This window comes from Streptomyces coffeae (assembly GCF_016741875.1).
Classification (GTDB): domain Bacteria; phylum Actinomycetota; class Actinomycetes; order Streptomycetales; family Streptomycetaceae; genus Streptomyces; species Streptomyces coffeae.
In genome coordinates, this window is record NZ_JAERRF010000026.1 from 56627 (window position 1) to 114297 (window position 57671).

Here is a 57671-nt window from a genome sequence, read left to right on the forward strand (position 1 = left end):
AAGGCTCTGCAACTGGGCACCAGCCATGAGCTCGGCCAGAACTTCTCCCGCGCCTTCAACACCAGCTATCTGTCCCGGGACGGCGAGCAGGAGCTGGTGTGGCAGACATCCTGGGGCAGCACCACCCGCATGATCGGCGCGCTGGTGATGATGCACGGTGACGACCAGGGCCTGCGGATCCCGCCCCGATTGGCCCCGGTGCAGGCCGTCGTCATGGCCGTCAAGGGCGATGACGCGGTGCTCGCCCGGGTCCGGGAGATCGGCGACCGGCTGACGGCGGCCGGGGTGCGGGTGCGGGTCGACGACCGCGCGGACACCCCGTTCGGCCGCCGCGCGGTGGACTGGGAGCTCAAGGGGGTGCCGGTCCGGGTCGAGATCGGCCCGCGCGACCTGGAGAGCGGTACCGCGATGCTCGCGCGCCGGATCCCGGGCGGCAAGGAGCCGGTGCCCGTCGAGCGGCTGGCCGAACTGGTGCCGGGGACGCTCGAGGAGGACCAGGCGCTGCTGCTGCGCCAGGCGCGGGACCGCCGCGAGGCGCGGACCACGGACGCGGCGACGATCGAGGAGGCCGCGGAGGCCGCGACCGCGGGCGGCTGGGCCCGGATCCGGTGGGCGGACCTGGGGCCGGAGGGCGAGGCGGCGCTCGCCGCGCAGGCGGTGTCCGTACGGTGTCTGGTCGCCGAGGACGGGTCGGTGCCGGACGCGGACGACGCTCCGGGTAACGTCGCCTACGTCGCGCGCGCCTACTGAGCGGGACCGCTGAGCCGGTACGTACCGGGTTGATGCGCGGTGGGCGGCTCCTCCGCACATCGGCGCACCCGCCCTCGTCGCGGCACATCACGTGAACTGACTGGTACGTGCAAATTATTTGGGATGCCCCGGAATCGGAACACCGGGCCGCTCCTGCTCGTTAGCACGACGTGAGCACGACACCACCTGTTCTCGCCGCAGAGCTGGCGCAGGCGTGGGCCGATATTCAACGGCACCACCCCGAGCTGCCGGATCTCGCCGCGCCCGAATCGCTGATCGGAGAGTCGTCGTCCGCATGTGGCGCCGAGCTCTCCTTCGAACGGCTGCTGCACGAGGCAGTCCATGGCATCGCCGCTGCCCGCGGTGTCCGTGACACCTCGCGCGCCGGCCGCTACCACAACCGCCGGTTCCTGGCGATCGCCGAGGAGCTCGGGCTGGACCATCCCGAGGAGCCACATCCCAGCAGTGGCTTCTCGCTGGTCACCCTCAGCCCCGAGGCGAGAAAGCGCTACCGGACCACCATCGAGAGACTTCAGCGCGCCCTCAAGGCGCACACCGTCGCGACCACCGCCGACACCTCGCGCACCTTCCGCGGGCCCGCCGCGCGGCACGGCTCGTCCGGCGGCGGCGTCCGGGTCAAGGCCGTGTGCGACTGCGGGCGCAATGTCCGCGTCGTGCCGTCGGTGCTGGCGCAGGCGCCGATCATGTGCGGTGGATGCGGCAAGCCGTTCCGCATCCCGGAGGCGGTGGCTGCGGTCGGCTGACCGGCGGCGGTGTGGCACAATGGTCCGCTGTACTCGACAGTCGACCAGGACCCCTCTCTCCTCCGGCTGGCGCGTCCATCGGGCACTCGGGTACCACAACCCCACGTGGCACTTCGCGTGCTCAACCACGTCAAGACCAGGAGACACCACTCCCGTGGCAGTCAAGATCAAGCTGAAGCGTCTGGGCAAGATCCGTTCGCCTCACTACCGCATCGTCATCGCCGACTCCCGTACCCGCCGTGACGGCCGGGCCATCGAGGAGATCGGTCTGTACCACCCGGTGCAGAACCCGTCGCGCATCGAGGTCAACTCGGAGCGCGCGCAGTACTGGCTGAAGGTCGGCGCGCAGCCGACCGAGCCGGTGCTGGCCCTGCTGAAGGTCACCGGCGACTGGCAGAAGTTCAAGGGCCTGCCGGCGCCGCCTCCGATGAAGGTCGCCGAGCCGAAGGCCGACAAGCGCGCCCTGTTCGAGGCCGCCGCCAAGGACGCCGGTGACGAGCCGAAGGGTGAGGCCATCACCCAGAAGGCGAAGAAGTCCGAGAAGAAGTCGGACGAGGCGGCCGAGGCCGCTGAGTCCACCGCGTCGACCGAGGCCTGACGATGCTCGAGGAAGCCCTCGAGCACCTGGTGAAGGGCATCGTCGACAACCCCGACGACGTGCAGGTCGCCTCGCGCAACCTGCGTCGCGGGCAAGTGCTGGAGGTCCGGGTGCACCCCGATGACCTCGGCAAGGTGATCGGCCGCAACGGCCGGACCGCGCGTGCCCTGCGGACCGTCGTGGGCGCCATCGGCGGCCGTGGGATCCGCGTCGACCTCGTCGACGTGGACCAGATCCGCTGAGGCGATCAAAGAGAGCACCGGCATGGGCCGGGGAGGGCCATGGGCCGTCCCCGGCCCGTGTGTGTGAAGGGACATCGGACACGTGCAGTTGGTTGTGGCGAGGATCGGCCGTGCCCATGGGATCAAGGGTGAGGTCACCGTCGAGGTCCGTACGGACGAGCCGGAGCTGAGGCTCGCCCCGGGCGCCGTGCTGGCCACCGAACCCGTCTCGGCCGGGCCGCTGACCATCGAGACCGGCCGGGTCCACAGCGGCCGGCTGCTGCTGCGCTTCGAGGGCGTCCGGGACCGCAACGGCGCGGAGGCGCTGCGCAACACCCTGCTGATCGCGGAGGTCGACCCGGAGGAAGTCCCCGAGGACCCCGAGGAGTTCTACGACCACCAGCTGATCGACCTCGATGTGGTCACCGTGGACGGGACCGAGGTCGGCAGGATCTCCGAGATCTCCCATCTGCCGTACCAGGACCTGCTGATCGTCCGGCGTCCGGACGGCGGTGAGGTGATGATCCCGTTCGTCTCCGCGGTGGTGCCGGAGATCGACCTCGAGGCGCAGCGGGCGGTGATCGACCCGCCGCCGGGGCTGCTGAACGACGCCGAGGCCGAGATCGCCGGCAGCCGCGGGGACTCCTCGTCGGACGAGGGCGCGTCGTCATGAGGCTCGATGTCGTCACGATCTTCCCGGAGTACCTGGAGCCGCTGAACGTCTCGCTGGTCGGCAAGGCGCGCGCCCGGGGACAGCTGGACGTCCGCGTCCACGATCTGCGCTCCTTCACGCACGACCGGCACCACACGGTGGACGACACCCCCTATGGCGGTGGTCCGGGCATGGTGATGAAGCCCGAGCCATGGGGTGAGGCGCTGGACTCCATCCTCGCCTCGGGGGAGGCCGAGCGGCCGGCCAGGCCGGTGCTGGTGGTGCCGACGCCGAGTGGGCGTCCGTTCACCCAGGCGCTGGCCGTGGAGCTGGCCGAGCGCCCCTGGCTGATCTTCGCGCCCGCCCGTTACGAAGGCATCGACCGGCGGGTGATCGAGGAGTACGGCGAGCACCTCGAGGTCCACGAGGTCTCCATCGGCGACTACGTCCTGGCCGGTGGCGAGGCCGCGGTCCTGGTCATCACCGAGGCGGTCGCCCGGCTGCTGCCCGGGGTGCTGGGCAACGCCGAGTCGCACCGCGACGACTCCTTCGCGCCCGGTGCCATGGCCGATCTGCTGGAGGGGCCGGTCTACACCAAGCCTCCCGAGTGGCGTGGCCGCGGTATCCCGGAGGTGCTGGTCAGCGGGCACCACGGCAAGGTCGCGCGATGGCGGCGGGACGAGGCGTTCCGGCGTACCAGCGTCAACCGCCCCGATCTGATCGAGCGCTGCGACCCCGCGGCGCTGGACAAGCACGACCGGAAGACCCTGGTCGAGCTGGGCTGGCAGGAGCTCCCCGAGGGCGGATTTGGGCGCTCGGACCGCGCCGTGGAAGAATAGGTCGCTGCCGTACGTCCGGGCGCGGCGCCCCTGCCACAGGGGGATCGACGCCCACCCGATGAGGGCGGCACTCCGAATCAACATCCGATATGCCGCTGATGACCTGTGGCATCAGCGAGGAAAGCAGACGATCATGTCTCACCTGCTCGACACCGTCGACTCCGCGTCGCTGCGCAGCGACATCCCCACCTTCCGTCCCGGTGACACGGTCAACGTGCACGTGCGCGTCATCGAGGGCAACCGCTCCCGTGTGCAGCAGTTCAAGGGTGTGGTCATCCGCCGCCAGGGTTCCGGTGTGCGTGAGACCTTCACCGTCCGCAAGGTGAGCTTCAGCGTCGGCGTCGAGCGCACCTTCCCGGTGCACACCCCGATCGTGGAGAAGATCGAGGTCGTCACCCGCGGTGATGTGCGCCGTGCGAAGCTGTACTACCTGCGCGACCTTCGCGGCAAGGCCGCCAAGATCAAGGAGAAGCGCGAGAGCTGAGTTTTGCGCGACTACTGAGCTACCGCCGGATCATCCGGCCGGGGCGGATAGGCTCTGGCCCGATGGACACCGAAGGACAGCTCACGGAGCGCGACCGCGCCTCCCGCTCCTCGACGGAGCACGAGGAGCGGTCGCGCTCTTCGCATGCGCCGGGCGATGCCGCGGAAGAGACCGCCGCCGCGCCCCGGCCTGCCCGGCGTGCGCTCGGGTGGCTGACCGGAGGTGGGCCCTGGCGGCGGGCGGGAGTGGTCACGGCACTCAGTGCCGTGCTGGTCCTGCTGGTGAGCGGCTGGGTGGTCCAGCCGTTCCTGATCCCCAGCCGCTCGATGGAGAACACCCTGCGGCCCGGGGACCGGGTCCTGGTGAACAAGCTCGCCTACCGGTTCGGGGACGATCCGCGCCGCGGTGACGTTGTGGTGTTCGACGGAACGGGTTCCTTTCTCGGCGAGAAGCCGTCGGGGAACCCTGTGACCGGAGTGCTCCGCAAGGCGGCCGCGGCGGTCGGACTGGCCGCCCCGGCCGAGTCCGACTACATCAAGCGTGTGGTGGGCGTCGGCGGTGACCGGGTCACCTGCTGCGACAAGCGGGGGAGGATCGAGGTGAACGGTCAACCGGTGAACGAGCACTATCTGCGCCCGGGGGACAGCCCCTCGCGTGTGCCGTTCGACATCGTGGTGCCGGAAGGGCGGCTGTGGGTGATGGGCGACCACCGCTCCGCCTCCCGTGACTCACGTGACCATCTCGGTGCGCCCGGCGGGGGCACCGTCCCCGTCGGCCAGGTGATCGGCCGTGCCGACTGGATCGCCTGGCCGGTCGGCCGCTGGTCCCGGCTGGAGCGGCCGGAGACCTTCGCCAGAGTGCCCCAGCCCGGTGTCATGCACGGCGCGGAACCCGGCGGCGCGCATGGGTAGCCGTGGACGACCCCGATACGGAAAGCGCCGCGCGGGCACGCCGCCGGAACCGGAGGCGCCGCGTCCCGGGGAGCGCCCGCTGGGCGGGCGTGCCGAGCGGCGCAAGATCCAGCGCCGTATCAAGCGCAGGCGCCAACGCTCCAAGGTCAAGGAGATACCGATCCTGGTGGGCGTGGCACTGGTGATCGCACTGGTGCTGAAGACCTTCCTGGTGCAGGCGTTTGTGATTCCGTCCGGATCGATGGAGCAGACGATCCGCATCGGCGACCGGGTGCTGGTGGACAAATTCACACCGTGGTTCGGCTCGAAGCCGGAGCGCGGCGATGTGGTGGTGTTCAAGGATCCCGGCGGCTGGCTCGAGGACGAGCGCAAGCCGCCCAAGGACGATCCGCCGGTCATCAAGCAGGGCAAGCAGTTCCTGACCTTCATCGGTCTGCTGCCGTCGGACAACGAGCAGGACCTGATCAAGCGGGTGGTCGGGGTCGGCGGTGACACGGTGGCGTGCTGTGACTCCGACGGCAAGGTCACCGTCAACGGAACGCCGCTGAACGAACCGTATCTGCACCCGGGGAACGAGCCCTCGCAGCGCCAGTTCAAGGTGACCGTCCCCAAGGGGCGGATCTTTGTGATGGGCGATCACCGCTCCAACTCGGCGGACTCCCGGGTCCATCTGGACGAGCCGGGCCAGGGCACCGTCTCGGACGACATGGTGGTCGGCCGCGCCGTGGTGATCGCCTGGCCGTTCGGCCATATGCGGAAGCTGGAGGAGCCCGGAACGTACGCCTCGGTGAAGGACGCGCCGAGTGGGGAGACACAGGCGCAGGGCGCGCCGCATAGGCTGTCCCCCATGGATCAGCAAGGAATGGTCCAGCTCCCGACCCCTGCGGAACTCCCGCTCGTTATGGGAGTGGTGGTCCTGCGCCGTTCGTGGAGCAGGCGGCAGTCAGGCGTGAGGAGTGGATGTGGGGGATTTGGCGGTCGGCGCACGATCCGGTCACGAAGAGCCCGAGCGGCGACCCGGGACAAGGGGAGAGACCTCTGTGAACGGGGACGGCACGGACACGGCGTCAGAGACCGGTGCGCCCACGGACGGGGCCTCCGGCGCCCCGGCCGGGCCCGGCGGCGCGGACCGTGCGACCGCGGCGGATCCCTCGGATCGCTCGGGGTCCACCGATCCCCAGGACTCCGCGGAGGGCGTGGCGCCGGAGGATTCCTCCGGGGCGCCCGGCCGTTCCGGCGGCGAGGCCGCGCCGGGGGCGAGGAGCGCTAGCGGCAAGGGCCCGAAGAAGGTGCGCTCCTTCTGGAAGGAGCTGCCGATCCTGGTCGGTATCGCGCTGCTGCTGGCGCTGCTGATCAAGACCTTCCTGGTGCAGGCGTTCTCCATCCCGTCCGACTCGATGCAGAACACCTTGCAGCGGGGCGACCGGGTGCTGGTGGACAAGCTCACCCCGTGGTTCGGCTCCGAGCCCCAGCGCGGTGAGGTGGTGGTCTTCCATGACCCGGGCGGCTGGCTCGGCGAGACCGAGAAGCAGGACTCCGGACCGGTCGCCGAGGGCATCCAGAAGGCGCTGAGCTTTATCGGGCTGATGCCGTCGGCCGAGGAGAAGGACCTGATCAAGCGGGTCATCGCGGTCGGCGGGGACACCGTCTCGTGCAAGCGCGGCGGCAAGGTCATGGTGAACGGCAAGGCGCTGGACGAGCCGTACATCTTCCCCGGGAACACCCCTTGTGACGAGAAGCCGTTCGGGCCGGTCAAGGTGCCCGAGGGCCGGATCTGGGTGATGGGCGACCACCGTCAGGACTCGCTGGACTCGCGCTACCACCAGAACCTGCACAACGGCACAGTCTCGGTCGACGATGTCGTCGGGCGCGCGATCGTCGTCGCCTGGCCGGTCGACCGCTGGAGCTCCCTGTCCGTGCCCGGCACCTTCGACCAGCCGGGGCTGAGCGCGGCGGCCTCGCTGGCGCCGACGGCCGGCGGGCTCGCGGGCGCGCTGCCGATCGTGCTGTGGCGGCGGCGCAGGCTGATCGCCAGGGCGGGGCGGGACGGCTGACCTGCTGGTCTGCCGCTGTTGCAGGGCTTCCCCGCCGCATCCCACTGCTGACGCCGGGCGCCTACCGCGGGTAAGGTGCGGTCCCGTGTCCTCGGGCACGCGGAACCTGATCTTCTGACGTCGGTGCGCAAGGCGGGAGCACGGGAATGAGCAGACCGGTGGGGGAGGGCAGGTTCGGAAGCCTGCTGTCCGGAGTGGCGGTGGCCCTCGGCTGTGTGCTGTTCCTGGGCGGATTCGCCTGGGCCGCGGTGATCTACAAGCCGTACACCGTCCCGACCGACTCCATGGCGCCCACCATCGGCAAGGACGACCGCGTGTTGGCGCAGCGGATCGACGGCGACGAGGTGCGCCGCGGTGACGTGGTGGTCTTCCAGGACGCCGTCTGGGGCGCGATGCCCATGGTCAAGCGGGTGGTCGGCGTCGGCGGTGACAAGGTCGTGTGCTGCGACAAGCAGGGGCGGCTGAGCGTGGACGGCAAGGCGCTCGACGAGCCGTATCTGGAGAAGAAGGACCAGGCGTCGCTGACCGGCTTCACCACCACGGTGCCCAAGGGGCGGCTGTTCCTGATGGGCGACCACCGCAGCGATTCGCTCGACTCACGGGTGCACCTCACCGACAGCGGTCACGGGGCCGTGCCGCGGAGCGCGGTCAGCGCCCGGGTCGACGCCACTGCCTGGCCTCTGGGCAGCTTCGGCATGCTCGAGCGGCCGCGGACGTTCGAGGCGCTGCCGGGCGGGGTCTCGCAGCAGGGACCGCTGCGGCTGATGGTGATCGCGGTCGTCAGCGGCGCCGTGCTCATCCTGGCGGGGGCGGCGTACGGGCCGATCGCCCGCCGCAGGCGCGCCGGTGCCGCGCGGCGCGAGGAACCACGGGGGACGGTGACGGCGCGTGGCTGACGGGGCGGCCGGACGGATTCCGCGGGCCGGCGCGGACGAGCGCCCGCTGCGGCAGGTGGCCCGGGTGGTGCTGCTGGACCCGCAGGACCGGATTCTGCTGCTGCACGGCTATGAACCGGACGATCCGTCGAGGACCTGGTGGTTCACGCCCGGCGGCGGCCTGGAAGGCGAGGAGAGCCGCGAGGAGGCGGCCCGGCGGGAACTGGCGGAGGAGACCGGGATCACCGATGTACGGCTCGGCCCGCTGCTGTGGCGGCGGATCTGCTCGTTCCCCTTCGCGGGACAGCGCTGGGATCAGGACGAATGGTACTTCCTGGGGCGTACCGAGCAGACCGCGACGGTCGAGGGTGAGGGGCTGACGGAGCTGGAGCGGCGCAGTGTGGCCGGGCTGCGGTGGTGGACCGCGGAGGAGCTGGCCACGGTGGGCGAACCGGTATATCCGACCCGCCTGCCGGAGCTGTTGCGTACGCTGCTCGTCGAGGGACCCCCGAGTGCACCGGTGATCCTGGAGACTGAGCGCGTCTGACGCACAATGGGGGGACGCACGGCTGAAGGGGAACATGCCATGAGCGCCGAGGACCTCGAGAAGTACGAGACCGAGATGGAGCTGAAGCTCTACCGGGAGTACCGCGATGTCGTCGGTCTGTTCAAATACGTGATCGAGACCGAGCGCCGCTTCTATCTGACCAACCAGTACGAGATGCAGGTGCACTCGGTCCAGGGTGAGGTCTTCTTCGAGGTGTCGATGGCCGACGCCTGGGTCTGGGACATGTACCGCCCGGCCCGCTTCGTGAAGCAGGTACGTGTTCTGACGTTCAAGGACGTGAATATCGAGGAGCTGAACAAGAGCGACCTCGACCTTCCGAGTGGCTGAGTTATCCACAAGTGATCGCCGGTCCACAGAAATCCTCCAAGATCCCATAGTGCGTGACCGAGGCGTCACAGTCGGTACCGGAGGTGGTGCCGATGAACGCCCGAGGGGCACTGGGCCGTTACGGCGAGGATGTGGCGGTCCGACGGCTGGCCGAGGCGGGGATGACCGTCCTGGAGCGCAATTGGCGGTGCCGGGACGGCGAGATCGACATCGTCGCGCTCGACGCCGGCGCGCTGGTGGTGTGCGAGGTCAAGACGCGCCGCGGGGGGTCCTATGAGCACCCGATGGCCGCCGTCGGACCGGTCAAGACCGAGCGGCTGAGACTGCTGGCGGAGCGCTGGCTGGAGCGGCACGGCGGCCCACCGCCCGGCGGGGTGCGGATCGATCTGGTCGGTGTGGTGCTGCCGGACCGGGGCGCGCCCGTCGTCGAGCATGTGCGGGGGGTGGCCTGATGGGATTCGCCCGCACCTGTTCGGTGGCCCTGGTCGGGGTCGAGGGGGTCGTGGTCGAGGTCCAGGCCGATCTGGAGCCCGGGGTCGCCGCCTTCACCCTGGTCGGGCTGCCGGACAAGAGCCTGGTGGAGAGCCGGGACCGGGTCCGCGCGGCCGTGGTGAACTCAGGGTCCGCATGGCCGCAGAAGAAGCTCACGGTGGGGCTGAGCCCGGCGTCCGTCCCCAAGGGCGGCAGCGGCTTCGATCTGGCCGTGGCCTGCGCGGTGCTGGCCGCGGCCGAGCGGATCGACCCACGGCAGATCGCCGATCTGATGATGATCGGGGAGTTGGGTCTTGACGGCCGGGTCCGCCCGGTGCGTGGAGTGCTGCCCGCGGTGCTCGCGGCCTCCGAAGCGGGCTATCAGCAGGTCGTCGTCCCGGAGCAGACGGCGGCCGAGGCAGCGCTCGTCCCCGGGGTCTCCGTGCTCGGGGTGCGGAGTCTGCGCCAGCTGATCGCGGTGCTGACGGACGAGCCGGTGCCCGAGGAGGATCAGGAGCCACCGGAGCCGGGGCGGCCCGATCCGCTGCTGGCCGGGCTCACCGTGCCGGGCGCGGGCATGGGCACCGGGGTGGCCGCGGGGCCGGGGAGCGGTGCGGGCGGTCCTGATCTGGCCGATGTCGCCGGGCAGCGGGCCGCGCGGGGCGCCTTGGAGGTCGCGGCCGCGGGAGGGCACCATCTGTTCCTCGTCGGTCCGCCGGGGGCGGGCAAGACGATGCTCGCCGAGCGGCTTCCCGGTCTGCTGCCACCGCTCACTCGGCAGGAGGCCCTGGAGGTCACCGCGGTCCACTCGGTGGCCGGGGTGCTGCCGCCCGGTCAGCCCCTGGTGGACACCCCGCCGTACTGCGCCCCCCACCATTCGGCGACCATGGCCGCCCTCGTCGGCGGGGGCAACGGCCTGCCCCGGCCCGGCGCGGTCTCGCTGGCCCACCGGGGGGTGCTGTTCCTCGACGAGGCCCCGGAATTCAGCGGCCGGGTCCTGGACGCGCTGCGGCAGCCGCTGGAATCGGGCCATGTGGTGGTGGCCCGCTCCGGAGGCATGATGCGGATGCCCGCGCGCTTCCTGCTGATGCTGGCCGCCAATCCCTGCCCCTGCGGGCGCCATGCCATGGTGGGCGAGGGCTGCGAATGCACACCGGTGATGGTGCGCCGCTATCAGGCGCGGCTGTCGGGGCCGCTGCTGGACCGCGTGGACCTGCGGGTCCATGTCGAGGCGGTCACCCGGGCCGAGTTGACCGGGGCGCGCGGCCTGGCGGAGAGCACCGCGTCGGTCGCCGCCCGGGTGTACGAGGCCCGGAAGCGCGCCGCGGCCCGGCTCGCGGACACCCCTTGGCGGCTCAACAGCGAGGTTCCGGGGCATGAGCTGCGCACCCGGTGGCAGCCCTGCTCCGGGGCGCTCCGCGAGGCCGAGCGGGACATGGAGCGCGGACTGCTCACCGCCCGCGGCCTGGACCGCGTGCTGCGGGTCGCCTGGACCGTCGCCGATCTGGCCGGCCATGACCGGCCCCTGGCGCCGGATGTCGCCAGGGCCCTTCAGCTGCGCACCGCGGTCAGCCGTGGTGTGCCGGTCGGGGCGGGGGAGCACTGATGGCCGTGCCCCCGAGCCACGGCGGCCCGCCCCGCCCGGGGCCGAGAGTCGATCCCGATCCGGGAGCGGGGGACGATCCGGGCCCGGGGGAGGGCCTTGGCGCGTGGGACGGGCCGGAGCCGGACGGTCGCCGGGGGGCCGGTGAGGAGGAAGAGCGGCTGGCGCGCGCGGCGCTCACCCGGCTGGTGGAGCCCGGCGACGAGACAGTGGGGCGCTGGCTGCGGCGGATGGGTCCGGTGGCGCTGCGCCGGGCGCTCAGCGGGCAGGGCGCACCGCCGCCCGGGGCGAGCCGGGAGCGGCTGGCCGGATGCGCGCTGCGGGCCGCCGGTCTGGACCCGGCGGCGGACCTTGTTGGGGCCGCCGGGCGGGGCGTGCGGTTCCTGTGCCCGGGGGACCTGGAGTGGCCTGGTCAGCTCGACGACCTCGGGGACGCTCGCCCGGTCGGGTTATGGGTGCGCGGCCGGGCGTCACTGCGGATGTGGGCGCTGGCCTCGGTCGCCGTGGTGGGCGCCCGTGCCTGTAGCGAGTACGGCGCCCATGTCGCCGCGACGCTCGCCGCCGGGCTCGTCGAGCGTGGCTGGGTGGTGGTCTCCGGGGCGGCCCACGGGGTGGACGGCGCGGCGCACCGCGGGGCGCTCGCGGCGGGCGGCGCCACCATCGCCGTGCTGGCTTCCGGGGTGGATGTCCCCTATCCGCGGGGTCATACCGAGTTGATCGAGCGCATCGCGGAACAGGGTCTGGTGGTGGCCGAGTTGTCGCCCGGGGCGCATCCGACCCGCAGCCGTTTTGTGCTCCGCAACCGGGTCATCGCCGCGCTGACCCGGGGCACGGTGGTCGTCGAGGCCCAGTACCGCAGCGGGTCGCTGGTCACCGCGCGCCGGGCCCAGGAGCTCGGCCGCTTCACCATGGGTGTGCCCGGCCCGGTCACCAGTGGGCTCTCCGCCGGGGTGCATGAACTGCTGCGCGGCGAGGCCGTGGTGGTCACCGACGCCGATGAGGTGGCCGAACTGGTCGGCGGCATCGGAGAGCTCGCCCCGGAGCGGCGGGGGCCGCTCGTCGAGCGGGACCTGCTCGATCCCGTGACGGCACGGGTCCTGGAAGCGTTGTCGGCACAGGGTGGCAATGACCTGCGGGAGGTGGCCCGGGAAGCCGGGTCCGGCTGCGACGAGACCCTGAGCCGGCTCTATGAGCTGCTCGCCCTGGGATTCGTCGAACGCCGTGGCGATCGCTGGGAGTTGGTCCCTCCGGCGCGCCGGAACGGCGGTGCACGGCGAGGCGGTCCCCCGAATCGGGGCAATCGGGTGAAAGGGTTGAGGCGATGACCGTATCCGCACACCGCCGAGCCGACGTCCTTCGCATACCGCGATGGCCCGATCACGCTACGCTCACAGGGTTTCCGGCGGAAGCGCACGTCCCCACCCATGTCATGGCAGAACGGCTCAAGGCGACGAATGCCCCAGCACATCTCCGGGTCTGACCGCGCGGCGCCGACCGCTGCCCACGGCGCGGTGCGGCCGGCCGCACCGTCATCGCTCGATGAGCTGTGGCGGTCGTACAAGACCACGGGCGACGGCCGGCTGCGGGAGCAGCTGATCCTCCACTACTCGCCCCTGGTGAAATATGTGGCCGGGCGGGTCAGCGTCGGACTGCCCTCCAACGTCGAGCAGGCGGACTTCGTCTCGTCCGGCGTGTTCGGACTCATCGACGCCATCGAGAAGTTCGACCCCGAGCGCTCCATCAAGTTCGAGACCTATGCGATCACCCGGATCCGGGGCGCGATGATCGACGAGCTGAGAGCGCTGGACTGGATCCCGCGCTCGGTCCGCCAGAAGGCCAGGGCCGTCGAGCGGGCGTACGCCACGCTGGAGGCGGCGCTGCGGCGCACCCCCACGGAGGCCGAGGTGGCCGCCGAGATGAGCATCGGCCTGGATGAACTGCACGGGGTCTTCAGCCAGTTGTCCCTGGCCAATGTGGTCGCCCTCGAAGAGCTGTTGCATGTCGGCGGCGAAGGCGGCGACCGGCTCAGCCTCATGGACACCCTCGAGGACACCGCTGCGGACAATCCGGTCGAGGTGGCCGAGGACCGGGAGCTGCGCAGACTGCTCGCCCGAGCCATCAACACCCTCCCCGAGCGTGAGAAGACCGTGGTCACCCTCTACTACTACGAAGGGCTCACCCTCGCCGAGATCGGCCAGGTCCTCGGGGTCACCGAGAGCCGGGTCAGCCAGATCCACACCAAGTCGGTGCTCCAGCTGCGGGCGAAACTCGCCGATGTCGGACGCTGAATCGTCCCTCCGCCATCGCCCCCGCGGTGGCCTTTTTCGTACAGTGGTCGGGTGCCCAGGATTCGAGCGGCCTCAGTGGCCGAGCACCGGACGATGCAGCGCGGCGCCCTGCTGGAGGCCGCCCGCTCCCTGCTGTCCGAGGGCGGTACGGAGGCGCTGACCTTCCCCGCCCTCGCCGAGCGCACGGGCCTCGCGCGGTCCTCCGTCTACGAGTACTTCCGCTCCCGGGCGGCCGTGGTCGAGGAACTGTGCGCCGTCGACTTCCCGGTCTGGGCCGCCGAGGTCGAGGCCGCCATGGAGCGGGCCGACACACCCGAGGCGAAGATCGAGGCATATGTGCGCCGACAGCTGGCTCTCGTCGGCGACCGCCGCCACCGGGCCGTGGTGGCGATCTCGGCCGGTGAGCTGGACGCGGGAGCACGGGAGAAGATCCGGGCCGCGCACGGCGGGCTGATCGCCATGGTGGTCGAGGCCCTCAGCGCCCTGGGTCATCAGCAGCCGCGGCTGACGGCCGTGCTCCTCCAGGGCGTGGTGGACGCGGCGGTCCGCCGTATCGAGCTCGGAGCGGCCGAGGATCCCGAGGGGATCACGGAGGCCGCGGTTGCCATGGCCCTCACCGGCGTTACCCGCCGCTGACTCCCGCGGGCCCCGGCGGCCCGCCCCCCCACCGCGCCCCATCATGTGGGGCGCGCTCCTTCCTTCGGTCCTGTCGCTGTTGGCGCACGCCGGGGCGCGCCACCTGGGTCGCGCCCCGGCTCTGCGCACCATGCCGACCGTTCGCCGGCCGTTGGCGCTGCGCCTGTTGATGGACGCCGCCGACGGTTGCGCCCCGGCTCCGCGCGCCGTGTCGGTCGCCCCTCGGCCGTGGGCATGGCCGCCGGTCATCCATACCGTGCCGGTTGCGCACCACTGTGACCCCGGGCCGGGCCGGGCGTACCGGTCTCCGTCGTCCGGGTGCGGCCGCCCGCGCCTTCCACGCCGGGCCGGGCCGTACCGGCGCGCGTGTCCCGCCCCGCCGACAGCGCCGGATCGCAGACGGGCGTGCGCCCAGGCCGAGGCGGCGGCCAGGACGATGGCCGGGGCGAGGTCGGCCCATCCGGCGGGGGAGAGCGCCGCGGCGGGTGCCGGGGTATCGGGAACACCGAACACCGGGAGGAGCCGGGAGGGGCCGCCACGGAGCATCCGGAGCGGCAGCAGCGACAGCGGGTCGAGATAGCGGTCCCCACGGCGCAGCCCCCAGTGCAGACAGCCCGCCGGACAGTGGAAGGGCCCCGGCCGCATCACCCCGACCACCTGCCCGGCCGAGACCCGGTCGCCCTTGTCCACCAGGGCGCGCACCGGCTCGTAGGTCGTGCGCAGAGGAGGGGTGCCGGTCCCGGACAGCTCGATGGTGAGCACCTCGCGCCCCGCGACCGGACCGGCGAAGGTCACCCGCCCCGCGGCCGCTGCCCGCACCCGCTGCCCGGCGCGCGCCGCGAGATCGACCCCTCGGTGGCCGGCGGCCCATGGCACCGTAGGCGGCCGCCAGCCCCTCAGCACGGTGGGCCGCGCCGCCCCCGGCCCACCGTCCACCGGCCACGACCGCCCGCCCGGGGTGCCACGCCCTGGGCCGTGGTCCGCCGGAACCGCACGACCGCGGTCGGCTCGGCTCGCGCCGGACACCCCGGCGAGCACGGCCGCTCCCGACCCGTGCCCCGGTTCCGTCACTGGCCCCGGCCCCGGCTCCGCCCCCTGCGCCACCCCCGGGCAGGTCGCCGTCGGGAGCCATAACGTCAGGACGCACAGGGCAAGCACCCACCACATCAGAAGCCTTCGCATGGATCCCACCGTGGCCCGAGACGCCGGATCGGGTGGATCATGGAAGGATTCTGGGTACTACTCACCGGTTGTGGATATCGCCGTCACCCGGCACCGCACCGGTCCCGTACACTTCTTATGGCGATCCGGGTCACCGGATCGACTTCGCACGCCCCGCCACCGGTGCCCCGATCTCGCATCGGACAGCACGGCGGCCGCGCCCCTCGGTCCTCGGACGAGCCCTTCAAGGCCCCGTCCCTGGCAGGCGCGCCGGGGCGTCAGGCGCGGCGGCCGCCCGGTCACCGCGGAACCGAGTACCTCAAGGAGTACGGCCATGGCCGTCGTCACGATGCGGGAGCTGCTGGAGAGCGGCGTCCACTTCGGGCACCAGACCCGCCGCTGGAACCCGAAGATGAAGCGCTTCATCTTCACCGAGCGCAACGGCATCTACATCATCGACCTGCTCCAGTCGCTGTCGTACATCGACCGCGCCTACGAGTTCGTCAAGGAGACCGTCGCCCACGGCGGCTCCATCATGTTCGTCGGCACGAAGAAGCAGGCGCAGGAGGCCATCGCCGAGCAGGCGACCCGCGTCGGCATGCCGTACGTCAACCAGCGCTGGCTGGGCGGCATGCTCACCAACTTCTCGACCGTCTACAAGCGTCTGCAGCGCCTGAAGGAGCTCGAGCAGATCGACTTCGAGGATGTGGCCGCCTCCGGCCTCACCAAGAAGGAGCTCCTGGTCCTCTCCCGTGAGAAGGCCAAGCTGGAGAAGACCCTCGGCGGTATCCGTGAGATGCAGAAGGTGCCGAGCGCCGTCTGGATCGTGGACACCAAGAAGGAGCACATCGCCGTCGGTGAGGCGCGCAAGCTCCGGATCCCGGTCGTCGCGATCCTCGACACCAACTGCGACCCCGACGAGGTCGACTACAAGATCCCGGGCAACGACGACGCGATCCGCTCCGTCACCCTGCTCACCCGCGTGATCGCCGACGCCGTCGCCGAGGGCCTGATCGCCCGCTCCGGCGTCGCCACCGGTGACGAGAAGGCCGACAAGGCCGCGGGCGAGCCGCTGGCCGAGTGGGAGCGCGACCTGCTCGAGGGTGAGAAGAAGGCCGACGAGCCCGAGGCCGCCAAGCCGGCCGAGACCGCTGCTGAGAAGCCGGCCGAGGACGCCGCTGAGAAGCCGGCCGAGGACGCCGGTGAGAAGCCGGCCGAGGAGCCCGCCGAGGCCCCGGCCGCGGGCGCCGAGCAGGGCTGACCACGCAGAACGGTGTATGACGGCGGGGGACGGTGCGCAGGCGCCGCCCCCGCCGTTCCCCCGTAGAGCTTTCGACTTTCGCGATTCGACTTTTCGAGAAGAGATTCACAGATCATGGCGAACTTCACCGCCGCTGACGTCAAGAAGCTCCGTGAGCTGACCGGCGCCGGCATGATGGACTGCAAGAAGGCGCTGGACGAGGCCGAGGGCAACGTCGACAAGGCCGTCGAGATTCTGCGCGTCAAGGGCCAGAAGGGCGTGGCCAAGCGCGAGAGCCGCAGCGCCGAGAACGGTGCCGTCGTCTCCCTGATCGCCGACGACAAGTCCTCCGGCGTGCTGGTCGAGCTGAAGTGCGAGACCGACTTCGTGGCCAAGGGCGACAAGTTCGTCGCCGTCGCCGACGCCATCGCCGCGCACGTCGCCAAGACCTCCCCGGCCGACCTGGAGACGCTGCTCGCCTCCGAGATCGAGTCCGGCAAGACCGTCCAGGCGTTCGTGGACGAGGCCAACGCCACCCTCGGTGAGAAGATCGTCCTCGACCGCTTCGCGCAGTTCTCCGGCGGCTACGTCGCCGCGTACATGCACCGCACCAGCCCGGACCTGCCGCCGCAGGTCGGCGTCCTGGTCGAGCTGGACAAGGAGAACGCCGAGGTCGCCAAGGACGTCGCGCAGCACATCGCCGCTTTCGCGCCGAAGTTCCTCAGCCGCGACGCCATCTCCGCCGAGACGGTCGAGAACGAGCGCCGGGTCGCCGAGGCCACCGCGCGGGAGGAGGGCAAGCCCGAGGCCGCCCTGCCGAAGATCGTCGAGGGTCGCGTCACCGGCTTCTTCAAGGAGAATGTGCTGGTGGACCAGCCGTTCGCCAAGGACAACAAGAAGACCGTCCAGAAGGTTCTGGACGAGGCCGGTGTCTCGCTCAAGCGCTTCGCCCGTTTCCGCGTCGGCGTCTGAGCCGAGCAGCGAATGACCGGCGACCCCGATAGGGTCGTAGGCAGCCAACCGTCGACCGGTCGGCCGCAGATGTGACGAGGAGGCCATTGCCGCAGAGGTCGTACCAGGACCCACCCGGCAATGGCCTTCTTCGTATGTGCACGAGGAGATCTCCAATGAATCAGGGCGCGGACGCCAAACAGGCCGCCGACGACAAGCACGCGCGCGGCACAGCCCCACATGGCCGGTTCCTGCTGAAGCTGTCAGGCGAGGCGTTCGCCGGGGGCGGGGGACTCGGTGTCGACCCCGACGTCGTGCACGCCATCGCCCGCGAGGTCGCCGCCGTGGTCCGGGACGGCGCGCAGATCGCCATCGTCATCGGCGGCGGCAACTTCTTCCGCGGGGCAGAGCTCCAGCAGCGCGGAATGGACCGGGCGCGCTCGGACTACATGGGCATGCTCGGCACGGTCATGAACTGCCTGGCGCTCCAGGACTTCCTGGAGAAGGAGGGCATCGACTCCCGCGTCCAGACCGCCATCACCATGGGCCAGGTCGCGGAGCCGTACATTCCGCTGCGTGCGGTGCGCCACCTGGAGAAGGGGCGCGTGGTCATCTTCGGCGCGGGCATGGGCATGCCGTACTTCTCCACCGACACCACCGCCGCCCAGCGCGCCCTGGAGATTGATGCCGAGGCCCTGCTCATGGGTAAGAACGGGGTGGACGGGGTCTATGACTCCGACCCGGCCCGCAATCCGGACGCGGTGAAGTTCGACGCCTTGGAGTACGGCGAGGTGATCACCCGCGACCTCAAGGTCGCCGACGCCACCGCGATCACCCTGTGCCGGGACAACAAGCTGCCGATCCTCGTGTTCGAGCTCCTCGCCGAAGGCAACATCGCACGTGCGGTGAAGGGTGAGAAGATCGGCACGCTCGTGAGCGGCCAGGGCTCCCGGGCCTGACGGCTCGAACGGGGGATGGACAACGGCCTGCCGGTCGGACACCGTGCAGGAGAAGACGCACGCAGGGGCGAGGCTCTGCCTACGGATAACACCAGGAGCAAGTGGTGATCGAAGAGATCCTCCTCGAGGCCGAGGAGAAGATGGAGAAGGCCGTTGTGGTCGCCAAGGAGGACTTCGCCGCGATCCGCACCGGGCGTGCGCACCCGGCGATGTTCAACAAGATTGTGGCGGACTACTACGGTGCGCTGACGCCGATCAACCAGCTGGCGTCGTTCTCGGTGCCGGAGCCGCGGATGGCCGTGGTGACCCCGTTCGACAAGAGCGCGCTGCGCAACATCGAGCAGGCGATCCGTGACTCCGACCTGGGCGTCAACCCCAGCAATGACGGCAACATCATCCGAGTGGTGTTCCCGGAGCTCACCGAGCAGCGCCGCAAGGAGTTCATCAAGGTCGCCAAGGGCAAGGGCGAGGACGCGAAGATCTCGATCCGCAGCGTCCGTCGCAAGGCCAAGGAGTCCATCGACAAGCTGATCAAGGACGGCGAGGTCGGCGAGGACGAGGGGCGGCGCGCCGAGAAGGAGCTCGACGACACCACCGCGAAGTATGTCGCGCAGGTGGATGAGCTGCTCAAGCACAAGGAAGCCGAGCTGCTCGAGGTCTGATGAACGACTCTTCCTGGGGGGCCCCGCCGCGCGCCGGACTCTGGGGACCCGCCGATCAGGGCACCTCCCCCGGCTACGGCTGGGAGGTGCCCCCTTCTTCGGCGGGTCCCGCGCACGAGGTGGGCGAAGCGGCGCACACTCGCCCCATGCCCACCGTGCCGCACGCAGGCGGCGAACCCGGCGATGCCGCCGACCGTGACCGGGGGGCCGCTGGACTGGGCGGTCCTCTCTTCCGTGATGAGCGGGAGCAGCGGCCCGGCCCCCGGCAGTCCGCCGGGCGCCCTCCGACGCCTTCCGACCCCGTGCCCGAGCCGGCGCGCTCCGACAGCGCGCGGAGCACCGGCGGCGGGCAGTCGAAGAAGAAGAGCGCGGGGCGGAATCTGCGTGCCGCGATAGGGGTGGGCGTCGGCCTCGGTGTGATCATCGTGGCCTCGCTCTTCATCTACAAGCCGGTGTTCATCGGCGTGATAGCGGTCGCGGTGGTCGTCGGGCTCTGGGAGCTGACCTCGCGGCTGGCCGAGCGCAAGGACATCCGGGTGCCCCTCGCGCCGCTCGCCGTCGGCGGCGTGGGCATGGTCGTCGCGGGATATGTGCGCGGCGCCCAGGGCGCCTGGGTGGCGGTGGCGCTCACGGCACTCGCGGTGCTGGTCTGGCGGATGACCGAGCCGCCGGACAACTACCTCAGGGATGTCACGGCCGGGGTCTTCGCCGCCTTCTACGTGCCGTTCCTCGCCACCTTCGTGGCCCTCATGCTCGACACCGAGGACGGCGCGTGGCGGGTGCTCACCTTCCTGCTGCTGACCGTGGTCAGCGACACCGGCGCGTACGCGGTCGGCTGGCGGTTCGGCAAGCATCCGCTGGCGCCGCGGATCAGCCCGGGGAAGACCCGTGAAGGGCTGATGGGCGCGGTGGCGTTCGCCATGGTCGCGGGCGCGCTGTGCATGCAGTTCCTCATCGACGGCGGCGCGTGGTGGCAGGGGCTGCTGCTCGGCCTCGCCGTCGCGGTCAGCGCCACCCTCGGTGACCTCGGCGAATCCATGATCAAGCGTGATCTGGGCATCAAGGACATGGGCAAGCTGCTGCCCGGCCACGGCGGGATCATGGACCGGCTGGACTCGCTGCTGCCCACCGCGCCGGTGGTGTGGCTACTGATGGTGATCTTCGTCGGCGGAGGCTGACCCAGTCCGCCGATCGGCCCCGCGCCCCGGGCGGCGCGGGGCCGTTCGTACGTCTGCGACACTGGGTGAACCATGCCTAAGCCCGGAGAACTCACTTTCGTCGCGCCGCGCGGAGCCAAGAAGCCCCCGCGGCACCTCGCCGACCTCACCCCCGCCGAGCGCCGCGAGGCCGTCGCGGCGCTGGGGGAGAAGCCCTTCCGGGCCGGTCAGGTGTCGCGCCACTACTTCGCGCGGTACACCGAAGACCCGGCCCAGTGGACGGACATCCCCGCCGCCGCGCGCGAGAAGCTGGCGGGCGGGCTGCTTCCGGACCTGATGAGCGTGGTGCGTCACATCAGCTGTGACAACGACACGACCCGCAAGACCCTGTGGCGGCTCTTCGACGGCACGCTCGTGGAGTCCGTGCTGATGCGCTACCCGGACCGGGTCACCATGTGCATCAGCTCACAGGCGGGCTGCGGGATGAACTGCCCGTTCTGCGCCACCGGCCAGGCGGGTCTGGACCGCAATCTGTCCACCGCCGAGATCGTCCACCAGATCGTGGACGGGATGCGGGCTCTGCGGGACGGTGAGATCCCCGGCGGCCCGGCCCGGCTGTCCAACATCGTCTTCATGGGCATGGGCGAGCCGCTGGCCAACTACAACCGGGTCGTCGGCGCCATCCGCAGGCTCACCGACCCCGAGCCGGACGGTCTCGGCCTGTCCCAGCGCGGGATCACCGTCTCCACCGTCGGGCTGGTTCCCGCGATGCTGCGGTTCGCCGACGAGGGCTTCAAGTGCCGTCTCGCGGTCTCCCTGCACGCCCCCGACGACGAGCTGCGCGACACCCTCGTCCCGGTCAACACCCGCTGGAAGGTCCGCGAAGTCCTGGACGCCGCATGGGAGTACGCGGAGAAGTCCGGCCGCCGGATCTCCATCGAGTACGCCCTGATCAAGGACATCAACGACCAGGCATGGCGGGCCGATCTGCTCGGGCGGCTGCTCAAGGGCCGCCGGGTGCATGTCAACCTCATCCCGCTCAACCCGACGCCCGGCTCCAAGTGGACGGCCTCCCGCCCCGAGGACGAGAAGGCGTTCGTGGCGGCCCTGGAGGCGCACGGTGTGCCGGTGACCGTCCGGGACACCCGGGGGCAGGAGATCGACGGAGCCTGCGGGCAGCTGGCGGCCACGGAGCGCTGAACGACGGCTGATACGGTGCCTTCGCGAAACATCGCACCGTCGTACAAATGAACATTCCGACAGGGGAGCGCTCAGGGCGCTGAGAGTGCGGCACGGCCGCAGACCCTCGGACCTGATCCGGGTCATACCGGCGTAGGGAGTCAGCATCAGCATGAACAGCCACCTCCGGCGTGCCATCGGCACCGCCCTCCTTGGTTCGCTCGGCCTCATGGCCCTCGCGGGCTGCGGGGAGGACTCGAAGGGCTCCGGCGGAGCGGACTCCAAGACCGTGACCCTGGTCTCGCACGACTCCTTCGCGGTCTCCAAGGCAGTGCTCAAGGAGTTCACCGAGAAGACCGGCTACACGGTGCGTACGCAGACCGGCGGGGACGCGGGCTCGGCCGTCAACCAGGCCATCCTGTCCAAGGGCCATCCGCAGGGCGATGTCTTCTTCGGCGTCGACAACACCCTGCTCTCCCGCGCGCTCGACAACGACCTGTTCACGCCGCACCGGGCGAAGGGCCTGGACAAGGTCCCGGCCGCGCTCCAGCTGGACGCCGGCAAACACCGCGTCACCCCCGTCGACTACGGCGACGTCTGCGTCAACTACGACCGAAAGTACTTCGCCGACAAGAAGTTGGCGCCGCCCCGGACCTACGAGGACCTCACCAAGCCCGCCTACAAGAACCTGCTCGTGACCGAGAACGCGGCGACCTCCTCTCCCGGTCTCGGTTTCCTCCTCGGCACGGCCGCCAAGTACGGCGACGACGGTTGGAAGGGCTACTGGAAGAAGCTGCGGGCCAACGGGGTCGAGGTCGTCGACGGCTGGGAGCAGGCGTACTTCGACCGCTTCTCCGGCGCGGGGGGCAAGGGCGACAAGCCGCTCGTCGTCTCCTACGCCTCCAGCCCGCCCGCCGGGGTGGCGGAGCTGAAGACCAAGCCCAAGAAGGCGCCGACCGGGGTGGCCACGGGAACCTGTTTCCGGCAGGTGGAATTCGCCGGGCTGCTGAACGGCGCGTCCAACCCGAAGGGCGGCAAGGCGCTGCTGGACTTCTTGCTCAGCAAGAGGTTCCAGGCGGACGTTCCGCTGAACATGTACGTCAACCCCGCGCGCGAGGACGTCGAACTGCCCGAGCTCTTCACCCGGTACGGAGTGAAGATCGCCGACTCGGCCACCCTCTCCCCGCAGAAGATTGCCAAGAACCGTGAGCCGTGGGTCAAGGCATGGTCCTCACTCGTCCTGTAGGGACACGCTCCACGGAGACCACCGAGAAGAAGGGCGCGGGGTCCCGGCGGCGCGATCCGCGCGGTGCGGCGCTGCGGCTGGCTCTGATGGCCGTCCCCCTGGCGTTCTTCGGGATCTTCTTCGCCTATCCGGTGGCCGCCATTGTCGCCCGGGGACTGCGCGCCGACGGCCACTGGCAATTCGGCCGGATCCCGGAGGTGGTGAGCGACCCGGCGGTCCTGGACATCCTGTGGTTCACCGGCTGGCAGGCCGCCGCCTCCACCACGCTGACCCTGGCGATCGCCCTGCCCGGCGCCTATGTCTTCGCCCGCTTCGCCTTTCCCGGCAAGGGACTGCTCCGCGCGGTGGTCACCGTGCCCTTCGTGCTGCCGACCGTTGTTGTCGGCTCGGCGTTCCTGGCGCTGCTGGGCCGCGGCGGACTGCTGGACGAGCTGTGGGGAGTGCGGCTGGACACCTCGGTCTGGGCGATCCTCCTCGCCCATGTCTTCTTCAACTACGCGGTGGTGGTACGGACCGTGGGCGGGCTGTGGGCCCAGCTCGACCCGCGCCAGGAGGAAGCCGCGCGGATGCTCGGCGCGAGCCGCCTGGGCGCCTGGCGGCGGGTCACCCTGCCCGCACTGGCGCCCGCCGTGGCCGCCGCCGCCCTGATGGTCTTCCTCTTCACCTTCACCTCCTTCGGGGTGGTGCAGATCCTCGGCGGTCCGCGCTACGCCACCTTGGAGGTGGCGATCTACCGGGAGACCGCGCAGCTGCTCGACCTGCCGACCGCCGCGGTGCTCACCCTCGTCCAGTTCGCGGCGGTCGGAGGCGTCCTGGCCCTGCACGCGTGGACCGTACGGCGCCGGGAGAGCGCCCTGCGGCTGGTCGACCCCGCCCGCACCGCGCGCCGCCCCCAGGGGCCCGCGCAGTGGACGCTGCTGGGGAGTGTGCTGGCCGTCGCCGCGCTGCTGATCGTGACCCCGCTCGCGGTGCTGGTGGAGCGCTCGCTCAACGGGCCCGACGGCTACGGGTTCACCTACTACCGGGCGCTCCAGTCGGCCGCCGACAGCGGTGGCACCTTCTTCGTGGCCCCGCTGGAGGCCGTCGGGAACTCCCTGCGGTACGCGGTCGTCGCCACCGTCATCGCCCTGGTCGTGGGCGGCCTCGCGGCGGCCGCCCTCACCCGGCGGGCGGGCAGGCTGGTGCGGGGCTTCGACGCGCTGCTGATGCTCCCGCTGGGCACCTCCGCCGTCACCGTCGGCTTCGGCTTCCTCATCGCCCTGGACGAGCCCCCGCTGGATCTGCGCGCCTCCTGGATCCTGGTGCCGCTGGCCCAGGCCCTGGTGGGCGTGCCGTTCGTCGTCCGGACCATGCTGCCGGTGCTGCGGGCGGTGGACCACCGGCTGCGCGAGGCCGCGGCCGTGCTGGGCGCCTCCCCGCTGCGGGTCTGGCGGGAGGTGGATCTGCCACTGGTGGGGCGGGCGCTGGCGGTGGCCGCGGGCTTCGCGTTCGCCGTGTCGCTGGGCGAGTTCGGGGCCACGGTGTTCATCGCCCGGCCCGACCACCCGACCCTGCCGGTGGCCGTCGCCCGCTTCCTGGGCCGCGCCGGTGAGCTCAGCTATGGGCAGGCGATGGCCCTGAGCACGATCCTGATGCTGGTCTGCGCCGCGTCCCTGGTGGCGCTGGAGCGCATCCGCACCGACCGTTCCGGGGAGTTCTGAATGACGCTGCTGCGCTGTGACGGGGTATCGGTCAGGTTCGGCCGCCATGACGCCCTGGACGCGGTGGACCTGGAGGTCGCCGAGCACCGGACGGTGTGTGTGCTGGGGCCGAGCGGCAGCGGCAAGTCCACCCTGCTGCGGGTGGTGGCCGGGCTCCAGCGCGCCGACGCGGGCCGGGTCTGGCTCGCGGGTCGCGACCAGACCGGTGTCCCGGCCCACCGGCGCGGGGTGGGCTTGATGTTCCAGGACCACCAGCTCTTCCCGCAGCGGGACGTGGGCGGCAATGTCGCCTTCGGGCTGCGGATGCGCGGGGCGGGGCGTACGGAGACCGAGCGCACCGTCGCCGAACTGCTGGACCTGGTCGGGCTGCCCGGCGCCCAGCGGCGCGCCGTCGACTCGCTGTCCGGCGGTGAGCAGCAGCGGGTGGCGCTGGCCCGCGCCCTGGCCCCGCGGCCCCGGCTGCTGATGCTCGACGAGCCGCTGGGCCAGCTCGACCGCGGGCTGCGGGAGCGGCTGGTGGTCGAACTGCGGGAGCTTTTCGGCCGGTTGGGCACCACGGTGCTGGCGGTCACCCACGACCAGGGGGAGGCGTTCGCGCTCGCGGACCGGGTGGTGGTGATGGACCGCGGCCGGATCGCGCAGAGCGGCACCCCGCTGGAGGTGTGGCAGCGGCCCGCGAGCGAGTTCGTCGCCCGCTTCCTCGGCTTCGACAACGTGGTCGGGGCGACCGTGCACGGCACCGTGGCCGACACCCCCTGGGGCAAGCTGCCCGTACCGCCCGGCACCCGGCCCGGCCCGTGCCGACTGCTGGTCCGCCCGGCCGGGGTGCGGCTGACGGAGCCCCGGGACGGGCTGGAGTGCACGGTGGCCGCGCGCACCTTCCGCGGCGACCATGTGGCGCTCATCCTCCGGCCGTCCGACAGCGGCGCCCCCCGCCTGGAGGCGTCCTGTGCGCTGCGCGACGCCCCTGAGACGGGGGAGCGGGTCGGGGCGGCCTTCGACGCGGCGGATGTGGTGGTGCTGGAACCGGACGGCCGCCCAGCCATCTGACGGCCGCCTCAGCCCCGCAGGGAGGCCAGCGCGGCCGGCGCCTCGTCCACCGAATCCACCAGCGCGATCCGGGACTTCATGGAACGGCCCTCGGCGAGCGCCTCCAGCAGGGGCCAGGTCGGCAGCCGCCGGGTCCAGTGGTCGCGGTCCACGAGCACCATCGGGGTCGGCTCACCGCGCGACTCGTAGTAGTTCGGCGTCGCGTTGTCGAAGATCTCCTGCACCGTCCCGGCCGCGCCCGGCAGGAAGACCACGCCCGCGGTGGACCGCGCCAGCAGGCCGTCCTCCCGGGTGGCGTTGGCGAAGTACTTCGCGATGTGCGAGGCGAACGCGTTCGGCGGCTCGTGGCCGTAGAACCAGGTGGGGATGCCGACCGAGGTGCCGCCGTCCGGCCAGCGCTCCCGCACCGTGAACGCGATCTCGGCCCAGGCACCGATGGACGGGCTGAACGAGGGCGCCTTGGCGAGGAGTTCCAGGGCCTCGTCCAGCATCGGGTCCGTGAACGGCGCCGCGTAGGCACCCAGGTTCGCCGCCTCCATGGCACCCGGACCGCCGCCGGTGGCGACCGTCAGCCCCGCCCGCGCCAGGGTGCGGCCGAGCCGGGCGGCACCCGCGTAGCCGTCGGTCCCGCGCTCCAGTGCGTGGCCGCCCATGACGCCCACCACCGGGGCGCCGGTGAGGAGTTCGTCGAGCGCGTCGGAGACCGCGTCGTCGTGGACGGCGCGCAGCATCGAGCCGAAGATGTCGCCGTCCGTCTTCGTCCGCTGGAACCAGGCGTAGGACAGTGCGTCCGGCGTCCGCTCGTAGCCCACCGTGGCCAGGCCCTCGAACAGCTCGGCCGGGGAGTAGAGCGTGCCGCGGTAGGGGTCGAACGGCAGGTCCGGCACCGGCGGGAAGACCAGCGCGCCCCCGGCCCGCGCCTTCGCCGCGGCCTCGGGGTCCATCGGACAGCCCAGGAAGACGGCCTCCGCGGTGTCGGTGGAGAGCAGCGCGGAGGTGCGGTCCGTCAGGTCGACGGACTGGACCCGGAAACCTGCCAGCGTGCCGCGCGCCACGACCTGGTCGAACTCCTCGAGGGATTCGATCTCCCGGTCGGGCGCGGTGGAGGAAGCGTCATCGGTCTGCATCGCGACATGCTAATCACACCGCGGTGGACGGTCCTCCTCCGCAACCGGTCCTTCTCCGCCTCAGCGGCCGACCCGCCTCAGTGGCCGACCGGCATCGTGGTGAGATGCGCCACCACCCAGGTCAGCGGGGACAGCAGCGCCACCAGGGCCGCCGCGCGCACCGCGGCGGCACCCCGCAGCAGACGGGACGGAGCCCCGAGGCGCAGCAGGGCGTCGGTGGTGCGCCGCCTCGCGTCCCGCGCCTCCAGCGCCGCGGTGAGGGTGGTGGCCACGGCGCACACCACGACCAGCGCCGCACCCAGAACGGTGAGCGGACCGAGCAACTGGTCCCCGGAGCGGCCGGAGCCGGTGCCGTCCAGCCGCGCCACGGCGTACGAGGAGGCGGCGATGGCGCACAGCACCCCGACCGGGCGGCCGATCAGTCCGGCCTCCTGCTGGAGGACGCGTCCGGCCAGCAGCCGCAGCGCGCCCGGCCGCCCCACGGCCAGCAGCCAGCCGCACAGATGGGTCAGACCCGGTCCGGCCAGCACCAGTCCGGCCATGGTCAGCGCCCAGCCGCCCACCACACCGGGCGGGGTGTCGCCGAGTCGGCCCGGCAGATGGAACAGGGCGTCATGGCGGGGGGCCGCGCCGCTGCCCGCGTATGCCTCCAGGGCCAGCCCGGCCGCCGTCAGGGCGATGCCCCACGGCAGACCGGAGGCCGTCCGGTCCGGCCGGGGCCCGACCGCGCCGGTGGCGACCGTCGGGGTGCCGCCCGGCCGGGCATCGGCGACGGTCCGCCCGTCACCGGTCCGGCGCGGCCACAGCACCGCGGCGCACACCGCACCCGCGACCACCGGGACCAGCGCCACCAACGTGATCGCACCGGCCAGCGGCAGCGGCCGCCCGGCGCCGAGCTCCCGGCCCGCCGACCCGCTGCCCGCCCACAACAGCCAGGAGCCGCTGAGTCCGCCGCGCAGATGGAGGAAGGCCAGCAGCGCGAGACCGGCTCCGGCAGCGCAGGACAACGCCGCCCCGGTGGCCGTGAGCAGCGCCGAGCGGGCCGGGCCCAGACCCACCGCGGAGAGTCCGGACGAGGGCCGGGCGCCGGGGTCGGCGCGGGCGACGGCCACGGTCAGATGGACGGTGGCGGCCAGCGGCACCACGCACCACACCAGCCGCGCCACCCCGCTCCGGGGCTCGGTGGGATGCCCCGCCGCGAACCCGAGGGCGCACAGCAGCAGGAAGCTCGCGCCCGCGGCGGCGAGCACGACCAGCGCGCGGCGCAGCAGGACGGCCGGACGGGAACCGCGGGCTAGGCGGAGACTGAGCACGCCGCCCTGCCCTCCTCCTCGGAGGCGGGGGCCGAGCCCACCCGGCGGCCGTCCAGCAGCGCGACCGTACGGTCGGCGAGGGTGGCCACCTCCTCGTCGTGGGTGGCCAGGATGACGGTGATGCCGTGCGAGCGCGCCGCCGAGGTGAGGGTGCGCAGCACCTGGGCGCGGTCGGCGCGGTGCAGCGGCGCGGTGGGCTCGTCGGCGAAGAGCACTCCGGGGGTGGCGGCCAGCGCGCGGGCGATGGCGATCCGCTGGCGCTGCGCCTGCACCAGACCGGCCGGGCGTACCCGGGCGCATTCGCCGACGTCCAGCCGGTCCAGCCATTCGCGGGCGGCGGTCTTGGCGGTGCGCCGCGCGGTGCCGCGCAGCAGCAGCGGCAGCGCCGCGTTCTCCCAGGAGGTGAGCTCGGGGACGAGCTGGGGCTCGGTGCCGATCCAGCCGAAGCGCTCGCACCGCAGCCGCTCGCGGTCGAGCGCGGGGAGGCTGTGCACGGCGACGCCGTCGAAGCACACCTCGCCGTGGTCCGGGACGAGCTGGCCCGACAGACAGCGCAGCAAGGTGGTCTTTCCGCAGCCGCGCGGTCCGGTGACGGCCAGGATCTCCCCCTTCCGCGCGCCGATGGAGACACCGAGGAGGGCGGGCGAACCGCCGTAGGCATACGACAGGGTGCGTGCCCAGAGCACATCATCGTTGTCCGGCGGAGCCACCATCCAGAGCACCTCGCCTTACCTGCGATCGTCTCGTTCCCCCGGTTGGGTGAACGAGCGCGGAGCCAATGGGTCACTGGCACGGTAAGGACTCGGTGGGGGGCCCGCGCCCAGGCTCGGCGCCGGGCGGGGCCCATTTCCTCCGATCAGCCCTGGCCCGCGAGGTGGGTGGGGGCGAACATGCGCAGTTGCGCGGGCAGTACGACGACCGACGGTCCCGGGGCGGCCAGCGCGGCGCTCAGGTCCTCGGCCAGCCGCGCGGATGTGGTACGGACCGCCGGGACGCCGAACGACGCGGCGAGCGCCACGAAGTCGGGCCGGGCCAGCTCGGTGCCGGCCGCCTCGCCGAAGGCGTCCGTCATATAGGTGCGCAGGATGCCGTAGCCGCCGTCGTCCACGATCAGCCAGGTGACCGGCAGGTCGTGCTGACGGGCCGTGGCCAGTTCGGCGATCGAGTACATCGCCCCGCCGTCCCCCGAGACCGCCAGCACCGGGCGGGTCCGGTCCGCGGTGGCGGCCCCGAGGGCGGCGGGGAAGCCGTAACCGAGACCGCCCGCGCCCTGCGCCGAGTGCAGGGCGCCCGCGCGCGGGTCGAAGGCGGACCAGGCCCAGTAGGCGAGGATCGTCATGTCCCAGAAGCTGGGGGAGTCGTCGGGCAGCGCCTCGCGCACCGCCGCGAGGACCCGCTGCTCCAGCTCCAGGCCCTGGCCGTCGATCCGCTCCCGCACCCGGGCCAGCAGCTGTGCCGCGCCCTTCGCGGCCGTCCCCGCGGGACGGGCCGGGACCGCGTCGACGAGGCCGGACAGCGCCGCGCGCGCGTCGGCGTGGATACCCAAGCCCGGGTGGTTGGCCTCCAGCTTGCCGAGGTCGGCCTCGATCTGGACGAGACGGCCGCGCGGCCGGAACGTGTGGTAGTTGGAGGAGAGTTCGCCGAGTCCGGAGCCGACGACCAGCAGGACGTCGGCGTCCTCGAGGAAGTCGGTGGTGTGCCGGTCCTCCAGCCAGGACTGGAGGGACAGCGGATGGTCCCAGGGGAACGCGCCCTTTCCGCCGAAGGTGGTGGCCACCGGCGCGTCCAGCCGCTCGGCCAGCGCGCGTAGTTCCTCCTGCGCCCCGGAGCGCACCACCCCGCCTCCGGCCAGGATCACCGGCCGTTCGGCGTCCCGCAGCAACTCCGCGGTGTGCGTGATCAGTTCGGGCCGGGGCGGCAGTGGCCGGGGCTCGGCGCGCAGCGTGGTCACCGGGGGGACGGACACCGGCGCGAGCAGCACGTCCTGCGGGATCTCCAGCCACACCGGACCGGCCGGTGCCTCCAGCGCCGACGCCCACGCCGCGGCCAGCGCCGAGGGGATCTGGGAGACCGCGCGAACGGTGTGCACGGACTTCACCACATCGCGGAACGACGCCTGCTGGTCGGTCAGTTCATGCAGATAGCCCTTGCGTCCGCCGCCGAGTCCGGCGGTCGGCACCTGGCTGCCGACCGCCAGCACGGGAGCCGAGGCGGCGGCGGCCTCCTGGAGGGCGGCGAGCGTCATCAGCGCGCCGGGCCCGGTGGAGACCAGCAGCGGCGCGACCGACCCGGTGACCCGGGCGAACGCGTCCGCGGCGAAGCCCGCGTTGTTCTCCACCCGCAGCCCCACGTACGCCAGCCCCGAGCGGCGCAGCGCGTCGAACGCCCCGAGCGCGTGCTGTCCGGGAAGTCCGAAGACGGTGGTCGCGCCGAGCGCGGTGAGGGATTCCACGACGAGATCGCCGCCGTGACGCGTCCGCGGTGGGGTGTGCATGGGGGGAAGCCGCCTTTCGCAGGGACGGTTACGCGGTGGCCGGGGCGGTGAGCTCGTCGGCCGGGACACGCCATCAGCCCGATGACCGTCATTCTGCCGACACCGACCGAGGCCGGCGCGCCCGCGCGGTGCCGCGCTTCCACAGCAGCCCGCCCAGGACGGCAGCAGCAACCCGCCGACCAGGACGTGGTACGCCACGGTCAGCGTCACCCGCGCTGCCGGAGACGCTGCCGGGTGTGGCTGTCGCTGCATACAGCTGGGACCGTACCGCGGTGGCCCCGGAGGTCCACCGCAATACGGTCCGGCAGCGGATCGCCCGCGTCGCGGCCCTGTTTGGGGGTGGACCTGGCCGACGCGGACGTCCGTATGGAGTTGTGGTTCGTGCTCAAGTGGCGGTGAGAGCCCTCGGGGGTGAGGCCCTCACTCAGGGGTGGCCGCTCAGAGCTTGGTCCACGCCTCCGTCAGCACCCCGCGCAGTACCTGCTCGATCTCGTCGAACACTGCCTGGTCGGCGACCAGCGGCGGGGCGAGCTGCACGACCGGGTCGCCGCGGTCGTCGGCCCGGCAGTACAGACCGTTCTCGAACAGCGCCTTGGAGAGGAACCCGTAGAGGATGCGCTCCGTCTCCTCGTCGTTGAAGGACTCCTTGGTGGCCTTGTCCTTCACCAGCTCGATGCCGTAGAAGAAACCGTTCCCCCGGACATCGCCCACGATCGGCAGATCGTGCAGCCGCTCCAGGGTGGACCGGAACGCGCCCTCGTTGTCCAGCACATGCTGGTTGAGGCCCTCCCGCTCGAAGATGTCGAGGTTGGCGACGCCGACCGCGGCCGAGACCGGGTGGCCGCCGAAGGTGTAGCCGTGCAGGAAGGTGTTGTCGCCCCGGTAGAAGGGCTCGGCGAGCCGGTCGGAGACGATGCACGCGCCGATCGGGGAGTAGCCCGAGGTCATGCCCTTGGCGCAGGTGATCATGTCCGGGACGTAGCCGAACTTGTCGCAGGCGAAGGTGGTGCCCAGCCGTCCGAAGGCGCAGATGACCTCGTCCGAGACCAGCAGCACGTCGTACTGGTCGCAGATCTCGCGGACCCGCTGGAAGTACCCGGGCGGCGGCGGGAAGCAGCCGCCCGCGTTCTGCACCGGCTCCAGGAAGACCGCGGCGACCGTCTCCGGACCCTCGAAGAGGATCTGCTGCTCGATCTGGTCGGCGCACCAGCGGCCGAACGCCTCCGGGTCGTCACCGTGGATCGGCGCCCGGTAGATGTTGGTGTTGGGCACCTTGTGCGCACCGGGGACCAGCGGCTCGAACGGGGCCTTCAGCCCGGGCAGTCCGGTGATGGACAGCGCGCCCTGGGGGGTGCCGTGGTAGGCGACCGCCCGGGATATCACCTTGTACTTGGTGGGCTTGCCGGTGAGCTTGAAGTACTGCTTGGCCAGCTTCCAGGCGGTCTCGACCGCCTCACCGCCGCCGGTGGTGAAGAAGACCTTGTTGAGGTCGCCGGGGGCGTGGCCGGCGAGCCGCTCGGCGAGTTCGACGGCCTTGGGGTGGGCGTAGCTCCACACCGGGAAGAAGGCGAGCTCCTGAGCCTGCTTGTACGCGGTCTCCGCGAGCTCGATACGGCCGTGGCCCGCGTTGACCACGAACAGCCCGGCGAGGCCGTCGATGTATCGCTTGCCCTTGTCGTCGTAGATGTACGTGCCTTCACCGCGCACGATCGTGGGCACGGGGGAGTTCTCGTACGACGACATGCGGGTGAAGTGCATCCACAGGTGGTCGTACGCCGTCTTGGAGAGGTCGGCGCTCATAGCTATCTCGTTCCCCAGGTGTAGGTCTGCTTCCGGAGCTTGAGGTAGACAAAGCTCTCGGTGGAGCGCACGCCGGGCAGCGTGCGGATCCGCTTGTTGATCGTGTCGAGGAGGTGATCGTCGTCCTCGCAGACGATCTCGATGAGGAGATCGAAGGAGCCGGCGGTGACGACCACGTACTCGACCTCGTCCATGGCGGTCAGCGCGTCCGCGACCGGGTCGAGGTCACCATTGACGTTGATGCCGACCATCGCCTGGCGCCGGAACCCCACGGTGAGAGGATCGGTGACGGCGACGATCTGCATCACGCCCTGGTCGAGCAGCTTCTGCACGCGCTGCCGCACGGCCGCCTCGGACAGGCCCACGGCCTTTCCGATGGCGGCGTACGGCCGGCGACCGTCCTCCTGGAGCTGCTCAATGATCGCCAGGGAAACGGAGTCGATCGACGGCGTGCCGTTCTTGTCAGGTGTGGCCACGCACCTCACTGTGCACGAGGGTCGGCTGTCCCGCAACCCTCAATCGATGAATTTCGTCGTTCAGGCGCCTTCAGATCACTGATTCCGTTGTTCGGGTGTGGCGGGTATGTCGAAAACGTCGTCGGGCAGATTAGGGTGGAGGTCTCACCCAGCAAGACAGCTGACTAGGAGGGGTGGCAACGTGACCACCGAACTGCGTCGTCTGCGCAACTACATCGACGGAGAGTTCCGGGACGCCGCGGACGGGCGGACCACGGAGGTGGTCAACCCGGCCACGGGCGATCCGTACGCCACGGCTCCGCTCTCCGGAACGGCGGACGTGGACGCGGCGATGGCAGCCGCCGAGGCTGCCTTCCCCGCCTGGCGCGACCTCGTGCCCGGCGAGCGGCAGAAGGCGCTGCTGAAGATCGCCGACGCCTTCGAGGCGCGGGCGGAGGAGCTGATCGCCGCCGAGTCCGAGAACACCGGCAAGCCGATCGGTCTCACGCGGGACGAGGAGGTCCCGCCGATGATCGACCAGATCCGCTTCTTCGCGGGCGCGGCCCGGATGCTCGAGGGCCGCTCGGCCGGTGAGTACATGGACGGACTGACCTCGATCATCCGGCGGGAGCCGATCGGGGTGTGCGCGCAGGTCGCGCCCTGGAACTACCCGATGATGATGGCCGTGTGGAAGTTCGCCCCGGCGCTCGCGGCGGGCAACACGGTCGTCATCAAGCCCTCGGACACCACCCCCGCCTCCACCGTGCTGATCGCCGAGATCATCGGCGGGGTGCTGGCGGAACTGGGCCATCCGCAGGGTGTCTTCAACGTCATCTGCGGTGACCGCGAGACCGGACGGCTGATGGTCGAGCACTCCGTGCCCGCCATGGCGTCCATCACCGGGTCGGTACGGGCCGGTATGCAGGTCGCCGAGAGCGCGTCGAAGGACCTCAAGCGGGTCCACCTGGAGCTCGGCGGCAAGGCGCCCGTCGTGGTCTTCGAGGACAGCGACATCGCCAAGGCGGTCGAGGACATCTCCGTCGCGGGCTTCTTCAACGCCGGTCAGGACTGCACGGCGGCCACCCGGGTGCTGGTCCACGAGTCCATCCACGACGAGTTCGTGAGCGCCCTGGCCAAGGCCGCGGCCGAGACCAAGACCGGTGCCCCGGACGACGAGGACGTGCTCTACGGCCCGCTCAACAACGCCAACCAGCTGACCCAGGTCAGCGGCTTCATCGACCGGCTGCCCGCGCATGCCAAGGTCGAGGCGGGCGGTCACCGGGTCGGCGAGAAGGGCTACTTCTACGCGCCGACCGTGGTCTCCGGGCTCAAGCAGGACGACGAGATCATCCAGCGTGAGGTCTTCGGCCCGGTCATCACCGTCCAGTCCTTCTCGGACGAGGCCCAGGCCGTCTCCTACGCCAACGGCGTGGACTACGCGCTCGCGTCGTCGGTGTGGACCAAGGACCACGCGCGGGCGATGCGGATGTCCAAGGCCCTGGACTTCGGCTGTGTGTGGATCAACACCCACATCCCGCTGGTCGCCGAGATGCCGCACGGCGGCTTCAAGAAGTCCGGCTACGGCAAGGACCTGTCGGCCTACGGGTTCGAGGACTACACCCGGATCAAGCACGTGATGACGTCGCTGGACGGCTGATCCCGCGGAACCCGGAAGGGGCACGGACGCGCACACCGCGTCCGTGCCCCTTCGCCGTGTGCGGGACGCCGGCTGGCGGCGGACCTCAGCGGCGGCCGAGCAGGGCGCACAGGGCGCCGACGCGATTGGTGGTGATCGCGTCGACGCCCGCGCGCAGCAGCCGGGACATCGAACGGCGGGTGTCGGCGGTCCAGGCCGAGACCAGCAGTCCGTCGGTGTGGTTGCGGGCCACCAGCTCCTGGGACACCAGCCCGAAGCGGTAGTTGACCCACCGGGGTCGCAGGACGGTCAGCAGCTCCGGGCGGGGCGGCGCCAGCGTCGTCCAGGTCAGCGCGATCTCGGCGTCCGGGTCGGTGCGGCGGACGGTGCGCAGGGCGGCGAGCGCGCCGCAGTAGTACACCCGGCCGTCCGCCCCGCTCGCGCGCACCGCGTCGACGGCGGCCGGGGCGGCCGCCGCGTCGGGCAGGTCGATGAGCAGCCGGGCCGAGTCGGCCGAGGCAAGGGCCTCGCGCAGGGTCGGCACCCCGCCGCCGGTCAGCTCCCGCACCTCGTCGGCGGTCAGCCCGGACAGCGGGCGGTCATGGCCCCACAGCCGCTTGAGGGTGGCGTCGTGGAGCAGGACCGGCACTCCGTCGCGGGTGAGCCGTACGTCGATCTCCACGGCGCCCGCCCCGGCGTCGACCGCGGAGCGGACCGACGCCAGGGTGTTCTCCCGGTGGACGTACGGATCGCCGCGGTGGCCGACCGGGACACACACCGCGCCCGCCGCGGTCATCGGCCCGCGACCGCCGTGTAGGCGTCGATCTCCGCGCTGAGCCGCGCCTTGCCCTCGGCGTCCAGGAAGGACGCCGCGACCGCGTTCTTGGCGAGGGCCGCGACCCCGGCCGCGTCGAGGCCGAGCAGCCGGGCGGCCACCGCGTACTCGGTGTTGAGGTCGGTGCTGAACATCGGCGGGTCGTCGCTGTTGATCGTGACCAGCACCCCGGCCTCGACCATCTGCCGGATCGGGTGCTCGTCGAGCGTGGCGACCGCGCGCGTGGCGATGTTGGAGGTCGGACACACCTCCAGCGGAATGCGGTGCTCGGCGAGGTGGGCGAGCAGCTTGGGGTCCTGCACGGCGCTGGTGCCGTGGCCGATGCGCTCGGCGCGCAGCTCGGTGAGGGCGTCCCAGATCGTCTGCGGTCCGGTGGTCTCGCCCGCGTGCGGCACGCTGTGCAGCCCGGCGGCGATCGCGCGGTCGAAGTACGGCTTGAACTGGGGCCGCGGCACACCTATCTCCGGGCCGCCGAGACCGAAGCTGACCAGCCCCTCGGGAAGCAGCTCGCAGGCGATCCGCGCGGTCTCCTCGGCGGCCGCCAGACCGGCCTCGCCGGGGATGTCGAAGCACCAGCGCAGCACGGTGCCGAAGTCGGCCTCGGCGCTCTTGCGGGCGTCCTCGATGGCCTCGACGAAGGCGGTGTCCGGGATGCCGCGGCTGGTGGAGCTGAAGGGGGTCACGGTCAGCTCGGCGTAGCGGATGTGCTGCCGCGCCATGTCACGGGCGATCTCGTAGGTGAGCAGCCGTACGTCGTCGGCGTCCCGGATCAGGTCCACCACGGCGAGATAGACCTCGATGAAGTGGGCGAAGTCCCGGAAGACGAAGTAGTCGGCCAGCGCCTGGGGATCGTTTGGCACCCTGGAGTCCGGGTGGCGGGCGGCGAGTTCGGCCACGATGCGCGGGGACGCCGATCCGACGTGGTGGACATGGAGTTCCGCCTTGGGCAATCCGGCGATGAACGTGCTGAGATCGGTCAACGAAACCTCCGGGAGACGGCTGTCTGTGGCGGACTCCGGTCATCGTAAGGGGGCGGCCCGGGAGGGCTTGTACAGGCCGTAGCATGGGCGGACATCGCAGGGGGGAGATCCATGGCCGAGCAGCACGACCAGCCCAGCCCGCAGGACGGGACGGGAGGGCCGCCGGAGTCCGGGCGGCCCCGGCAGCCGGAGCCGCGCGACCGCGACCCATGGGCTCCGCCCGCGCAGCGGGTGCCGCTGGACAAGCCGGTGCCGCCGCCTTCGGTGGCCGATCAGCCGACGGTCACCTCCGCCCCGGGACTGCCGCCCCTGCCGCCGCAGCAGCAGCCGCCCGGCGCTCCGCCCTCGGCGACCCCGCCGGGCGCGGTGCCTCCGCCGCCGCCCGCCCCGACCGGCCCCGGCACCCCCAGTGCCTACCCGGGCGGGCCGTACGGCGCGGCCGGATACGGCGCCCAGGCGACCCCGTACGCGGGCGCACCGTCCTACGGCCAGCCCGCACCGTACGGGGTGCCCGGCTACGGCCACCCGGGCATGGGTCACCCGGGCCCGGCAGGTCCGTACCCGCCGGGCGCCGGTTACCTGCCGAACAACGGCAACGGGACGGCCGCCCTGGTGCTCGGCATCATCGGCGCGGCCCTGTTCTTCAGCATCGTGCTGAGCGTCATCCTCGGGGTGCTCGCGATCGTCTTCGGCGCGCTCGGCCGCACCAAGGCGGCCACCGGGGAGGCGACCAACGGCGGGATGGCCCTCGCCGGGCTGATCCTCGGCGTGATCGCCGTCGTGGCGAGCGTGGTGATGGTCTTCGTCTACATCGCCGCGGACGAGGACGACGACGATCCCTACGACCCCTACGACGACACCGCGGCGGTGCTGGTGCTGCCGTCCGCCGGGTCCCCGCTCTCCGTGGCCGGTATGAGCCGCTGACGCGCCTCCATCAGCGCGAAGCCCAGCAGATTCAGCCCGCGCCAGCGGGCCGGGTCCGCCGCCCGCTCGTCGTCCGCCGCGAGCCCGATGCCCCACACCCGGTCCACCGGGCTCGCCTCGACCAGCACCCGCGACCCGGTGCCCAGCAGATAGTCGCGCAAGCCAGGATGCTGCCCGAACTTGTGCACACTGCCCTCGACCACGAGCCGGAAGCGATGCTCCCGCCAGACCGCCTCGTCGAACCCGCGCACCGAGCGGCCCGCGTCCTTGGCCTGCTTGGGGTGGCCCGCCTCCAGCGCCCGCCGCTCGGCGTCGGGATCCCCGAACAGCCGGGCCTTCCCGGCCATCATCCAGTGTTCGGCGGTGGCGTAGGTGACACCGTCCACGGTGAACGGCGACGGCCACCACTGGCTGAAGCCCCCCGGGCCCACGCCGCCCTCCCGCCGCGGCCGGTGGCCCCAGAACCAGACGTACTTCACCCGCTCGCCGCGCGCGGTGAGCCGCGCCAACTCCTCGACGGACCGGGGGCCGCCGTCCGCCGGTGCCCGCCCCGTCACCCCGTTCGTCACCATGCCGGGGATTCTCGCATCCGCCACCGACAGCACATCCGGGCACCGCGGGTCGTGCCGGTCGGCTGACCGGGTGTGCGTCATGCCCATAACATATGGCCGATATTCACCAGGAGGGGAGACCATCGATGTCCACCAGCACTCCGGGCCCGCAGCAGGGCCCGTACGACCCCAACCAGCCCTACTCCGCGCCCCAGCAGGGGTACCAGCCCCCGCCCCCGCCGCAGTACCCCGCCGGAGGCGGCGGCTACCCGGCCGCGCCGCCGGTCTACCCGGGGCAGACCGGGATGCCCATGCAGCAGAGCAACGGTATGGGCACCGCCGCGCTGGTCTGCGGCATCGTCGGCCTGGTCTGCGGAATCACCTACTTCCTGTGGGTCTTCGCGGTCATCCTCGGCATCCTCGCGATCATCTTCGGCGCCATCGGCAAGGGCAAGGTCAGCCGGGGCGAGGCGGCCAACGGGGGCTCGGCGACCGCCGGGCTGGTCTGCGGCATCATCGGCATGGTCATCCCGGCCATCTACCTCGCCGCGCTGGACGCCGCCATCGACTCCGTGTTCTAGCCCGGAATCGGTGACCTCCGGCCCTATCCGATCACCGAATCCGTCGCGAAACTAAAAAGCAACAACGGAATCCCTTGTTGAAGAGAAGGTCCTCTGTCAGGATCGGCCTTCAATTCCGGTTGGAGCGACGCCATGGCCTTCTGGGGCCACTGGCGGAGGAGAGCATCGCGATGGATCAGCGGTTCGATGTGACGGAGCGGTTCGCCCAGGGTGCGCAGTACATCGCGGGCCGACTGCGCACAGGCGGCTCGGAACGCATACATGCGGTCGTCGACCCGGCCACCGGCGAGCAGGTGTACACCTACCGGCTCGCCGGTCCGGCCGACGTCGACGACGCCGTGGCGGCGGCGGAGGCCGCTTTCCCCGAATGGGCGGGCGCCACCCCTGGTGAGCGCTCGGACGCCATGCACCGGTTCGCCGCCGCGCTCGGCGAGCGGGCCGGGGAACTCGCCTACGCCGAGTCGTTGCAGTGCGGTAAGCCGATCAAGCTCAGCACCGAGTTCGATGTCCCCGGCAGCATCGACAACACCGCCTTCTTCGCGGGCGCCGCCCGCCATCTGGAGGGCAAGGCGGCGGCCGAGTACAGCGGTGACCACACCTCGTACGTCCGCCGTGAGCCCATCGGCGTCGTCGGCTCCATCGCCCCCTGGAACTATCCGCTCCAGATGGCGGCGTGGAAGGTCCTCCCGGCGATCGCCGCGGGCAACACGATCGTTCTCAAGCCCGCCGAACTCACCCCCCTGACCTCGCTGATGTTCGCGCAGGCGGCCACCGAGGCGGGCATCCCGGACGGCGTCGTCAACATCGTGACCGGCACCGGCCTGGAGGCCGGTGAACGGCTGGTCGGCCACCCCGGCGTGGCCATGACCTCCTTCACCGGCTCGACCGCGGTCGGCAAGCGGGTGGCCGAACTGGCCACCGCCACCGTCAAGCGGCTCCACCTCGAACTCGGCGGCAAGGCGCCCTTCGTCGTCTTCGACGACGCGGACGTCGAGGCCGCCGCCCACGGCGCCGTCGCGGGCGCCCTGATCAACACCGGCCAGGACTGCACCGCCGCCACCCGCGCGTATGTCCAGCGCCCGCTGTACGACGCGTTCGTGGCCGCCGTCGCCGATCTGATGGCGTCCGTACGCCTCGGCGACCCCTTCGACCCGCAGACCGACCTCGGCCCCCTCATCTCGCACACCCAACGCGACCGCGTCGCGGGCTTCGTCGAGCGGGCGCGCGGCTACGCCACCGTCGTCACCGGCGGTGAGGCCCCCGGCGGCGATCTCGCCAAGGGCGCCTACTACCGGCCCACCCTCATCACCGGCGCCGCCCAGGACAGCGAGATCGTCCAGTCCGAGATCTTCGGTCCGGTCCTGGTCGTCCTGCCCTTCGACAGCGACGACGAGGGCCTGGCGCTGGCCAACGACACCCCCTACGGCCTCGCCGCCTCCGCCTGGAGCCGCGATGTCTACCGGACGAACCGCGCCACCCGCGAGATCAAGGCCGGATGTGTGTGGATCAACGATCACATCCCGATCATCAGTGAGATGCCGCACGGCGGGATGCGCGCCTCCGGCTACGGCAAGGACATGTCGGCGTACTCCTTCGATGAGTACACGCAGGTCAAGCATGTGATGTTCGACAACACGGCCGAGGTCCGCAAGGACTGGCACCGCACGGTCTTCGGGGACCGGCAGACCTGATTCGTGCGGCCACCGCGTGTGGCCCTCGGCCGGCCGGGGCCGGCCGACACCCTCGAAAGGCACAGCGTCATGGAACCAACCCACGAGCCCGAGAGCCTGTCCCCGCCGCAGATCGCCGCGATCCGCCGCAGTATGACCAGCGGCCGGATGGCGCTGACCCGCCGCGGCCTGCTGCGCGCGGGCGGCGCCGGGGCGTTCGCCCTCGGCGGGCTCGGGGCGCTGAGCGGCTGCGGCATCCCGCCCGCGGGGCGCTCCGGGGTGGACAACGCCTCGGATGACCACTCCGACGAGGAGAAGAAGGTCAACTTCTCCAACTGGGCGGAGTACATGGACATCAGCGAGGACAAGAGGCACCACCCCACGCTGGAGGAGTTCCAGCGGCGCACCGGTATCGCGGTGAAGTACACCGAGGACATCAACGACAACGTGGAGTTCTTCGGGAAGGTCAAACCGCAGCTGGCGGCGGGCCAGAGCACCGGCCGTGACCTCATCTGCGTCACCGACTGGCTGGCCGCCCGCATGATCAAGCTCGGCTGGATGCAGAAGCTGGACGCGGCCAACCTGCCGCACGCCTACGCCAATCTGGCGGAGGGCTTCCGCAGCCCCGACTGGGACCCGGGCCGCGCCTACTCCTACACCTGGACGGGCATCCCCGCCGTCATCGCGTACAACAAGAAGGCCACCGGCGGCCGCAAGATCACCTCCATCTCGCAGCTCCTGGAGGACCCGAAGCTCAAGGGCCGGGTCGGCATGCTGACCGAGATGCGCGACACCGTCGGGCTGACCCTGCTCGACATGGGCAAGCGGCCGGAGAACGTCACCGCCGACGACTACGACGCCGCCATCGCCCGGATCCAGAAGGCCGTCGACCGGGGGCAGATCCGCCGGTTCACCGGCGGTGAGTACACCGGTGACCTCGGCAATGGCGACCTGGCGGCGTGCGTGGCCTGGGCGGGCGACCTGGTCCAGCTGCAACTGGACAAGCCCCAGGTGGAGTTCGCCATCCCGGACGCGGGCTATATGACCTCCACCGACAACCTGCTGATCCCGAACAAGGCGCGCCACAAGAAAAACGCCGAGCGGCTCATCGACTACTACTACGAGCCCAAGGTCGCCGCGAAGGTCGCCGCCTACATCAACTACGTATGTCCGGTCGACGGAGTCCGCGAAGAGCTCGCGAAGATCGACAAGGACCTGGCGGACAACCCCCTGATCATCCCCGACGAGGAGATGACCGCCAAGTCACATGCCTTCCGCTCACTGTCGAGCAAGGAAGAGACAGCCTTCGAGGAAAAGTTCGCCAAGCTCACCGGCGCCTGACAGACGAGGGAAGCCACCCATGATCGACCCCAGTGCCACCCCGGCCGCCGGCGGCGACGTCCGTCTGACCGGGCTCAGCAAGACCTACGGATCCTTCACGGCCGTCCACCCGCTCGATCTGGAGATACCCGCCGGTTCCTTCTTCGCCCTGCTCGGCGCCTCCGGATGCGGCAAGACCACCACCCTGCGCATGATCGCGGGGCTGGAGGACCCCACAACCGGCAGCGTACGGCTCGCCGGGAACGACGTCACCGCCCTGCCGCCGCACAAGCGGCCGGTCAACACCGTCTTCCAGAGCTACGCGCTCTTCCCGCACCTCGACATCTACGAGAACGTCGCCTTCGGTCTGCGCAGACGCGGGATCAAATCGGTGAAGAAGCAGGTCGACGAGATGCTGGACCTGGTCCAGCTCGGCGACTTCGCCCGCCGCAGGCCCCAGCAGCTCTCCGGCGGCCAGCAGCAGCGCGTCGCCCTCGCCCGCGCCCTGATCAACCACCCCAGGGTGCTGCTCCTCGACGAGCCACTGGGCGCGCTCGACCTCAAGCTGCGCCGTCAGATGCAGCTCGAACTCAAGCGCATCCAGACCGAGGTGGGCATCACCTTCGTCCATGTCACCCACGACCAGGAGGAGGCCATGACCATGGCCGACACGGTCGCGGTGATGAACGGCGGCCGGGTCGAGCAGCTGGGCGCCCCCGCCGAGCTCTACGAGAACCCCGCCACCACCTTCGTCGCCAACTTCCTCGGCACCTCCAACCTCATCGAGGCCGAGATCAGCGACAAGAGCGACGGCGACCTGGTGCTGACCACCGCGGGCGGCAAGCTCGCGCTGTCCGCGGCCCGGTGCAGCGTCCCCGTGCGCACCGGCGGCAAGGTGCTCGTCGGAGTGCGCCCGGAGAAGATCTCCCTCACCCACGCCGACGACGCCGGCACCGTCGCCGACGGACGCAACCGGATCACCGGCAAGATCGCGGACTCCAGTTTCATCGGGGTCTCCACCCAGTACGTGGTGCAGACCCCGGACTGCCCCGAGATCGCCGTCTACGAGCAGAACATCGAGCGCGATCCGCGGCTGGTCCCCGGCGCCGAGGTCGTTCTGCACTGGAACCCGGCGCACACCTTCGGCCTGGACGCCGCTCAGGACATCGACGCGGGCACAGAACTGGACGAGGAGGCGGCGTGAGCGCGACCACCGCCGCCGAGACGGCACCTCCGGCCCCGCCGCCGGCAGCCCCGGCGGGTCTCCGTAAAGCCGCGCGCCGCAAGAAGATGGTCCCCTACTGGCTGCTGCTCCCCGGCATCCTGTGGCTGGTGATCTTCTTCGCGGCACCGCTGGTCTACCAGGCGTCCACCTCGGTCCAGACCGGCTCCCTCGAAGAGGGCTTCAAGGTCACCTGGCACTTCCAGACCTACTGGGACGCGCTGACCGAGTACTACCCGCAGTTCCTGCGCTCGGTGATGTACGCGGCGACCGCCACCGTGCTGTGCCTGCTGCTCGGCTATCCGCTCGCGTACCTGATCGCGTTCCGCGCGGGCCGCTGGCGCAACCTGGTGATGATCCTGGTGATCGCGCCGTTCTTCACCAGCTTCCTGATCCGCACCCTGGCCTGGAAGACCATCCTGTCCGACAGCGGTCCGGTGGTCGGCGTGCTGAACTCCCTGCACATCCTGGACGTCACCAGTCAGCTCGGGCTCACCGACGGTGAACGGCTGCTGGCCACCCCGCTGGCCGTGGTCTGCGGTCTGACGTACAACTTCCTGCCCTTCATGATCCTGCCGCTCTACAGCTCCCTGGAGCGCATCGACGGCAGGCTGCACGAGGCGGCCGGGGACCTGTACGCCAAGCCCTTCACCACCTTCCGCAAGGTGACCTTCCCGCTGTCGATGCCGGGCGTGGTCGCGGGCACCCTGCTCACCTTCATCCCGGCCGCGGGCGACTACATCAACGCCGAGCTGCTGGGCTCCACCGACCAGAAGATGGTCGGCAATGTCATCCAGTCGCAGTTCCTGCGGGTACTCGACTACCCGACGGCCGCCGCGCTGTCCTTCATCCTCATGGCGGCGATCCTCGCGATGGTCACCGTCTATATCCGCAGGTCCGGGACGGAGGATCTGGTCTGATGGCTCTGACACGCTGGATACGGCGGAACCTGGTCGTCTTCGCGGGGCTCGGCACGCTCGCGTATCTGATCCTGCCCAACGTCGTCGTCCTGGTCTTCTCCTTCAACAAGCCCAACGGCCGCTTCAACTACGAATGGCAGCGGTTCTCCACCGAGGCGTGGGCCGACCCCTGTGGCGTCGCCGACCTGTGCGGCTCGCTCTCACTGAGCCTGAAGATCGCGCTGTGGGCGACCATCGGCGCCACGGTCCTGGGCACGATGATCGCCTTCGCGCTGGCCCGCTACCGCTTCCGGGCCCGCCCGGCCGTCAACAGCCTGATCTTCCTGCCGATGGCCATGCCCGAGGTCGTCATGGCCGCCTCGCTGGCGACCCTCTTCCTCAACATGGGCGTGGACTTCGGCTTCTGGACGATCCTCATCGCCCACATCATGTTCTGTCTGAGCTTCGTCGTGACGGCCGTCAAGGCACGTGTGATGAGCATGGACCCGCGGCTGGAACAGGCCGCCCAGGACCTCTACGCCTCCCCGGCGCAGACCTTCCTGCGCGTCACCCTGCCGATCGCCGCCCCCGGCATCGCCGCCGGTGCGCTGTTGTCCTTCGCGCTCTCCTTCGACGACTTCATCATCACCAACTTCAACGCCGGATCGACCGTGACCTTCCCCATGTTCGTGTGGGGATCCGCGCAGCGCGGCACCCCGGTTCAGATCAATGTGATCGGGACGGCGATGTTCGCCATCGCGGTGCTGTGCGTCCTGGCCGGCCAACTGGCCGGTACCCGCCGCAAGAGGAGCTGAGAAACCATGGCCTCGGACGCCATGACGCGCTCTACCGGGGGCAGCACCCCCGGACCGACGTCCGCCCTGGAATCCCTGGCGGACGCCGCGTACACCCCGTTCTGGCTGGAGGATCCCGGCCGGCCCCGTGCGCGTCCCGCCCTCGTCGGTGACGAGCAGTGCGATCTGCTGGTCATCGGAGGCGGCTACAGCGGACTGTGGACCGCCCTGATCGCCAAGGAGCGCGACCCCGACCGCGATGTGGTGCTGCTCGAGGGCCAGGAGGTCGGCTGGGCCGCCTCCGGACGCAACGGCGGCTTCTGCGCCGCCTCGCTCACCCACGGCCTCGGCAACGGCCTGGCCCGCTGGCCCGGTGAACAGGCCGAACTCGAACGGCTCGGCCACCGGAACCTCGACGAGATCGAGGCCGCCGTCGCCCGCTACGGCATCGACTGCGACTTCGAGCGCACCGGCGAGATCGACGTGGCCACCGAGCCCCACCAGATCGAGGAGCTGCGCGAGGCCGCCGAACTGGCCGCCCGGCTCGGTGTCGGGGAGCAGGAGTTCCTCGACCGGGACGCGCTGCGCGCCGAGATCGACTCACCGACCTTCCTCGCCGGGCTGTGGGACCGCAAGGGCGTGGCGATGGTGCACCCCGCCAAGCTGGCCTGGGGCCTGAAGCGCGCCTGCGCCGAACTGGGCGTACGGATCTACGAGCACACCCCGGCCGAGCGGCTGACGAGCGCCGGGGCGGCGATGGCCGTCCGCACCCCGTACGGCCGGGTGCGGGCCCGTCAGGTGGCGCTCGCCACCAATGCCTTCCCTTCGCTGGTGCGACGGGTCCGCCCGTATGTCGTGCCCGTCTACGACCACGCGCTGATGACCGAGCCGCTGACCGGGGAACAGCTCGACGCGATCGGCTGGAAGCGGCGGCAGGGGCTGAGCGACACCAACAACCACTTCCACTACTTCCGTATCACCGCCGACAACCGCATCCTGTGGGGCGGCTACGACATCATCTACCGCTACGGCGGCCGGGTGCGCGCCGAGTACGACCATCACCCGGCCACCTACCGCACCCTCGCCGAGCACTTCTTCCGCTGCTTCCCGCAGTTGGAGGGCCTGCGTTTCAGCCACGCCTGGGGCGGCGCGATCGACACCTGCTCGCGCTTCTCCGCGTTCTTCGGCAGCGCGCACGGCGGACGGGTGGCCTACGCCCTCGGCTACACCGGCCTCGGCGTCGGGGCGACCCGCTTCGGCGCGGAGGTGATGCTCGATGTGCTCGACGGCGAGCCCACTGAGCGCACCCGGCTGGAGATGGTGCGCAGCAAGCCGCTGCCGTTCCCGCCGGAGCCGGTGCGCTGGGCGGGTATCGGGATCACGCAGTGGTCGATGACCCGGGCGGATGAGAACGGCGGCCGCCGGAATCTGTGGCTGAAGGCGATGGACAAGATGGGGCTGGGCTTCGACAGCTGAGGTCCGGGCTTCGGCGCTGGTGCGGGGCCGGGGTTGCGGTGGCAGGTGTCCACCGGGCCCCGGCCCCGTCCTCGTTGGGCCCCGTCCTCGTGGTGTCAGCTCCCGGCGGGCGTCGGGGCGTTGGAGGAAGCCGGCGCGGCTTCCGAGGACTCGTCGACCGGGGCCGACCGGCTCAGACGTACCACCGCCCACAGCAGACATCCGGTCAGCAACCAGCTCGCGACCACATCGAGTGGCCAGTGGTACGAGCGGCGCACCAGCCCCACCCCCACGCCGACGTTGAGGAGGGCGACGGCGGTGAGAAGGGTGCGCCGCGGCCACCGCCCCGGACGCGGACACAGCAACAGCGCCGCGGCACCGTAGGCGACGGCGGCCGTCGCGGCATGCCCGGAGGGGAAGAAACCGGTCTCGTCCGCCAGCGGTCCGGGCGGCCCCGGGCGGCCGAGCAGCGCCTTGAACGGAACCACCAGCGCCGGGACCGCCGCCATCGCCACCCCGGCGGCGAGCGCCGGGAGCCACCAACGGGCCGTTCCGGTACGCCGGGCGCGCCACAGGGCCAGGATGAGGGCGGCGCCGAGCACCGGGAGCGCCACCGCCGTATTGCCGAGGTCCGCGAGGAACCCGGCGACGGGGGAGGGGACGGCGGATCCGGCGATCGCCCGGCCGAGCCGCTCATCCAGGGAGCGCAGCGGACCGTGGGAGGCGATCTGCCAGGTGCACAGCGCAAGAAGGACGAGCGGCGTGGCGGGGAGGAAGCGAGAGAGGGAGGAAAGGGAGGAAAGGGGAGAAACAGTCGGTGGCCCCGGAACAGGGGGGGTGGTTCCGGGGCCGCCGTGGCGACCGGTGTGCCGCGCGCCCCGGGGGGTTTGGGGCGGGCGGCCATCCGATCGGTGAGGAGATCCGGAGCCAGAGGCTCCAGTGTCGTGCGCGAGGGCACAGCCGGGTCGGGGCTGGGGAAGCACCGGCTCGGCGTCGCCCGCAGTCCCCTGCGAGCGGGGTGTTTCTCTCATCTGGAATGACCGTACGGCAGCGGAGCCCCGCCCGACAGGCCGATCACCCACCTGTCATCGGCCCCGCACATCTTCTTCACGCCGCCCGTCGATCACCTACGGTCACAGTTCGGCGAAGGCGCTCTCGATGATGTCCAGACCCTCGTTGAGCAGCTCCTCGCCGATCACCAGCGGGGGCAGGAAACGCAGCACATTTCCGTAGGTTCCGCAGGTCAGAACCACCAGACCGGCGGAGTGGCACGCCTTGGCGAGGGCGGAGGTCGCCTCGGGGTTGGGGTCCTTGGTGCCGGACTTCACCAGTTCGATCGCGATCATCGCGCCGCGGCCGCGGAGGTCGCCGATGATGTCGTACTTCTCCTGCATCGCGGAGAGGCGGCCCTTCATGACCTCTTCGATGCGCTGGGCCTTGGCGTTGAGGTCCAGTTCGCGCATGGTCTCGATCGAGCCGAGCGCGGCGGCGCACGCCACCGGGTTGCCACCGTAGGTGCCGCCCAGACCGCCGGCGTGCGCCGCGTCCATGATCTCGGCGCGGCCGGTGACGGCGGCGAGCGGCAGACCGCCCGCGATGCCCTTGGCGGTGGTGATCAGGTCCGGGACGATGCCCTCGTCCTCGCAGGCGAACCACTGGCCGGTGCGGCAGAAGCCGGTCTGGATCTCATCGGCGACGAAGACGATGCCGTTGGTGCGGGCGAACTCCTGGATCCTGGGCAGGAAGCCCTTGGCGGGCTCGATGAAGCCGCCCTCGCCCGCGATCGGCTCGATGACGATCGCGGCCACGTTCTCGGCCCCGACCTGCTTGCTGATCATGTCGATGGCCTGCGCCGCGGCCTCCTCGGCGCAGTTCTCCGCACCGGTCAGCCAGCGGTAGGGGTAGGCGAGCGGAACGCGGTAGACCTCGGGCGCGAACGGCCCGAACCCATGCTTGTACGGCATGTTCTTGGCCGTGAGCGCCATGGTGAGGTTGGTGCGGCCGTGGTAGCCGTGGTCGAAGACGACGACCGCCTGGCGCTTGGTGTAGGCGCGGGCGATCTTCACCGCGTTTTCCACCGCCTCGGCGCCGGAGTTGAACAGCGCCGACTTCTTGGCGTGGTCGCCGGGAGTGAGCTCGGCCAGCTCCTCACAGACCTCCACATAGCCCTCGTAGGGCGTGACCATGAAACAGGTGTGGGTGAAGTCGGCCAGCTGCGCCGACGCCCGGCGTACGACGGCCTCCGCGCTGGAGCCGACCGAGGTCACGGCGATACCGGAGCCGAAGTCGATGAGCGAGTTCCCGTCCACGTCCTCGAGTACCCCGCCACCCGCGCGCACGGTGAAGACCGGCAGCACATTGCCGACCCCGTCGGCGACCGCCGCGGTCTTGCGGGCGAGCAGCTCCTGGGACTTCGGGCCGGGGATCGCGGTGACGACGCGGCGCTCCTGGGGGAGGGACGGGCCTCCGGACAGTGCGGTCATGAGGTGCTCCAGAGGGGGAGGAGGGTCGGGGGTCTGGGATGTCTCGACTACTCGACGATGTCTCGACTATCGGATGTCGGAAACGCTTCATGCTTCACATGCCTGGAACGAACACAGGTCGGTCAAGGCAGATCGGTCGCTTCTTCGCAGGCTAGGCGCGCGGGAGTGGATCAGGCATGTTCCGTTCGGTAGCAGTGTGCGTGTTGCGTTGTCCGCGGCGGCCATAGCGGCGGGGGTTCCGCCGGGGGCCGGAGCTGGGCTCGGGAGGGGCCGTGCCGCCCAGGTCACTGAACTCCCCGGGCGGGAACACTAGATTGAGCGGTGCGCATCAGCACAGGCACAGCCGGTCAGGGGGCAAGGGGCAGCACATGGACACCGAGGGCACGTTCGATTCACGCGGTATGCGGCGCGATGCGGTGCCACCCCCCGCCTCCCCGCCCCCACCCCCCTATCCCGCAGCTCCCACCACCCCGCCCCGGGGAGGCCAGCCGGCCCCGCCGCCCCCGGGCCAGGCACCGCCGTCGTATCCGCCCGCTCCGCCCGTGAGCCGCCCCGCAGGCCCGCCGCCGGTGCCGCCCGGCGCGGTCCCGGGCGCCCCCGCACGCCCGTCCTTCCTCACGTGGCTGCGCGCCCCTCGCCCCGAGGCCGGGCCCGGCGTTTGGACGTACGAGCACAAGCCCAAGCCTCCGGAGGATCCCGATCGGATTCCCGGGCGCCGACTTCTCAGTGGCGCGTTGGTCGCACTTCTTTGCACGTGGCTGTTGTGGGCGCTCATCACGGACGGCTATCTCGGAGCGTACTGGCTGTGGCCTCTGAAACTACTCAGGGCGAAGGAATGGTTCAATTCGGACGGCGACAAAGAGGCGATGGTGCTGATCGCCAACGCGTATGAGACGTTGTGGTTCCTGGTTATTGCCGCCATCTTCAGCCGCGTCGGCCACTGGGGCGAAGTCTTCCGCCGCTACCTCGCCCCCCCCTTCCACCGCGCCTGGGACGACCCCACCACCCAGCCGAACGGCGCCGCCGCCCAGGCCCCCGCCCACCCCGAGACCGACCCGGCCGAATGGCCGCAGTTGCGGGCCGCCGGGGCGCACAGTGCGGCTGATCGGCTGGCGGCTGAGGCGCGGGCCGGGGCGATGAACGACGTCGACCACGCCCGGATCGAGCGCGCCTGGCAGGCCGTGCGGGCCGGGAGGAACTCGCTCGCCGCCTTCACCGACACCCTGCTGCGCCACGGCGCCGCCGCCCACGGTCACCCCTCCGGTGCCCGCGACCTGCCCGCGCGCACAGCGCACCACGATCTCCTCGCCCGTCAGGTCCGCATCGGCACCGCCCCCGAGGACCCCCGCAATCCCTACCACCACCGCGGTGTCGGCCTCGCCCTCGACCCCGATGTCCTCGGCACCTCGCTGCTCGCCGTCGGGCCGCCCGGTGCGGGGAAGACCGGGCGGCTGGTGCGGCCGGTCGTGGAGTCGCTGTGCCTCCAGGCGCTTGCCGGGCAGACCGCCGTCGTCGCCGTCGGTCCCGCGGGGGCGGGGCTCGGCGGAGACGAGGCGTTCGACGTGGTCGTGAAGATCGGCCGCCCCGACTCCGCCTACGACCTCGACCTCTACGGCGGCACCACCGACCCCGACGAGGCTGCGGGCATCCTCGCCGAGGCCCTCATCGGCGACATGGCCGCCTCGCTCCCGGGCGGCGACAGCCGCCGGGCCGCCACCGCACTGGCCCAACTGCTCGGCCCCTACCGCGCCGCCCACGGCCGCTTCCCCTCCGTGCCCGAACTGCGTGAGCTGCTCGACGGTTCGAAGACGGCCGTCGGCGCGCTCCGCGACGCGCTCGACGCCGCCGGGGAGCGCGCCCAGGCGCGCGAGCTGGAGGCGCGGGTACGTCAGTCGGGGGCGCCCGGGGACGCGGGCGCGCTGCTCGCCGACCGGATCGCGCTGCTGGACCGGCCCGCCTTCGCCGACTTCTTCGACACCACAGGCGACCGCCGCCCGTTCTCCCTGCGCGCCCTCGAACACCCGCTGCGGGTCCGGATCGACCTCCCCGAACGCGGTCACGCCGAGGCGTCCCGGATGCTCGCGCGGCTGGTGCTCGCGCAGTTCACCGAGTGCGCCGTCGGCCGCGCCGACCGTTCGCTCTTCGCCTGTCTCGTCCTCGACGACGCCTCGCACACGATCACTCCCGAGGCGCTGCGCGGCATCCAGCGGCTCCGCTCCGCCAACGCCGGTGCCGTGCTCACCCTCCGCACCCTCGACGACGTTCCCGACGCGCTGCGCAGCGCGCTGCTCGGCGCCGTCGGCTGCCGGATGGCCTACGCCGGGGTGACGACCTGGGACGGGGCGCGGTTCGCCGAGGTGTGGGGCACGGAGTGGGTGGAGACGCGGGACATCACCGACCGGCAGATCATCTCCGACGAGCCGTTCACCAAGGTCCTGCACTTCATCCGCAAGGTGGTCACCGGCAAGGCCGTGACCACCCAGTCCGTGACCGTGCGGAAGGTGGAGCGCGAGCGCTGGTCGGCCTCCGAGCTGGCGCACTCCGTCCCCGCCGGGCACGCGGTGCTGTCCGTGACCTCCGTACGGGGCGAGGGCGGGCCTCCTGTTCTGGTGGACCTCCGCGGGTGACGCCCCACGGACCCCGGCGGTCGGTTCCCGGCGGTCGGTTCCCGCGCGGGCCGACCGCCGTACCAGCCCCGCGTGCGACCGCGTCCCGAAGGGCCACCGCGGCCCGCCCGCCGCACTCCGGACGCGGATTCCCCCGATTCCTCCATTGAGGCAGAATCGGCAGTAGCCGTTCATACGGGGCGGTGAAGTCATCGCATTCGCTTCGAAGGTGCCATGCCTCCCACGCTCGCCTCTCTCGTCCACCACACCGCGCTCAAGCTGACCGTCCTCGCGGGCGAGGACCGGCTGGAGACACCCGTGCGCTGGGCCCATGTCAGCGAGCTCGCCGACCCCGTGCCCTATATGGACGGCGGTGAACTGCTCCTCATCACCGCGATGCAGCTCCGGGCCGAGGACCCGGAGGAGATGCGCCGCTATGTGCGGCGGCTGGCCGGCGCGGGTGTCGTCGGGCTCGGCTTCGCGGTCGGCGTCAAGTACGACGAGGTCCCGGCCGCGCTGGTGGCCGCGGCCAAGGAGGAAGGGCTGCCGCTGCTCGCCGTACCGCGCCGCACCCCCTTCATCGCCATCAGCAAGGCCGTCTCCGCGGCGATAGCCGCCGACCAGTACCGATCGGTGACCGCCGGGTTCGAGGCACAGCGCGAGCTGACCCGCGCCGCCATCGGCGCCGAGGGCCCCGCCGCGCTGCTCGCCCGGCTCGCCTCCCACCTCGACGGCTGGGCGGCGCTCTACGACACCTCCGGCTCCGTGGTCGCCGCCGCCCCCGACTGGGCCGCCCGCCGCGCTGCCCGGCTCACCGCCGATGTGGAGCGGCTGCGCGCCCGGCCCGCCCCCGCCAGCGTCGTGGTCGGCGGGGACGGCGCGGAGTCCGCGTCCGACGCGGCCGTCTCGGACCGGGTGGAGCTCCAGTCGCTGGGCACCGGGCGCCGTACCCGGGGCGTGCTCGCCGTCGGCACCGGCGCCCCGCTGGGCACCGCCGAGCGTTACGCCGTGCACGCGGCCGTGGCGCTGCTGACCCTGACCACCGAGCGGTCCCGCGCCCTCCAAGAGGCCGAGCAGCGCTTGGGCGACGCCGTGCTGCGGATGCTGCTGGCGGGCGAGCCCGATCATGCGCGGGCGGTCGCCGGGCGGCTGTACGGGAGTCTGCTCGACGCACCGTTCCGGATGCTCGTCGCCGAGGCCACGACCGGTGCCGGGTCCGGCTCCGCCAAGTCCCCCGCCGCCACCGTCGGCTCCCGGGCCGTGCCGACCGGTCCGGCCGCCGTCGGCACCGCGGACGACACCGAGCACCGCGCCGACACCGGCACCGCCCCCGCCGCGGGCGAGCCGGTCACCGACGCCCCCCTCGCCACCCTCGCCGACGCGATGGAGGCCGCCGCGGCCCGCAGCGGGGAGGCGGTGCTCATCGTGCCCGACGGCGGACGGCTGATCGTGCTCGCCCCCGACGGCGGCGCGGCCGTCGCCGTGTGCGGGGAGCACGCCGGGGCGATGGAGAAACGCCGGGGCACCGCCACCCGCCCCCGCGAACGCGCCGCCGCCACCCCGGGCGACGACCTGGTCATCGGGCTGTCCGCGCCCGCGGGTCCCATCGCCGCCGCGACCGCCTACCGCCAGGCGGAGCAGGCGCTGTCGGTGGCCCGCCGCCGCGGCCGGGTGCTGGTCGAGCACGAGCAGGTGGCCGCGGGCTCGGTCCTGCCGCTGCTCGCCGACGACGCCGTACGGGCCTTCGCCGACGGCATGCTGCGCGCCCTGCACGAACACGACGCCACCGGCCGCGGCGACCTCGTCGCCTCCCTGCGCGCCTGGCTCTCCCGCCACGGCCAGTGGGACGCGGCCGCCGCCGACCTCGGCGTCCACCGGCACACCCTGCGCTACCGCATGCGCCGGGTCGAGGAGATCCTCGGCCGCTCCCTCGACGACCCGGATGTCCGTATGGAGCTGTGGCTCGCCCTCAAGGCGACCTCCCCCGCCACCGCGCCCTGACCACTCCGGACCGCCCCGCGCCGCCACGCCATAGCGGAGCGCCCCCGCCGCCGACTGCTACGCCTCGGACAAACGCCCGGCGCGCCCCGCGGATCTACGGTGGGAGGCAGAGACATCCGCACCATCACCCCACCACTTCAGAAGGGTCGGGATCCGCCGTGCCAGAGACAAACGAAGCTGTCACCCATGCGTTCTGGCTCGCCGGCCGCAAGGCGACGGGCGAGAGCACGCTCGAGGTCACGTCCCCCTGGGACGGCCGTCGCGTCGGCGCGGTGAGCGTTCCCACCGAGGCGCAGATCGAGGAGGCCGTCGCCGCGGCCGACGCCGTCCGGGACGAGTTCGCCGCGACGCCCGCCCATGTCCGGGCCGCCGCGCTGGACCATGTCTCCCGGCGGCTCGCCGAGCGCACCGAGGAGATCGCCCGGCTCATCTCCGACGAGAACGGCAAGCCCATGAAGTGGGCGCGCGGTGAGGTCGGCCGTGCCGTCTCCGTCTTCCGGTTCGCCGCCGAGGAGGCCCGCCGGTTCAACGGCGGAGAGGCCCAGCGGCTGGACACCGACGCGGGCGGCGTGGGCCGTCTGGCGCTGACCCGGCGCTTCCCGCGCGGCACCGTGCTGGGCATCGCGCCGTTCAACTTCCCGCTGAACCTGTGCGCCCACAAGGTCGCCCCGGCCATCGCCGTCGGCGCGCCGATCATCCTCAAGCCCGCGCCCGCGACCCCGCTCTCCGCGATCGTGCTGGGTGAGCTGCTGTCCGAGACCGAGCTCCCGGCGGGTTCCTGGAGTGTGCTGCCGGTGCCCAACGACCGGATGCCCGCGCTGGTCCAGGACGAGCGGCTGCCGGTCATCTCCTTCACCGGCTCGGACAAGGTCGGCTACGCCATCAAGGAGTCGGTGCCGCTCAAGCACTGCACGCTGGAGCTCGGCGGCAACGGCGCCGCGGTCGTCCTCGGCGACTACGCCTCCGAGGCCGACCTCGACTGGGCCGCCACCCGCATCGGCACCTTCTCCAACTACCAGGGCGGCCAGTCCTGCATCTCCGTACAGCGGGTGATCGCGGACGCCTCCGTCTACGAGCGGCTGCTGCCGAAGGTCATCGCGGCGGTCGAGGCCCAGGTCACCGGCGACCCGACCGACGACGCCACCGATGTCGGCCCGCTGGTCAGCGAGGACGCCGCGCGGCGTGTCGAGGAGTGGGTGGACGAGGCCGTCCAGGCCGGTGCCCAGCTGCTGACCGGCGGCAAGCGCGACGGCGCCGCTTACGCCCCGACGGTGCTCGCGGACGTCCCGGCGGATGTCACGATCGCCCGCGAGGAGGTCTTCGGCCCCGTTCTGACCGTCCAGAGGGCCGAGGGCGAGGAGGCGGCGTACGCGGCCGTCAACGCGTCCAAGTACGGCCTCCAGGCGGGTGTGTTCACCCGTGACGTCCAGACGGCCTTCCGCGCCCACCGCGCGCTGGAGGTCGGTGGCGTGATCATCGGCGATGTGCCCTCCTACCGCGCCGACCAGATGCCGTACGGCGGCGCCAAGCGGTCCGGTGTCGGCCGCGAGGGCGTGCGCTTCGCGATGGAGGACTACACCTACGAGCGGGTCATGGTCCTCACCGGCCTCGGCCTGTAGACCAGCCGGAACGACGGCCGCCCGGCCCCGTCTCAGGCGCCCACGTGGACAAACGCGGCCCACCGCGTGGGCGCCTCCGGGTGCGCGTCGCGCAGGGTCCGCACCGCGTCGTGCAGGGCGCGGGCGGCCCCGGCCGTTCCCGTCGCGGTGACCTGCGTGTAGCAGGCGTCCGCGATCCGTTCCGCAGCCGTGTCCTCGGGGCTCCACAGCGTCCCGAGGACATGCGCGTACCCGGCGAGGTGGAACGCCGCGGTCAGATGGACCGGTTCGGCGCCCGGCTCGCGGCGCGTCCGCGTGGTCACGCACCCCGGCAGATACGCCAGCCGTGCGTCATCCAGGGGGAGGCGGGCGAGGTCGGCGGCGGTCAGCGGACGCTCCCGGTGGTCGTGGAGCAGCATCCGCCCGGCCGACGGCGCGCCGAGCTCGCTCACCGCGCGGCAGGCGAAGTGCGCCCAGCGGTGCCGGGGGAGGGTGTCGAGCACCACGTCCCGGCGGGCCCGTTCACCGGTCAGCACCCGGCCGGCGGGCAGTCGGCGGGTCAGTGCGGCGATCCCCTCCCGGCCCCCGGGCGGACCCGGCGCCTCCGCGGTCGCCGGTACTGCCACCACCAGAGGTTCCTCCGGCCCCGGCGGCCCATCGGCGCCGCGCCGGACGGCGCGGGCGAGCGCGTGGACGGTGGGGGCGTAGGAGGAGACCACCCGGTCCAGTACGGAGTCGGCCGGACGGCCCGACGCATCGTGGCGCCCGGCGGCGTGCAGCGGCAGCCCGGTCAGCGGACCCGTCGGAACCCACCACAGCCGCGGAAGCGCACCGTCCTTCGTGCCCCGGGACCGCCGGCCGGTGAGGCCCAGCGCGCCGAGCACCGGCCCGGCCACCGCGGTCCACAGCCACTCCAGCGTCTCGCGCACCCGCGCCCGCGCGCGGGCCCGTTCCTCCTCCGCCGCCCCGGCGTCCTCGGCCGTGCGCACCGCCGGGAAGAAGGCGTCGGCGCGTCGGACCGCCTCCTCCCGGCTCAGCGCGGGCAGCGGAACGACCCGTACCGAGCGGCGGGTGAGCACCAGCGCGTCACAGCGCAGCCCGCTCACGTTCACGACCACGGCCCGGCCCCGCCCGTCGAGGGCGGCCAGCAGCTCCGGCACCTCCGGAGGCCGCAGGAATCCCTCGAAGCCCGGCTGCTGACGGATCCGCGCCGTCAGCCGCTCCCACTCCTCCGCGAGCGCATGCCGGTCCTCACCGCCCAGCGCTAAGGCCGCCGCGCCCGTACAGCCCGCGACGCTTGCCGAGGAGCCGAAGACCGACTCCTCCGGGCGGTCCAGGGCCTCGCGCAGCTCCTCCAGACGGTGGGTCAGACCCGGGTGCTCCGCCCGGAGTTCCGGTGGTTCCGGGCCGAGGTCCAGCGCCTGGCCGAGCAGCACCCTGCGGCCCTGCTCCAGCAGCCGCAGCGCCCGCTCCGGGGCGCCGAGCCCGATCGCGCAGGCTGCCGCGTCCGACGCCAGCCCGGCGAAACCCTCCGGCGGACGCTCATCGGTGGACCGGCCGCCGCGGCGCGGGGCGGTGCGCGGCAGCAGCTCGACGGCGAGCGCGAACGGCTCCAGGGCACCGGCGAGGTCGCGGGCCGAGAGCGCCGAGTAGGCCCAGCGCCGGGCGGCCCGCACCCGCGCGCTCACGGCGGCCGTCGCGTCGTGGGCCAGCTCGCGGTGGACGGCCTCGGCCGCCATCCGTGCCTCGGCCGCCCCTCGTGCCTCGGCCGCCGCCCGTGCCCCCGCGTCCGGCCCGGCCGCCGCCCGGAGTCCCAGGGCGTGGGCGTACAGGGTGAGCGCCTGGGCGCGCAGCCGGTGGCCGGGCGGCGCCGCCTCGGCAGCCGCGCGGGCGTCGTCGATCAGCGCGCCCAGCGCCTCCGCGTCCTGCCGCCGTTCATGGTCCAGTCGCCGGACCTGCGCCAGCACGCTCAGCCGTTCCGGCCGGTCGGGGTCGCCGACCGGAGTGGCCGCCACCGCGCGCCGGGCGGCGTCCGCCGCGGCGCGCAGATCCTCCGGGTCGGCACGGGCGGTGAACCGCTGGTGCAGGGTGATGCCCAGCCGGCACTGGAAGCGCGCGTACAGCGGCCGGCCGGCGGGGGTGGCATCGAGCGCAGCCCGCGCCAGCGCGACCGCCTCGTCCAGTGCCTCCGCCGCCCCCGTGCCCTCGAGCCCGGCCAACTGCCGCAGCACCTCGGCCAGTCGGGAGCGGGCCCCGGCGTCGTCGGGGGCGGCGGCCAGCGCCTCGCGACAGACCCGGACGGCCTCGGCGAGCGCGGAGGCGTCCCGGTGGTGCAGAAAGATCCCCAGCAGCCCTCCGGCGAGTCCGGACAGCAGCTCCGGGCGGCGCGGATCCTCCGGCGCGGCCGCCGCCAGCGCGGCGCGCGACAGCTCGACGGCGGCCGTCAGATCCTCACCGTCGCCGGTGAGCCGCCAGCGCAGCCGCAGTACCCCGGACAGCCGCGCCCGCACGGCGGGCGTCTCCGGATCGTCCGGCGGGCTCATCGCCAGCGCGTCCGCGAACAGATCGACCGCGCGGTCCAGGTCGCGGCGTTCGCCGCCGCGCTCGTAACGCGACCGCGTGGCGGTGCCCAGCCCGTCCGCCGCCGCGGCACGCAGCCCGGCGTCGGCGGAGGACCGCAGAACGGACTCGAAACCCGTCACCGCCGCCTCCAGGTCCGGCAGGGCGCGGTTGCGTTCGTACCCGGCGAGCCGGGCGGACGCCTCCCGCAGCACGGCGGCGGCCCCGGCGGATGCGCCGTGCCGCGTGGCCCGGGGCCGCTGGGTGGTGCCGCGGCCCGCGTGCATCGCCTGCCGGACCCGGGCGCAGGTGGCCAGCGCCTCCCGGGCGCGCTCACGGGACGGATGCCCGGCCGGGAACGCCTCCAGCGCGCGTTCGTAGGCGTCGACGGCCTCGTCCAGGGCGGGCAGTTGGACGGTGACGAGCGCGTACTGCACCAGCGCGGCGGCCAGATTGCTCAGGGCGGTCGGATAGCGGGGATGGTCCGGGGGAGTGCCGCGCACCGCCGAGCGCCCTGCCTGCACCGCCTCGTCCAGGAGCGCGGGGTCCGGGTCCTGGCAGGCGCGGCGCAGCAGGCAGCTGCCGAAGTCCGTCCGCAGACCGGCGTGTTCGGGGTGGGAGGGCGGCACGACGGACAGACAGGTGCGGTAGAGCGCGATGGCCTCGTCGATCACGGCGAGGTCGCCCGACCGCTCGAAGACCTCCTGGAGGGAGCCCGCGAGCCCGGACAGATGCCGGGCGTACTCCGGGTCCTTCCGGGAGGAGGCGGCCACCGCCGCCCGCCCCGTCTCGACGGCCTCGGCCAGCAACCCCGGGGAGCGCTCGCGTTCGTACGCCATGCGCAGCAGTACGCCGAGGGTGGACAGGGCGAGTGCGTAGCGGTCGGTGCGGGCGGAGCCCCGGTACGTCTGGACCGCCAGCCGGCACATGTCCAGGGCGAGTTCGAGCAAGGGGGGATCGCCGGTCCGGACGTAGGCCAGCCGCAGCCCGTCGGCGGAGGTGAGCGGATCGCCGGGGTCGAC

Annotated in this window: 50 protein-coding genes, 3 pseudogenes and 1 riboswitch (2 of these 54 running past the window's edge); of the genes and pseudogenes, 40 read left to right on the top strand and 13 right to left on the bottom strand. The window is 72.0% G+C overall.

The features are described from left to right. The 18 genes and pseudogenes from proS to JK363_RS32225 all read left to right on the top strand — a co-directional run. A protein-coding gene (proS, locus tag JK363_RS32140; protein WP_201880703.1) for a proline--tRNA ligase crosses the window boundary here: on the top strand, window positions 1-750 show its 3' portion. The gene continues 666 nt to the left of window position 1, outside the view; 750 of the gene's 1416 nt are visible here — the last part of the coding sequence; its start codon lies off the left edge, out of view; its stop codon occupies window positions 748-750. A gap of 170 nt (window positions 751-920) precedes the next feature. After that, window positions 921-1514: a hypothetical protein gene (locus tag JK363_RS32145; RefSeq protein WP_201880705.1), complete on the top strand. Its 594-nt coding sequence runs from the start codon at window positions 921-923 to the stop codon at window positions 1512-1514. Between the two features lie 154 nt (window positions 1515-1668). Beyond that, entirely contained in the window at window positions 1669-2112 is a 444-nt protein-coding gene (gene rpsP / locus JK363_RS32150; RefSeq protein ID WP_201880707.1) for a 30S ribosomal protein S16, read from the top strand. Between the two features lie 2 nt (window positions 2113-2114). Next, window positions 2115-2354 carry an RNA-binding protein gene (locus JK363_RS32155; RefSeq protein WP_201880709.1) on the top strand — a complete coding sequence of 80 codons (240 nt, stop codon included), beginning with the start codon at window positions 2115-2117 and terminating at the stop codon, window positions 2352-2354. An 82-nt stretch (window positions 2355-2436) separates the two neighbouring features. After that, a complete protein-coding gene (rimM, locus tag JK363_RS32160) occupies window positions 2437-3006 on the top strand; it encodes a ribosome maturation factor RimM (protein ID WP_201880711.1) in 570 nt (189 codons plus the stop codon). Further along, window positions 3003-3824 carry a tRNA (guanosine(37)-N1)-methyltransferase TrmD gene (gene trmD, locus JK363_RS32165; protein ID WP_201880713.1) on the top strand — a complete coding sequence of 274 codons (822 nt, stop codon included), beginning with the start codon at window positions 3003-3005 and terminating at the stop codon, window positions 3822-3824. The genes rimM and trmD overlap by 4 nt, the downstream gene beginning before the upstream one ends. Window positions 3825-3957: 133 nt before the next feature. Further along, window positions 3958-4308: a 50S ribosomal protein L19 gene (rplS, locus tag JK363_RS32170; protein WP_020868146.1), complete on the top strand. Its 351-nt coding sequence runs from the start codon at window positions 3958-3960 to the stop codon at window positions 4306-4308. Window positions 4309-4370: 62 nt separating this feature from the next. After that, entirely contained in the window at window positions 4371-5219 is an 849-nt protein-coding gene (gene lepB / locus JK363_RS32175; RefSeq protein ID WP_201880715.1) for a signal peptidase I, read from the top strand. After that, window positions 5212-5904 (top strand): annotated as a pseudogene (gene lepB / locus JK363_RS32180) (signal peptidase I); the annotation flags it as partial. The gene lepB (JK363_RS32175) and the pseudogene lepB (JK363_RS32180), both read left to right, overlap by 8 nt. 277 nt (window positions 5905-6181) lie before the next feature. After that, window positions 6182-7273 (top strand): signal peptidase I, encoded by a 1092-nt coding sequence (gene lepB, locus JK363_RS32185; protein ID WP_307821951.1) that lies wholly within the window; start codon window positions 6182-6184, stop codon window positions 7271-7273. 146 nt (window positions 7274-7419) lie between these two features. After that, window positions 7420-8169, top strand: coding sequence for a signal peptidase I (lepB, locus tag JK363_RS32190; RefSeq protein ID WP_201880721.1), 750 nt, complete (start codon window positions 7420-7422; stop codon window positions 8167-8169). Continuing rightward, the gene (locus tag JK363_RS32195; RefSeq protein ID WP_201880724.1) at window positions 8162-8695 is read left to right on the top strand and encodes an NUDIX hydrolase; all 534 of its coding nucleotides are present in this window, start codon (window positions 8162-8164) and stop codon (window positions 8693-8695) included. Before lepB (JK363_RS32190) ends, JK363_RS32195 begins: the two co-directional genes overlap by 8 nt. Window positions 8696-8734: 39 nt before the next feature. Beyond that, a complete protein-coding gene (locus JK363_RS32200) occupies window positions 8735-9043 on the top strand; it encodes a DUF2469 domain-containing protein (protein WP_176180398.1) in 309 nt (102 codons plus the stop codon). A 92-nt stretch (window positions 9044-9135) separates the two neighbouring features. After that, window positions 9136-9495 carry a YraN family protein gene (locus JK363_RS32205; RefSeq protein ID WP_201880726.1) on the top strand — a complete coding sequence of 120 codons (360 nt, stop codon included), beginning with the start codon at window positions 9136-9138 and terminating at the stop codon, window positions 9493-9495. Further along, window positions 9495-11120: a YifB family Mg chelatase-like AAA ATPase gene (locus tag JK363_RS32210; RefSeq protein WP_201880728.1), complete on the top strand. Its 1626-nt coding sequence runs from the start codon at window positions 9495-9497 to the stop codon at window positions 11118-11120. Before JK363_RS32205 ends, JK363_RS32210 begins: the two co-directional genes overlap by 1 nt. Further along, entirely contained in the window at window positions 11120-12442 is a 1323-nt protein-coding gene (gene dprA, locus JK363_RS32215; protein WP_201880735.1) for a DNA-processing protein DprA, read from the top strand. Before JK363_RS32210 ends, dprA begins: the two co-directional genes overlap by 1 nt. Before the next feature lie 129 nt (window positions 12443-12571). After that, window positions 12572-13405, top strand: coding sequence for an RNA polymerase sigma factor WhiG (whiG, locus tag JK363_RS32220; protein ID WP_201880737.1), 834 nt, complete (start codon window positions 12572-12574; stop codon window positions 13403-13405). A 93-nt stretch (window positions 13406-13498) separates the two neighbouring features. After that, window positions 13499-14041: a TetR/AcrR family transcriptional regulator gene (locus tag JK363_RS32225; RefSeq protein WP_201880813.1), complete on the top strand. Its 543-nt coding sequence runs from the start codon at window positions 13499-13501 to the stop codon at window positions 14039-14041. 627 nt (window positions 14042-14668) lie between these two features. On the opposite strand, the pseudogene JK363_RS32230 reads toward JK363_RS32225, so the two are convergent. Beyond that, window positions 14669-15223 (bottom strand): annotated as a pseudogene (locus JK363_RS32230) (peptidoglycan DD-metalloendopeptidase family protein); the annotation flags it as partial. Window positions 15224-15536: 313 nt separating this feature from the next. Here JK363_RS32230 and rpsB point away from each other — a divergent pair. From rpsB to JK363_RS32275, 9 genes are all read left to right on the top strand, one after another. Continuing rightward, window positions 15537-16463: a 30S ribosomal protein S2 gene (gene rpsB / locus JK363_RS32235; protein ID WP_201880739.1), complete on the top strand. Its 927-nt coding sequence runs from the start codon at window positions 15537-15539 to the stop codon at window positions 16461-16463. Window positions 16464-16577: 114 nt separating this feature from the next. Next, a complete protein-coding gene (tsf, locus tag JK363_RS32240) occupies window positions 16578-17414 on the top strand; it encodes a translation elongation factor Ts (protein WP_201880741.1) in 837 nt (278 codons plus the stop codon). Window positions 17415-17569: 155 nt separating this feature from the next. Beyond that, complete coding sequence (pyrH, locus tag JK363_RS32245) at window positions 17570-18352, top strand: UMP kinase (RefSeq protein WP_201880743.1); 783 nt, start codon at window positions 17570-17572, stop codon at window positions 18350-18352. Window positions 18353-18456: 104 nt separating this feature from the next. Continuing rightward, entirely contained in the window at window positions 18457-19014 is a 558-nt protein-coding gene (gene frr / locus JK363_RS32250; protein ID WP_176180391.1) for a ribosome recycling factor, read from the top strand. Beyond that, complete coding sequence (locus JK363_RS32255; RefSeq protein WP_201880745.1) at window positions 19014-20192, top strand: phosphatidate cytidylyltransferase; 1179 nt, start codon at window positions 19014-19016, stop codon at window positions 20190-20192. Before frr ends, JK363_RS32255 begins: the two co-directional genes overlap by 1 nt. Window positions 20193-20264: 72 nt before the next feature. Beyond that, window positions 20265-21371, top strand: a complete 1107-nt coding sequence (gene rlmN / locus JK363_RS32260) for a dual-specificity RNA methyltransferase RlmN (RefSeq protein WP_201880747.1) — start codon at window positions 20265-20267, stop codon at window positions 21369-21371. Window positions 21372-21422: 51 nt separating this feature from the next. Continuing rightward, a riboswitch (TPP riboswitch) is annotated at window positions 21423-21527 on the top strand. Then, the gene (locus tag JK363_RS32265; protein WP_201880749.1) at window positions 21523-22596 is read left to right on the top strand and encodes a thiamine ABC transporter substrate-binding protein; all 1074 of its coding nucleotides are present in this window, start codon (window positions 21523-21525) and stop codon (window positions 22594-22596) included. (Overlaps the previous riboswitch by 5 nt.) A gap of 71 nt (window positions 22597-22667) precedes the next feature. Continuing rightward, window positions 22668-24296 (top strand): ABC transporter permease, encoded by a 1629-nt coding sequence (locus tag JK363_RS32270; RefSeq protein ID WP_201880815.1) that lies wholly within the window; start codon window positions 22668-22670, stop codon window positions 24294-24296. Next, window positions 24297-25346: an ABC transporter ATP-binding protein gene (locus JK363_RS32275; protein ID WP_201880751.1), complete on the top strand. Its 1050-nt coding sequence runs from the start codon at window positions 24297-24299 to the stop codon at window positions 25344-25346. 8 nt (window positions 25347-25354) lie between these two features. Here JK363_RS32275 and JK363_RS32280 read toward each other — a convergent pair whose 3' ends face one another. The 4 genes from JK363_RS32280 to JK363_RS32295 form a co-directional block, all read right to left on the bottom strand. Continuing rightward, window positions 25355-26473, bottom strand: a complete 1119-nt coding sequence (locus tag JK363_RS32280) for an LOG family protein (RefSeq protein ID WP_201880753.1) — start codon at window positions 26471-26473, stop codon at window positions 25355-25357. Between the two features lie 77 nt (window positions 26474-26550). Further along, window positions 26551-27786: a hypothetical protein gene (locus JK363_RS32285; RefSeq protein WP_201880755.1), complete on the bottom strand. Its 1236-nt coding sequence runs from the start codon at window positions 27784-27786 to the stop codon at window positions 26551-26553. Continuing rightward, on the bottom strand, window positions 27768-28499 hold the full coding sequence (locus JK363_RS32290; RefSeq protein ID WP_201880759.1) for an ABC transporter ATP-binding protein: 732 nt from the start codon (window positions 28497-28499) through the stop codon (window positions 27768-27770). The genes JK363_RS32285 and JK363_RS32290 overlap by 19 nt, the downstream gene beginning before the upstream one ends. 143 nt (window positions 28500-28642) lie before the next feature. Further along, a complete protein-coding gene (locus JK363_RS32295) occupies window positions 28643-30280 on the bottom strand; it encodes a thiamine pyrophosphate-binding protein (protein ID WP_201880761.1) in 1638 nt (545 codons plus the stop codon). Window positions 30281-30495: 215 nt separating this feature from the next. Here JK363_RS32295 and JK363_RS32300 point away from each other — a divergent pair. Continuing rightward, window positions 30496-30679: pseudogene (locus JK363_RS32300) on the top strand (helix-turn-helix domain-containing protein); the annotation flags it as partial. A 39-nt stretch (window positions 30680-30718) separates the two neighbouring features. Here the strand turns inward: JK363_RS32300 and JK363_RS32305 are convergent. Together JK363_RS32305 and JK363_RS32310 are read right to left on the bottom strand one after the other, a co-directional pair. After that, window positions 30719-32080: an aspartate aminotransferase family protein gene (locus JK363_RS32305; RefSeq protein ID WP_201880762.1), complete on the bottom strand. Its 1362-nt coding sequence runs from the start codon at window positions 32078-32080 to the stop codon at window positions 30719-30721. Between the two features lie 2 nt (window positions 32081-32082). Next, window positions 32083-32556 carry an Lrp/AsnC family transcriptional regulator gene (locus JK363_RS32310; protein WP_201880764.1) on the bottom strand — a complete coding sequence of 158 codons (474 nt, stop codon included), beginning with the start codon at window positions 32554-32556 and terminating at the stop codon, window positions 32083-32085. A 181-nt stretch (window positions 32557-32737) separates the two neighbouring features. Here JK363_RS32310 and JK363_RS32315 point away from each other — a divergent pair, with 181 nt between their 5' ends. Continuing rightward, window positions 32738-34192, top strand: a complete 1455-nt coding sequence (locus tag JK363_RS32315; protein ID WP_201880766.1) for a gamma-aminobutyraldehyde dehydrogenase — start codon at window positions 32738-32740, stop codon at window positions 34190-34192. 85 nt (window positions 34193-34277) lie between these two features. Here JK363_RS32315 and JK363_RS32320 read toward each other — a convergent pair whose 3' ends face one another. Further along, complete coding sequence (locus tag JK363_RS32320) at window positions 34278-34967, bottom strand: glycerophosphodiester phosphodiesterase (protein ID WP_201880768.1); 690 nt, start codon at window positions 34965-34967, stop codon at window positions 34278-34280. Further along, a complete protein-coding gene (locus JK363_RS32325; protein ID WP_201880770.1) occupies window positions 34964-35986 on the bottom strand; it encodes an adenosine deaminase in 1023 nt (340 codons plus the stop codon). Before JK363_RS32325 ends, JK363_RS32320 begins: the two co-directional genes overlap by 4 nt. 111 nt (window positions 35987-36097) lie before the next feature. Here JK363_RS32325 and JK363_RS32330 point away from each other — a divergent pair, with 111 nt between their 5' ends. Further along, on the top strand, window positions 36098-36910 hold the full coding sequence (locus JK363_RS32330) for a DUF4190 domain-containing protein (protein ID WP_201880772.1): 813 nt from the start codon (window positions 36098-36100) through the stop codon (window positions 36908-36910). Here the strand turns inward: JK363_RS32330 and ybiA are convergent. Continuing rightward, on the bottom strand, window positions 36835-37482 hold the full coding sequence (gene ybiA, locus JK363_RS32335; protein ID WP_201880817.1) for a riboflavin biosynthesis intermediates N-glycosidase: 648 nt from the start codon (window positions 37480-37482) through the stop codon (window positions 36835-36837). The two genes, JK363_RS32330 and ybiA, sit on opposite strands and share 76 nt — an antisense overlap. Before the next feature lie 125 nt (window positions 37483-37607). On the opposite strand from ybiA, the gene JK363_RS32340 reads away from it, so the two are divergent. The 7 genes from JK363_RS32340 (at window position 37608) to JK363_RS32370 (ending at window position 45423) form a co-directional block, all read left to right on the top strand. Further along, complete coding sequence (locus JK363_RS32340; protein WP_201880775.1) at window positions 37608-38042, top strand: DUF4190 domain-containing protein; 435 nt, start codon at window positions 37608-37610, stop codon at window positions 38040-38042. 170 nt (window positions 38043-38212) lie between these two features. Beyond that, a complete protein-coding gene (locus JK363_RS32345; protein ID WP_201880777.1) occupies window positions 38213-39733 on the top strand; it encodes a gamma-aminobutyraldehyde dehydrogenase in 1521 nt (506 codons plus the stop codon). A gap of 69 nt (window positions 39734-39802) precedes the next feature. Beyond that, window positions 39803-41053: a polyamine ABC transporter substrate-binding protein gene (locus tag JK363_RS32350; protein ID WP_201880779.1), complete on the top strand. Its 1251-nt coding sequence runs from the start codon at window positions 39803-39805 to the stop codon at window positions 41051-41053. 19 nt (window positions 41054-41072) lie between these two features. Then, on the top strand, window positions 41073-42236 hold the full coding sequence (locus JK363_RS32355; protein WP_201880781.1) for an ABC transporter ATP-binding protein: 1164 nt from the start codon (window positions 41073-41075) through the stop codon (window positions 42234-42236). Then, on the top strand, window positions 42233-43174 hold the full coding sequence (locus JK363_RS32360) for an ABC transporter permease (protein WP_201880783.1): 942 nt from the start codon (window positions 42233-42235) through the stop codon (window positions 43172-43174). The genes JK363_RS32355 and JK363_RS32360 overlap by 4 nt, the downstream gene beginning before the upstream one ends. Next, window positions 43174-43968, top strand: coding sequence for an ABC transporter permease (locus tag JK363_RS32365; RefSeq protein WP_201880786.1), 795 nt, complete (start codon window positions 43174-43176; stop codon window positions 43966-43968). The genes JK363_RS32360 and JK363_RS32365 overlap by 1 nt, the downstream gene beginning before the upstream one ends. A 6-nt stretch (window positions 43969-43974) precedes the next feature. Next, window positions 43975-45423, top strand: a complete 1449-nt coding sequence (locus JK363_RS32370) for an NAD(P)/FAD-dependent oxidoreductase (protein WP_201880788.1) — start codon at window positions 43975-43977, stop codon at window positions 45421-45423. Window positions 45424-45518: 95 nt separating this feature from the next. On the opposite strand, the gene JK363_RS44350 is transcribed toward JK363_RS32370, so the two are convergent. Next, window positions 45519-46016, bottom strand: coding sequence for a phosphatase PAP2 family protein (locus JK363_RS44350; RefSeq protein WP_307821952.1), 498 nt, complete (start codon window positions 46014-46016; stop codon window positions 45519-45521). A 519-nt stretch (window positions 46017-46535) separates the two neighbouring features. Further along, complete coding sequence (gabT, locus tag JK363_RS32380; protein ID WP_201880792.1) at window positions 46536-47885, bottom strand: 4-aminobutyrate--2-oxoglutarate transaminase; 1350 nt, start codon at window positions 47883-47885, stop codon at window positions 46536-46538. A 368-nt stretch (window positions 47886-48253) separates the two neighbouring features. Between gabT and JK363_RS32385 the strand changes: the two genes are divergently transcribed. The 3 genes from JK363_RS32385 (at window position 48254) to JK363_RS32395 (ending at window position 54111) form a co-directional block, all read left to right on the top strand. Next, window positions 48254-50512, top strand: coding sequence for an ATP-binding protein (locus JK363_RS32385; RefSeq protein WP_201880794.1), 2259 nt, complete (start codon window positions 48254-48256; stop codon window positions 50510-50512). Between the two features lie 213 nt (window positions 50513-50725). Further along, a complete protein-coding gene (locus JK363_RS32390) occupies window positions 50726-52492 on the top strand; it encodes a PucR family transcriptional regulator (protein ID WP_201880797.1) in 1767 nt (588 codons plus the stop codon). A 158-nt stretch (window positions 52493-52650) separates the two neighbouring features. Beyond that, entirely contained in the window at window positions 52651-54111 is a 1461-nt protein-coding gene (locus JK363_RS32395) for an aldehyde dehydrogenase family protein (RefSeq protein WP_201880799.1), read from the top strand. A 32-nt stretch (window positions 54112-54143) separates the two neighbouring features. Here the strand turns inward: JK363_RS32395 and JK363_RS32400 are convergent, their stop codons facing one another. Further along, a protein-coding gene (locus JK363_RS32400; protein WP_201880800.1) for a CHAT domain-containing tetratricopeptide repeat protein crosses the window boundary here: on the bottom strand, window positions 54144-57671 show its 3' portion. Its footprint extends 468 nt past the window's final position; only the last 3528 of its 3996 coding nucleotides appear in the window; the start codon falls outside the window, past its right edge; the stop codon is at window positions 54144-54146.

Excerpts from the sequence above, each read along its gene's own strand:
- JK363_RS32155 (WP_201880709.1), top strand. The coding sequence starts at position 2,115 with ATGCTCGAGGAAGCCCTCGAGCACCTGGTGAAGGGCATCGTCGACAAC.
- trmD (WP_201880713.1), top strand. The coding sequence starts at position 3,003 with ATGAGGCTCGATGTCGTCACGATCTTCCCGGAGTACCTGGAGCCGCTG.
- rplS (WP_020868146.1), top strand. The coding sequence starts at position 3,958 with ATGTCTCACCTGCTCGACACCGTCGACTCCGCGTCGCTGCGCAGCGAC.
- lepB (WP_201880715.1), top strand. The coding sequence starts at position 4,371 with ATGGACACCGAAGGACAGCTCACGGAGCGCGACCGCGCCTCCCGCTCC.
- lepB (WP_201880721.1), top strand. The coding sequence starts at position 7,420 with ATGAGCAGACCGGTGGGGGAGGGCAGGTTCGGAAGCCTGCTGTCCGGA.
- JK363_RS32200 (WP_176180398.1), top strand. The coding sequence starts at position 8,735 with ATGAGCGCCGAGGACCTCGAGAAGTACGAGACCGAGATGGAGCTGAAG.
- JK363_RS32205 (WP_201880726.1), top strand. The coding sequence starts at position 9,136 with ATGAACGCCCGAGGGGCACTGGGCCGTTACGGCGAGGATGTGGCGGTC.
- JK363_RS32210 (WP_201880728.1), top strand. The coding sequence starts at position 9,495 with ATGGGATTCGCCCGCACCTGTTCGGTGGCCCTGGTCGGGGTCGAGGGG.
- dprA (WP_201880735.1), top strand. The coding sequence starts at position 11,120 with ATGGCCGTGCCCCCGAGCCACGGCGGCCCGCCCCGCCCGGGGCCGAGA.
- whiG (WP_201880737.1), top strand. The coding sequence starts at position 12,572 with ATGCCCCAGCACATCTCCGGGTCTGACCGCGCGGCGCCGACCGCTGCC.
- JK363_RS32225 (WP_201880813.1), top strand. The coding sequence starts at position 13,499 with ATGCAGCGCGGCGCCCTGCTGGAGGCCGCCCGCTCCCTGCTGTCCGAG.
- rpsB (WP_201880739.1), top strand. The coding sequence starts at position 15,537 with ATGGCCGTCGTCACGATGCGGGAGCTGCTGGAGAGCGGCGTCCACTTC.
- tsf (WP_201880741.1), top strand. The coding sequence starts at position 16,578 with ATGGCGAACTTCACCGCCGCTGACGTCAAGAAGCTCCGTGAGCTGACC.
- pyrH (WP_201880743.1), top strand. The coding sequence starts at position 17,570 with ATGAATCAGGGCGCGGACGCCAAACAGGCCGCCGACGACAAGCACGCG.
- JK363_RS32255 (WP_201880745.1), top strand. The coding sequence starts at position 19,014 with ATGAACGACTCTTCCTGGGGGGCCCCGCCGCGCGCCGGACTCTGGGGA.
- rlmN (WP_201880747.1), top strand. The coding sequence starts at position 20,265 with ATGCCTAAGCCCGGAGAACTCACTTTCGTCGCGCCGCGCGGAGCCAAG.
- JK363_RS32265 (WP_201880749.1), top strand. The coding sequence starts at position 21,523 with ATGAACAGCCACCTCCGGCGTGCCATCGGCACCGCCCTCCTTGGTTCG.
- JK363_RS32275 (WP_201880751.1), top strand. The coding sequence starts at position 24,297 with ATGACGCTGCTGCGCTGTGACGGGGTATCGGTCAGGTTCGGCCGCCAT.
- JK363_RS32280 (WP_201880753.1), bottom strand. The coding sequence starts at position 26,473 with ATGCAGACCGATGACGCTTCCTCCACCGCGCCCGACCGGGAGATCGAA.
- JK363_RS32290 (WP_201880759.1), bottom strand. The coding sequence starts at position 28,499 with ATGGTGGCTCCGCCGGACAACGATGATGTGCTCTGGGCACGCACCCTG.
- JK363_RS32295 (WP_201880761.1), bottom strand. The coding sequence starts at position 30,280 with ATGCACACCCCACCGCGGACGCGTCACGGCGGCGATCTCGTCGTGGAA.
- JK363_RS32305 (WP_201880762.1), bottom strand. The coding sequence starts at position 32,080 with ATGAGCGCCGACCTCTCCAAGACGGCGTACGACCACCTGTGGATGCAC.
- JK363_RS32320 (WP_201880768.1), bottom strand. The coding sequence starts at position 34,967 with ATGACCGCGGCGGGCGCGGTGTGTGTCCCGGTCGGCCACCGCGGCGAT.
- JK363_RS32330 (WP_201880772.1), top strand. The coding sequence starts at position 36,098 with ATGGCCGAGCAGCACGACCAGCCCAGCCCGCAGGACGGGACGGGAGGG.
- ybiA (WP_201880817.1), bottom strand. The coding sequence starts at position 37,482 with ATGGTGACGAACGGGGTGACGGGGCGGGCACCGGCGGACGGCGGCCCC.
- JK363_RS32340 (WP_201880775.1), top strand. The coding sequence starts at position 37,608 with ATGTCCACCAGCACTCCGGGCCCGCAGCAGGGCCCGTACGACCCCAAC.
- JK363_RS32345 (WP_201880777.1), top strand. The coding sequence starts at position 38,213 with ATGGATCAGCGGTTCGATGTGACGGAGCGGTTCGCCCAGGGTGCGCAG.
- JK363_RS32350 (WP_201880779.1), top strand. The coding sequence starts at position 39,803 with ATGGAACCAACCCACGAGCCCGAGAGCCTGTCCCCGCCGCAGATCGCC.
- JK363_RS32355 (WP_201880781.1), top strand. The coding sequence starts at position 41,073 with ATGATCGACCCCAGTGCCACCCCGGCCGCCGGCGGCGACGTCCGTCTG.
- JK363_RS32365 (WP_201880786.1), top strand. The coding sequence starts at position 43,174 with ATGGCTCTGACACGCTGGATACGGCGGAACCTGGTCGTCTTCGCGGGG.
- JK363_RS32370 (WP_201880788.1), top strand. The coding sequence starts at position 43,975 with ATGGCCTCGGACGCCATGACGCGCTCTACCGGGGGCAGCACCCCCGGA.
- gabT (WP_201880792.1), bottom strand. The coding sequence starts at position 47,885 with ATGACCGCACTGTCCGGAGGCCCGTCCCTCCCCCAGGAGCGCCGCGTC.
- JK363_RS32385 (WP_201880794.1), top strand. The coding sequence starts at position 48,254 with ATGGACACCGAGGGCACGTTCGATTCACGCGGTATGCGGCGCGATGCG.
- JK363_RS32390 (WP_201880797.1), top strand. The coding sequence starts at position 50,726 with ATGCCTCCCACGCTCGCCTCTCTCGTCCACCACACCGCGCTCAAGCTG.